Consider the following 56,495-nt stretch of genomic DNA (forward strand, 5'->3'; position numbering starts at 1 on the left):
CATGGCTGAACATTTTTCTCTCCCTTTTTGGTTGCGAATCGAGACCGAAACCTTGCCAGCCTTGTCAGCGGAAGACCACCGTCTTGCGTCCGTCGATCAGCACGCGCTGTTCGGCAACCCAGCGCACCGCGCGGGCCAGCACCTGCGCCTCGGTGTCGCGACCGATGCGGATCAATTGCTCGACCCCGTCGCGGTGGTCGACGCGTTCGACCGCTTGCTCGATGATCGGCCCTTCATCGAGGTCGCTGGTCACGAAATGCGCGGTCGCGCCGATCAGCTTGACCCCGCGCTCATGCGCGCGGTGATAGGGTTTGGCGCCCTTGAAGCCTGGCAGGAAGCTGTGGTGGATGTTGATGCAGCGCCCCGAAAGCTGCGCCGACAGATGCTGCGACAGCACCTGCATATAACGGGCGAGCACCAGATATTCGGCGCCCGCATCGGCCATGATTTGCAGGATCGCCGCTTCCTGCTCGGCGCGGTTGGCGTCGGTCACGGGCAGGTGATGGAACGGCACCCCATGCCATTCGGTCAACCGCCGCTGATGCTCGTGGTTCGACACCACCGCCGCGATGTCGATCGCCAGATTGCCGGTCGACCAGCGATGGAGCAGGTCGTTCAGGCAATGGCTGCCCTGCGACACTGCGATGACGAAGCGCGGCTTGACCCGACTGTCGCTGATCCGCGCATCCATCGCGAAACGCTCTACCACGGGTGCAAAGGCGTGCTGCACAGCAGCCAAATCGTCCGGAAAGCGCGGACCCGCGCCGCGAAATTCGACGCGCATGAAAAAGCGCCCCGAATCGAGGTCGGCATATTGCTGGCTGTCGAGGATGAAGCCATCGCGTGTCGCAAGCAGCCCCGTGACCGCGGCCACGATGCCCACCGCGTCGACGCAGCTGAAAGTCAGGACATAGGGTCCGGTCAAATCCTCATTCCCCTCGCTCAACAATTCCGTATGTCCCCAAATTCCATGTGCCCCCGCGACGGCGGGGACACTCCAGCTTATCGTCGCTTCGCTGCGCGCTTCAGTAAACCACCACGCTGCGGATGCTTGTCCCCGCATGCATCAGGTCGAACCCCTTGTTGATCTCTTCCAGCCCCATGACGTGGGTAATCATCGGGTCGATCTCGATCTTGCCGGTCATGTACATGTCGACGATCTTCGGCACGTCGGTGCGGCCCTTGGCGCCGCCGAACGCGGTGCCGCGCCAGTTGCGCCCGGTGACCAGCTGGAACGGCCGCGTCGCGATTTCCTTGCCCGCCTCGGCAACGCCGATGATGATCGAGGTGCCCCAGCCGCGGTGGCACGCTTCGAGCGCTGTGCGCATCACCTCGGTATTGCCGGTGGCGTCGAAGGCGTAATCGGCGCCGCCGTCGGTCATCTGCACGATCGCGGCAACCGTGTCTTCGCGGCTCATGCCCTTGCTATTGAGGAAGTCGGTCATGCCGAACTTACGGCCCCATTCTTCACGGTCGGGGTTGATGTCGACGCCGATGATCTGGTTCGCCCCCGCAAGCCGCGCGCCCTGGATCACATTGAGGCCGATGCCTCCAAGCCCGAAGACGACGACATTGTCGCCGACCTGCACTTTTGCCGTGTTGATGACGGCCCCCACCCCGGTGGTCACGCCGCAGCCGATATAGCAGCTCGACTGGAAGGGCGCGTCCTGACGGATTTTCGCGACCGCAATCTCGGGCAATACGGTGAAGTTCGAGAAGGTCGAGCAGCCCATATAATGGAAGATCGGCTGGCCCTTGTACGAAAAGCGCGTCGTGCCGTCGGGCATCAGCCCCTTGCCCTGCGTGGCGCGGATCGCGGTGCAGAGGTTGGTTTTGCCCGACAGGCAGCTTTTGCACTGGCGGCATTCGGGGGTGTAGAGCGGGATCACATGGTCGCCCGGCTTCACGCTGGTAACGCCCGCGCCGACCTCGCGCACGACGCCTGCGCCTTCATGCCCCAACACGCTCGGGAAGATGCCCTCGCTGTCGAAGCCGTCGAGCGTATAGGCGTCGGTGTGGCAGATGCCCGTCGCCATGATCTCGACCAGCACCTCGCCGGCCTTCGGGCCTTCGAGGTCGAGTTCGACGATTTCGAGCGGCTTCTTCGCTTCAAACGCAACGGCGGCGCGGGTCTTCATGCGAGCACTCCTGCAATATCTGTTGTTCCGCCTGTTACACCGATCCAAAGGCAGATAAAGGGGCCAATAGGCAATATATTATCCCCAAGGTGAAACAATGAGCGCATGGGACGGCATCGACGAGGTGGTTGCAATCGCCGACGCGGGCAGCTTCGTCGCCGCCGCGACGCGGCTCGGTACCTCAACCTCGCACATCAGCCGCGCCGTGATAGCTCTCGAAAATCGCATCGGCGCGCAGGTTTTCGTGCGCACGACGCGCCGCGTCGTTCCGACCCCGGCGGGGCGCACGCTGATCGAACAGTTCCGCAGCCTGATTGCGGCGCGCAACGACGCTCTCTCGGCGGTCGGCGACGATGGTGTGCCGCGCGGCGAGGTGCGGATGACTTGCTCGATCGCGATGGGCGAGCGTTTCGTCGCACAGATCGCCCGTGATTTTGCCTTCGCCTATCCCGATGTGACCGTGACGCTCGAACTCACCAACCGCGTCGTCGACCTGCTCGCCGAGGGGTTCGACCTCGCGATCCGCACCGGCACGCTGCCCGATTCAGGCCTCGTCGCGACGCGCATCGCCTCGCGCAGCCTCCACCTCTGCGCCGCGCCCGCCTATCTGGCGCGCGCCGGAACCCCAACGTCGATCGACGATCTTGCCCGCCACGAATGCCTGCTCGGCACGGCCCCCGCCTGGCATTTCCGCGCAAACGGCAAAGACGTGACCCACCGCCCCGCCGGCCGCTGGCGCTGCAACAGCGGCACCGCGGTCACCGAAGCCGTGCTCGCGGGCCATGGCTTATGCCAGCTTCCCGATTTCTACGTGATGCCGCATCTGCAAAGCGGCGCGCTCGTCTCGCTCCTCGACCCGCTCCGTCCACCGGAGGAGCCGGTGTGGGCGGTCTATCCACAGCGGCGGCATCTGCTGCCAAAAGTGCGGCTGTTGATCGACAAGCTGCGCGCGGAGTTGCCGGAGGCGTTACGGCGGAGTTAGGCTACATACGTGTGCAATGATTCGTGGCTTAGTTCAGCCAGCCGTCAATCCATCATCAGCGTCGGCAATCCAAGGAAACTCGACCGAAGCCTCCCGCTTCGCCGTTCCAACACTGTCGAAAATCCCCGACGGTTGTCCCGGTGACCAGTATTCCATGTGAAGATCATATCTGGACTGTCATCGACATAGAATTTATCATGAGAATATTCGTAGCGCCCATCTGATCGTTGAAAAATGCTGACCCGACTGCGGCCGTCCGGCGCTAGGATGTATTGGACGACCTCGCTCATCAAAGCTGAGTAAAGGGACTACACGGTTTTCGCAACAATACGCGCCTCTCAACACTCCACCACACTAACCGCCAGCCCGCCCTTCGACGTTTCCTTATATTTGTCGCGCATGTCGCGGCCTGTTTGCAGCATCGTCGCGATCACCGTGTCGAGGCTGACGACATGCGTGCCGTCGCCGATCATTGCGATGCGGCTCGCGTCGATCGCCTTGATCGCGCCCATCGCATTGCGCTCAATGCAAGGGATCTGGACCAGCCCGCCAATCGGGTCGCAGGTGAGGCCAAGGTTATGTTCCATGCCGATCTCGGCGGCGTTTTCGACCTGTGCGTTGGTGCCGCCGAGCGCTGCGGTCAGCCCAGCCGCCGCCATCGAGCAGGCGACGCCGACCTCGCCCTGGCAGCCGACCTCGGCGCCCGAAATGCTGGCGTTGCGTTTGTAGAGCGCGCCGACCGCGCCCGCCGCGAGCAGGAAGGTGCGCACCCCCGCATCGTCGCCGCGGTAGCCGCGCCGGTAGAAGCGGATCACCGCGGGGATGATCCCCGCCGCGCCATTGGTCGGTGCGGTGACGACCTTGCCGCCCGCGGCATTTTCCTCGTTCACCGCCATCGCCCACAGGTTGATCCAGTCCATCATCGCGAGCGGGTCGGTCAGATTCGCCTCGTGGCGGTTGCGGATGTCGTCGGCGATCTGCGGCGCGCGGCGCTTGACCTTCAGCCCGCCGGGCAAGATGCCGGTGCTGCAACAGCCCGCATCGATCGACGCATCCATCGCGGCGGCGATCGCGTCGAGCCCTGCATTCACTTCGTCGAGGTTGCGGTGCGCCAGCTCATTCTCAAGCATCATTTCGGCAAAGCTGTTGCCCGACGCCGCGCCCATTGCGAGCAGGTCGGCGCCCGAGGTGAAAGCGAAAGGCAGACTCACCTCATCCTCGGCGCCGCGGCTGTTGCGTCCCGCCTCCTCCTCGTCGACGACAAAGCCGCCGCCGATCGAGAAATACATGCGCTTCGCCAGGATCTCGCCATCGGCGTCGCGCGCAGAGAAACTCACCGCATTGCTGTGGAACGGCTGGCGCTGGCGCATCTGGAAATGCAGGTCGCTTTTCGGTTGAAAGCGGACGCGCTGACGTCCGAGCAGGTAGAGGAAACCTTCGCTGGTCGCGCGGTCCCAATGCGCCTTGATCGCAGCCAGGCTGGTCGAGGCGGGGATTTCGCCCGCCAGCCCCGCGACAATCGCAGTGTCGGCGGCGTGGCCTTTTCCGGTCAGCGCGAGCGAGCCGTAGAGGTCGGCCTCGACATGCGCGGTCCGGGTCAACAGCCCCGCCTCCTCGAGCCAGACGGTAAACCGCCGCGCCGCGACCATCGGGCCCACCGTATGCGAGCTGGAGGGACCGACACCGATTTTGAAGAGTTCGAACAGGCTGATCGTCATGGCGCGCCTATAGGCGAGGAGACAGCGTGACGATAGCGGCCAATAGCTGCCGCCAAAAATCCGTGTTCCCCCGCGAAGGCGGGGGTTCATCTTCCGGTCGGCGCAATTTGGAACCGGCCGGAGATGGGTCCCCGCCTTCGCGGGGACACACGGCCTTTTCCTTGAAGAATTTTTACGCCGGATAGGTCCAAGTGCCTTCGCGCGCGAAATTCGCCGCGGCAAAATCCCAGTTCAGCAGTTCGTCGACCACCGCGTCGACATAGGCCGGGCGCAGGTTCTTGCGGTCGATATAATAGGCATGTTCCCACACGTCGATGACGAGCAAGGGCTTGATGCCCGCGGTCAACTCGGTGCCCGCGTCATGCGTGTCGGTGACCGACAGCGTGCCGTCGCGCGAGACGAGCCAGGCCCAACCCGATGCGAAATGATTGACGGCGGTTTCCTTGAGCTTTTTCTTGAGGTCGGCGAGCGAGCCGAAGTCCCGGTCGATCGCCGCGGCCAGATCGCCTTTCGGCTCCGTCTTCGCGGGGCTCAGGCTTTCCCAGTAAAAGGCATGGTTCCACGACTGCGCCGCGTTGTTGAACAGGCCCTTGTTGCCCGATCCTTCGGCGTGGTGGACGATTTCTTCGAGCGGCTTGTCGGCCAGCTCGGTGCCCTCGATCGCGGCGTTGACCTTGTCGACATAGGCCTTGTGGTGCTTGCCATGGTGCGTCGCCAGCGTATCGGCCGAAATATGCGGCTCCAGTGCGTCCTGGGCATACGGCAGGGGAGGATGGGCGATCGTCATGGCAGTCTCCATATTGTTTTGGGGTGTTTGCGGCCTTTAACTCGGTATCGTGTGCGAGGGTTGCAACCCCGTGACCGGGAATTTTTGCTGACTGACTCGATCAAAAAACCCCGTGCATCCCCGCGAAGGCGGGGATGCATCTCCGGTCGGCGCCATTTTCAACCGGCGGGCGATGGGCCCCCGCCTTCGCGGGGGCTCACGGCTTATACTCGAAAATCACGTCACCATCGCCAGCAACGTCGCGATCCGGTCGGCTTCCTCCGCCGGCTTGTCGCGCCGGATGCGCGAAATGCGCGGAAAGCGCATGGCGAGGCCCGACTTGTGGCGCTTCGACGCATGGATCGAATCGAAGGCGACTTCGAGCACGAGCGATTTTTCAACCTCTCGCACCGGGCCGAAGCGGTTCAGCGTGTTATCGCGCACAAACTTGTCGAGCCACTTCAGTTCCTCGTCGGTGAAGCCCGAATAGGCCTTCCCCACCGGCAGCAATTCGCCCACGTCGCTCCAGCAACCGAAGGTATAATCCGAATAGAAGCTGGCGCGGCGGCCGTTGCCGCGCTGCGCATACATCATCACGCAATCGGCGGTGAGCGGATCGCGTTTCCATTTATACCACAGCCCCGCGCGGCGCCCCGCAACATAGGGCGCATCGCGGCGCTTGAGCATCACCCCTTCGATCGCGGCATCGCGCGCACCCGCGCGGCGGGTCGCAAGGTCGTCGAAATCGGTCGCGTCGATCACCTGCGACAGGTCGAAATGGCTGTCGGCGAGGCGCGGGACGAAGGCTTCCAGCTGGCGCCGCCGCTCGGTCCACGGCAGACCGCGCAGGTCATTGCCGTCGACCGCCAGCAGGTCGTAGACGCGGACGAAGGCCGGATAGTCGGCGAGCATCTTCTTGGGCACCGTCTTGCGCCCGAGCCGTTGTTGCAGGGCGTTGAAGCTTGCGGCTTCGCCGCCCTGCGCATCGCCGCGGACGAGCAGTTCGCCGTCGATCACCGCATCCTGATCGAACGCCGCGACCAGTTCGGGGAAAGCGCCGCTGATCTCCTCGCCGCCGCGGCTGTAGATGCGCGTCTCGCCGCCGCCCCCCTTACCACCGCGCACAATTTGCACCCGGATGCCGTCCCATTTCCACTCGGCGGCATAGTCGGCGAGGTCAACGCTCTCCTCCTCCAGCGGATGCGCGAGCATGAAGGGGCGGAAGAAAGCGACGTCCTTCAGGTCGGGTCGCTCCGCCCGTCCCTCACCCCACGCAAACAGCGGCGCGTAGGGCGGCGCGATCGCGTGCCACAGCTCCTCGACATCGTCGACCGGCACGTCGAACGCCTGCGCGAACGCCTGTTTCGCAAGCCGCGCCGACACCCCGACGCGCATCCCGCCGAGCGCAAGCTTGAGCAAGGCGTAACGCCCATCGGCATCGAGGCGGTCAAGGAGAGAGGCGGCGACGGCGGGGGCGTCGCTGCGAGTGGTAGCTGCCAGCGCATCGACCGCTTCGGAGACAGTTAAGCCCCTCCCCTTCAGGGGAGGGGTTTGGGCTGCGGGCTCGATACCTTGTGCAAGGCCGATGGCCCCCACCCCCAGCCCCTCCCCTGAAGGGGAGGGGTGAAAAGGTTCGGGCCACAGCAGCGCCGCCGTCTCTGCCGTATCGCCGACGAAATGTCGCGACAGGCGGAATAGCTCCTCATCGACGCGGGTCGCCAGCAACGCCCGCACCGTCCCCGCCTTGACCGCGGGAAAATCCAAACTCTCGGTCAACGCGGCGATCGCCCAGCCGCGATCGGGATCGGGTGTGTGGCGGAGGTAATCGACGATCAGCGCGAGCTTGCTGTTACGCGATCGGGTGTAGATCAGCCGGTCGATCAGGGCCGCGAAACGCTTCACGCCTCTTCTTCCAGATCGCGTCCGACCAGATGCAGCGCTCGCGCCTTGCGCTGATGCAGTTCGCACCAGCGGAGCAGGCCGTCTTCGCTGCCGTGGGTGATCCAGCTTTCTTTCGGGTTCACCTCACTGATCGTCCTCGTCAGCTCGTCCCAGTCGGCATGGTCCGAAATGACGAGCGGCAATTCGACCATCCGTTGCCGCGCGCGCTGGCGCACGCGCATCCATCCCGACGCCATCGCGGTGACGGGATTGGGCAGCCGCCGCGACCAGCGATCGTTGAGCGCCGAAGGCGGCGCGAGGACGATCTGTCCCGCCATCTCGGCCTTGTCGGTTTCGCTGACCAGCCGTAGCTCGCCGAGATCGACGCCGTGCACGGTATAAAGCTGGCACATCTTCTCGAGCGCGCCGTGGATATAGATCGGCGCGCCCCATCCCGCGCCGCGCAATTCGGCGATTACGCGCTGCGCCTTGCCCAGCGCATAGGCGCCGACGAGCACGCTGCGATCGGGTTCCGCGCGCACCGCGCCGATCAGCTTCGCAATCTCGTCGGCGGTCGGCGGGTGGCGGAACACCGGCAGGCCAAAGGTCGCCTCGGTGACGAATATGTCGCACGGCACCACCTCGAACGACGCGCAGGTCGGGTCGGGCCGCCGCTTGTAATCGCCGGTGACGACGATGCGCTCGCCCGCATATTCCATCAATATCTGCGCGCTGCCGAGCACATGCCCGGCGGGATGGAAGCTGAAGCGCACCCCGCCGCACTCGAACCCGTCGCCATAGCCGAACGCCTGATTATGGCTCGCTGCAACATCGACGCCGTAACGCAGCGCCATGATCGCCAGGGTTTCCGGGGTCGCGAATACCGCGTCATGGCCGCTGCGCGCATGGTCGGCGTGGCCGTGCGTCACCGCGGCGCGCGGGGCGGGGCGCGAGGGGTCGATCCACAGGTCGGCGGGCTTCACATAGATGCCGCTCGGGTGCGGCTCGATCCAGGACTTGGCCTTCGCCATCAGGCGGCGAGTTTCCGTGCACGGATGAGATCAGCAACGAACATTACCCGCTCCTCAGCGGCGCGCTCGCGGTCGGGAAGCCGCAACAGGAAGGACGGATGGATCGTCGCGATCAATTTGCTGCCCCCTTCCAGTTCGTGCACCGCACCGCGCATCGACTTGATGCTCGCGCTCTTGCCCATCACGCCGCGCAAGGCGCTGGCGCCCAATGTCACGATCATGTCGGGCTGAACGAACGCGCGTTCCTTGTCGAGCCACCAGCGACAGATGTCGATCTCGCCCGTCGTCGGATTCTGGTGGAGGCGGCGCTTGCCGCGCGGCTCGAACTTGAAATGCTTGACTGCGTTGGTCAGGAAAAGCCGCGCGCGGTCGAGCCCCGCTTCCTCCAGCGCCTCGCTCAGCAGCTGTCCCGCAGGGCCGACGAACGGCCGCCCCTGCAAATCTTCCTGATCGCCAGGCTGCTCGCCGACGAGCATGATCCGCGCGCGCTCCGGCCCCTCGCCCGCCACCCCCTGCGTCGCGTTGCAATAGAGCGGGCAGCGCGTGCAGCGGTCGACCGCGCGCGCCAGCTCGCCCAGCGTCTTTGCATCATCGTCGAGAGCCAATTCGTCAGGCACGCGCGTCCGCCATTTATCGGTCAACGGGTTCGCCAGAGAAACGGCCGCTTCGCGCATCCGTTCCACCCGCGCCTCGGCGCCCGCGAGCAACGGCGCGATATCTTGTGCTTCGGGCAAATTATGCCAGTATTTCTTCGGCATCTCGGCGCGCATCGCGTCGATCTTCACCCGCGCGGGATTGAAGATTGCGCCATAATAGGTGCGCCACTGGTCCTCGACGACATCGCTGTCGGGCACGTCCTGCTTCATGCCGCCCGGACCATAAGCGAGCGTTTCATCGTGCCAGATCGCGCGCGCGTCGGGCGTCACGATCGCCCAATCCATCCCGTAAAAGCGCCGCTGGAAAAAGGGTGCGGTCAGCCGCAGGATGCGGTGCGTCGGCTCGAACCACGCCGCGAAACGTTCGCGCCCTGCCTCCCCGCCGAGGCGGCGAAAGCGCACGAAGGCGTGCATCTTGTGCACGTCGCGGCGGATCGCCTTGTCCGCCCCCCGCAACCAGTCGACATCGCGGTCGGTCGTCCGCGCGAGCAACTGCCGGTCGCGCGCCGCGCGCCAGATGATGCGATAGAGCCGCGCGGGAACCTCCGGATCGCGGTGGCAGATGACGCGCTCGGCGATTTCTACGAGTTCGCGCGGCAGCGATGCTGCGCCTTGCCGCGTCGCCCCCGCCGCATCGCCGAACAAGGACGCGCCGTCTTCGCTCCCGCGCCAGCTCACCTCATCCGGAGGCACTCCGCCCGCGAGCAAGCCGCGCGCGGCCCGCCGCCATTCGGCGAAATCGCCGGGGGCCTGAAGCACGACCTCCCTCACAGCGCCAACGCCAATTGTTCGGGCGGCGGCGCAAAACGCGCCCGGAGGTCGGCGCTGTCGGTCAGCATTCCCGGCCGCCAGTCGGGCGTGACGATGAAGGGTAGCAGCTTTTTCACCGATGCGGTCAGTTTCGCGAGGTCCGTCAGCCGCAGCTTCGTGAGCCGCCGCCCCGCAACGATGCGGTCGACCGCGCGTGTGCCCAGCCCCGGCACGCGCAGCAACAGTTCGCGCGGCGCGCGGTTGATGTCGACCGGAAACACCTCTCGCCGCTGGAGCGCCCAGGCGAGCTTGGGATCGATGCTGAGGTCGAGCATCCCGCCGTTCGCGCCCTCCATGATCTCGGCGCGCGCGAAGCCATAGAAGCGCAGCAGCCAGTCCGCCTGATACAGCCGATGTTCGCGCATCAGGGGCGGGCGCACCGGCGGCAGGTCCTGGCTTGCGTCGGGGATGGGGCTGTACGCCGAATAATAGACGCGGCGAAGCTGGTAGCCCGAATAGAGGTTCGTCGCGGTCTTCAAGATATCGTCGTCACGCGCCGCATCTGCCCCGACGATCATCTGCGTCGATTGCCCCGCGGGCGCGAAGCGCGGCGGCTTCGCCTTGCCGATCAGCCGGCCCCTGGTTGCCTCGATCGCCTCCTCGGCGCCGACGCGCACCGACGCCATCGTCTTGCGGATCGTCTCCGGCTTTTTTTCGGGCGCGAAGCTTTGCAATCCCGCCTCGGTCGGCAGCTCGACATTGGTGGACAGCCGGTCGGCATACAGCCCCGCGAGCGCGATCAGCCCGGGATCGGCGCCCGCGATCGTTTTCAGGTGGATATAGCCGCCAAAGCGATGTTCTTCGCGCAAGATGCGCGCGACCTCGACCAACTGCTCCATCGTATAATCTTCGGACCGGATGATCCCCGACGACAGGAACAATCCCTCGATATAGTTGCGCTTGTAGAAATCGAGCGTCAGTCGCACGACCTCCTGCGGACTGAAGCGTGCACGCTCGACATTGCTCGACGCGCGATTGATGCAGAAACGACAATCATAGATGCAGAAATTCGTCAGCAGGATTTTGAGCAGCGATATGCACCGTCCGTCGGGGGCATAGCTGTGACATATCCCCATGCCTTCGGTTGATCCGATGCCCTTGCTTGCCACCGAATCGCGCTTCACCGTCCCCGACGAGGCGCAGGACGCGTCATATTTCGCCGCATCGGCCAGGATGCGCAGCTTTTCCAGAATCGGTTTGGCGGACATTCCTCATGGCTAGCACGAGAACATAAGAAGAACAATATTCTGAGCCAGGGTCAGGCCTCGCGCCACCGCGCGGGCATTGCGATTTCGCACACCAGCCCGCCCGGCTCCCAACGGCGGTCGATCGTGCCGCCCAGATTGTTGCGGACGCTGCGTTCCATCAGCATGGTGCCAAAGCTGGTTCGGTCGGGCGCGGTTACCCCGCTGGCTCCCGTCTCGGTCCAGGTCAGCCGGAACATCCGCGGCTCGCTGCCTTCGGCATCCTGCGACCAGCGGACGTCGACGCTGCCGCCTTCGTTGGTCAACGCACCATGTTTGACGGCATTGGTCGACAGTTCGTTAAAGGTCAGCGCCATTGCGACGAGCGCATTTTCGGGGAGCAGCAGGTCGGGCCCCGACCAGCGGATGCGCGGAAAGGCCGCCTCGACCTCGCGCATCAACGCATGCATCGAACCCGTCATGAAATTGGCGCCGAGCAGGACATTCTGCGCGCGGTTGAGCGCGTCGAGGCGGCTGTTGATCCGCTCGACATAATCGTCGACGTCGCGCGCAGCATGGCGAGTCAGCGAGATGATCGCGCTGACCGTCGCGAACAGGTTGCGCATCCGGTGGTGGAGTTCGCGCATCAGCAGATTGGCGTTTTCCTGCCGGCTCTTCTGTTCGGTGATGTCGATGCTGATCCCGGTCAGCCGCGCCTCGTCGAGCCTCACGTCCCAGTCGCCGCGCGAGGCAATCCACCGCACGCCGCGTTCGGGATGCTGGATACGATGTTCGACCGAATAAGGGTTGCCGCCGGCCCGCGATTCTTCGAGCGCGACGATCACCCGGTCGCGATCGTCTGCGGGTATCCGCGCCAGCACATCGTCAGCGGTGATCAACGCATGATCATAATCGGCCCCGAACAATTCGGCCACGGCGCCGTGCCAGTGCATCCCGTTGGTGTTCGGGTCGAGTTGCCATGTCGCGATCCCCGAAAAGTCGAGTGCGCGTTCGAGCATCCGCTGCGCTTCGTCGCGCTCGGCGACAACGCGGTGCAGGTCGGCCTCCGCCATGATGATGCCGGCAAAATCTTCGAGCCGCTCCAATTCGGTGTCGCTCAAGCCCTCGCGTTCGTCGCGGTCGATCAGGCACAGCGTGCCGAGAATGGCGCCATTATAGGCGCGAAGCGGCACCCCGGCGTAAAAGCGGATATAGGGTTCGCCGGTGACCAGCGGATTGTCGTGGAAACGCGGATCGCCCAGCACGTCGGTGACGATGACCGGGCGATCTTCGGCAATGACATATTGGCAGAAACTCCAGTCCCGCGGCGTTTCACGCGTGTCGAGGCCGTAGGAGGATTTGAACCACTGACGGCAATCGTCGACCAGCGACACAAGCGCGATCGGCACGCCGTAGAGATCCGCAACCATTTTGGTTACCCGGTCAAAACCAGCCTCCGGCGGGGTATCCATGATGCGATATTCGCGAAGCGTGTCGAGACGGCGCCGTTCGGCGCCTGACGCCCCATCGTCTCCGCCGTCCGCCAAGATCCACCCCTCGCTGCTGCGCGATGCCGCTGCATCGTTCCTGTCCCCGGGGCGCCGCTCTGCCATGAAAATGGTCCCTAAAAAAGCATCGTTGCTGCGTAGCAGGAAAGTGGTGATATTCCACTGACTTACATTGCAGCTCATCGCGTCCCGGCTGACTCTACGCATTGCGGCGCGACAAGTTGCAGCCCTTCGACGGGCTTTTCGGTGCGAAGGACGGGAACCGACCCACGCCGAAACGCGTATCACTCGTTCAAAGAGGGAGGACAATTGATGACATTGGGTGACGAAATTCGCGGGCACCTTCCCTATCTGCGACGCTACGCGCGCGCGTTGACGGGCAGCCAGCAGCATGGCGACAATTTCGTGCACACCACCCTCGAAGTGATCGTCGCGGCGCCCGATGAATTTCACGACGGCAACGACACCCGCATCGACCTTTACCGCAATTTCCACCGCATCTGGGAAAGCGCCTACATCGACGATGGCGAAGGCAGCGACGATGGCGAGCATCCGCTTGTTCGCGCCGCCAACCAGCGCCTCGCGCAGATCACGCCGCTCGGTCGGCAGATATTGTTGCTCACCGCACTCGAAGGCTTTTCGGTCGAAGAGGCCGGGCTGATCACCGGCACCGACAGCGCCACGGTCGAGACATTGCTGGCCGATGCCGTCGGCGACCTCGACCGCGAATCGCGCACATCCGTGCTGATCATCGAGGACGAACCGCTGATCGCCATGGAACTGGAACAGATTGTTCGCGACCTCGGCCACCGGGTTGCCGGCATCGCGACCACGCATGAAGACGCTGTCGCCGCTTTCGAGGCCACCGATGCCGGGCTGGTCCTGGCCGACATTCAGCTCGCCGACGGGTCATCGGGAATCGACGCGGTGCAGGACATATTGGCGATTGCGCCGGTGCCGGCGATTTTTATCACCGCCTTTCCCGAACGGCTGCTGACCGGCGGGCGGGTCGAACCGACTTTCCTGATTTCAAAGCCGTTTCGCGAAAACACCGTGCGCGCGGCGATCAGCCAGAGCCTGCTCTTCACACCGCAGCTTGCGGCGTAAAATCTGATTGGCGGCACCAGCCCGCTCCCCGGCGAACGCCGGGCAAAAATGCTCAGTCCCCGGCCGACCCATTGGCGGTCAGCTGGTCGACATTGTCCATGATCGTGCGGAACGCCTCGCTCGACGGCACGACGTCGGCGCTGCGCCGCGGCATTTCGCCGCCGTCCAGCAACGCCTGGAGCGCCGCACGGCCGCGCGACACGCGGCTTTTCATGGTGCCGACCGCGCAGCCGCAGATGGCGGCGCCTTCTTCATAGGATAATTGCCCGGCGCCGATCAGCACCAGCGCCTCGCGCTGGTCAACGGGGAGCATCAGCAGCGCGCGCTGCACATCGGCGAGGTGCAGGCTGTCGTTCTGGTCGTCGGGCGCGACGAGCAGCCGCTCGGCCGCCATCTCGTCATATTCGGCAGTGAATTTCTTGCGCCGCATCTGCGACAGGAAACAATTGCGCAGGATGACGAAGGCCCAGCTTTTCATGCTGGCAGGGCCCGGCACATATTGCGCGCGCGCCTTCCACGCCTTCAGCATAGTTTCCTGCACCAAATCGTCGGCAAGGTCGGCGTTGCCGGTCAGGCTGCGTCCGAACGCGCGAAGATGCGGCAGCATGGCCGCCAATTCCTGCTTGAAGCTGGCGTCGTCGAGCGGTTGAGGCGTTACAATATTAATATTACGGCCTTTGTCTGAACGCCTGGCATCACTGGTCGGATACTGGCTTAGCGCGCTGTGATTTCATTGCAAGGGTGCCCGTCGACTAACGAACGAGCGCCGACGGCGGGGCGACGACGACAGACGGCTTCACGGTCGGCACAAGAAGGTAAATGGTCACGCTCCGGCTGTCGGCCCTATGGCCGCCATGATGTGACCCCTCACATCGCCCTGATTAGGCCCGCTGTGGCTTCTTGGCAACGCGTTCGTCGCAAAAAACAAGCTGTGCGGGAACCCGAAGCCATCTTCCTCGTTGCTTCGGCATGGCTACGCAAGGCAACAACAGGAGCAACGGCAAAGACGGCCCGCCCCCCACGGCGGAGGCGCCGCGCCGCTCGCAAGGCAGCTTCCCCGGCACGAACGGCGACGAGTGGCACCGCACGCTGACAGGGCGGCAGTCGCCCGAGCCGGTCAGCGCGAAATTGCGCATGATCTACGGCAATATCGTCGCCGAACAATTGCCCGACAACATGCTCGATCTTCTTTCCCAGCTCGATCAGAAAAGCCCGAAGCAATAATGACCGAAATCCCCGCTGCGTCGCAGCCGCAGGCCGACACCCTGTCGGACAGCGAATTCAAGACGCTGCTGGCCGGCGTCATTCCGCATTTGCGCGCTTATGGCCGCAGCCTGTCGGGCAATCCCGACCTGGCCGACGACCTGACGCAGGACACGATGGTCAAGGCGTGGGCGTCGCGCGAGCGGTTCGAGCGCGGGACGTCGATCAAGGCATGGACCTTTGTCATCCTGCGCAACACCTTCCTGTCGCAAATGCGCCGCAACAAGTTCGTCGGCGAATATGACGAAACGGCGGTCGAACGCACCATGTCCACCCCCGCAAGCCAGGAGGACAGCGGCGAGATGGCCGACCTCCAGCGCGGATTGATGGAATTGCCCCAGGACCAGCGCGAGGCGCTGATCCTCGTCGGCGCGGGCGGGATGTCCTATGAAGAAGCGGCGAGCATCTGCGACTGTGCGCTTGGCACGATGAAAAGCCGCGTGTCGCGCGCGCGCGCCGCGCTCGAAGAGATTATGAATAGCGGCCAGTTTTCCCAAAAGCGCGCCGACGCCCCGCCCGCAAGCGAGGCGGTCGATGCCATCATGGACAGCGTCGAGACGATCACCGCGCGGCGCGAAGCGGCGAGCCGCTGAAGGCGCCAAGCCCCTCGACTTTACAGCGCCGACGCGCCAGATTGCAGGTATTCCTCTTCCCAGCCAAGCGAGCCCCTGCCCGATGACAAACCTGCCCCATCTCGCCCTGATCGCCGCACTTTCACTCGCCGCCTGTTCGGTCGCGCCGACCTCGACCGAGGCCGCGCCCGCCGACGCCGCCAAGCTCGACGCATCGGGCGATCACCCGGCGACCCCACTTGCCGACGCGCCCTTCACGGTCAAAGAAATCGCCAGCTTCGACGAACCCTGGGCCATGACCTTTGTCCCCGGCACGCGCGCCGCGCTGGTCACCGAACGATCGGGCAAGCTGAAGCTGTGGCAGGAAAGCGGCCCGACGCTCGACGTCGCGGGGGTTCCCGCGGTTGCTTATGGCGGCCAGGGCGGGCTGGGCGACGTGATCGTCGCGCCCGATTTCGCGACCAGCGGAACCGTTTACCTGAGCTGGGCCGAAGCCGGGCCGGACAAGACTTATGGCGCAGTCGTTGGCAAGGCGACGCTCAAACAAGGGGCAGCCCCGTCGCTGGAAGGGCTCCAGATCATTTGGAAACAGGAGCCGAAAGTCACCGGACAGGGCCATTATTCGCACCGCCTGACCTTCTCGCCCGACGGCAAATATCTGTTCATCGGGTCGGGCGAGCGCCAGAAATTCACCCCGGCACAGGATATGACCGCCAATTTGGGCAAGGTCTTGCGCCTCAATCCCGACGGCAGCGTTCCCGCCGACAATCCCTTCGTCAGCGAAGGCGGGGTCACCGCCCAAATCTGGTCGCTCGGCCACCGCAATATCCTCGGCCTGACGTTCGATGGCACCGGCAAGCTGTGGAACCAGGAAATGGGTCCGAAGGGCGGCGACGAGGTCAATCTGGTCGAGGCCAAGGCCAATTACGGCTATCCCATTGTGTCGAACGGCGACCATTATGATGGGCGGGATATTCCCGACCATCCGACGCGCCCCGAATTTGCGGCGCCGAAACTGTGGTGGAACCCCGCAATCTCCCCCGGCGGGCTCGCCTGGTACGGCGGCGACCTGTATCCGGGCTGGAAGAACAGCCTGTTGATGGGCGCTTTGTCGGGAGAAGGTCTGATCCGCATGGCCGTGGATGGCGACCGGCTTCACAAATCCGACCGATGGGATTTCGGCACCCGCATCCGCGAGGTCGAGGTGCGCGACGACGGCTCGGTCTGGCTGCTCACCGACGGCGACGACGGAAAGCTGGTGAAGCTGATTCCGAAACGGTAAGGGCGGCCGCATGATCCGCGGTTTCCTGACCCGGCGCGCCGAATGGCCCGCGCGCATTCCCGATCCCGACGCGCTGCCGCCGCTGGCATTGCTGTGGCGCGAGATCGGGTCGCTGGCGCGCGCGGTCGGCGGCCGCATCCGCCCGCTGCCGCCCGAACCCAACCCCGACAGCGCGCATCCGCCGGTGATGGTGCTGCCCGGCTTTCTGTCGGGCGACTGGGCCACAAAGGCGCTACGCGCCGACCTTCGCCGCGCAGGCTTTCGTTGCTACGCCTGGGGCCTCGGTTTCAACCGCGGGGCGACCGCCGACATCATCGACCGCATCGACACACGCGTCCAGTGGATCATCGACCGCACCGGCTATGCCCCCGCGCTGGTCGGGTGGAGCCTCGGCGGCATCTATGCGCGCGAATATGCCAAACATCATCCAGGCAAGGTCGCGCGCGTCGTCACACTCGGCTCACCCTTTTCGGGCAGCCGCCGCGCCAATCGCGCCTGGCGGCTCTATCACCTTGTCGCACGCCACCCCGTCGACAATCCGCCGATCGACTTCCATCCCGCGCCGCGCCCCGAAATGCCGACCTTTGCACTGTGGTCGAAACATGACGGCGTCGTCGCGGTCAGCAGCGCGCGCGGACTGCCGCACGAAAGCGACCGCCAGGTCGAGGTCGATTGCGGCCATATGGGCTTCGCTTATGCCCCGACCTCGGTCGCCGCGATCGTCAAGGCGCTGACCGAAGAGGTCGGCGTCGACGCACCGGATCAGCAGACGTCTATGCGATAGGCCGGCGCCGCGCGCCACGCCATCAGCACTCGCCCCGGCCGCTTGCCCGGACGCCCGGTCGATACAAAGCCGATGCGCCGCAGCAGCGCGCGCGAGCGTTCGTTATCGGGGTGGCATTCGGCGACGATCGCGCAGCCCGGCCGCGACGCGGCGAGCGCCTCGACGACCGCGCGCACCGCCTCGGTCGCGATGCCCTTGCCGCGCACGCGCGCCGCGAACCAGTAACCGATCTCATACTCCTGACCCACGCGCCGGTGCACCCCGATCACGCCGTTGAGGTCGAGGCCGCTGGCGTCGCGCACCGCGTGAAACACGTCGCCGCCGCCTGATTTGGCGATCAGCGCACGCGCATCGGCTTCGGTGAACGGCGCGGGCAGGAAATGGACGCGCGCGGTCACCGTCTCGTCGGTGATCGCGGCCAGCGCGCGCGCATCATCGGCAAACAGCGGCGTGATGCGGCAATGGTCGGTCGACAGGGCAAGCAAGGTATCGGTCATGTCGCGTCTTCTTCAAAAAGCGCACGCCGTGACGGGAGGTTTGGTGGTGTGATGATGACCATTCGCCTGTCCGAACACGGCGGCGATGGTCACAGGTGATGCCATGCCGCTCCTATGTAAAGGAGCGCCAATACGCCTTGAATCGGGTGGATCGGTCGTTGGTCATCGCCGCCGTGGCTAAACGCTCCGCCGCCGCCGGTCAATCCCGCACCTTGACGTTGGCATTTCTCGCACTATTTGAAGTTACATGAAACGCGACAGCCGACTTTCGGGCGTGCTCCACGTCCTCCTCCATATGGCCGAGCATCGCGCCCCGATGACCTCGGAGCAGCTTGCGAAGGCGATGCAGACGCACCCCGTCGTGATCCGCCGCATCTTGGGCGGACTGCGCGACGGGGGTTTCGTCCATAGCGAAAAGGGCCATGGCGGCGGCTGGACGATCGCCCGCGATCTCACCGCCATCACGATGCGCGACGTCTATGACGCGATCGGCCGGCCCAGCCTGATGGCGATGGGCAACCGCACCGAGGCGCCCGGCTGCCTCGTCGAACAAGCGGTCAACGCCGCGCTCGACACGAGCTTTCAGGAGGCCGAGGCGCTGTTGCTCGCGCGCTTCGGCGACGTGACGCTTGCGCAGCTCGCCGCCGATTTCCACGCGCGCATGGCCGCGCGCTCCCTCTCCCCCACGACGCAGGAGCATATCCATGGCTGAAGGCGCCCAGCATTTCCTCGACAGCTTCAAGGACCCCGAAGCGGTCGCGCGCTATACGGACGGGCCGCGCCGTTTCGTCCCCGGCCTCGACGGGCTCCACCGCATGACCGGGCTGCTGCTCGCCGAGCGCGTTCCCGCCGACGCGCATATCCTCGTCCTCGGCGCCGGCGGCGGCAGCGAGATGAAGGCGATGGCCGAGGCGTATCCCGGCTGGCGCTTCACCGGCGTCGACCCGGCGAGGCCCATGCTCGATCTCGCGGCCAAGGTCATGGGGCCGAACGCGCACCGCGCCGAGCTGGTCGAAGGTCTGATCGACGACGCCCCCGCCGGGCCTTTCGATGGCGCGACCTGCCTCCTCACGCTCCATTTCCTCGACACCGAAGAACGTATCCGCACCGCCGCCGCAATCCGAGCGCGCCTCAAACCCGGCGCCCCCTTCGTCGCGGCGCACGGCAGCTTTCCGCAAGGCGCGGACGAACGCGACCGCTGGCTCGACCGCTACGCCGCCTTTGCCATCGCGTCGGGCGGTGAACCCGATCAGGTCGCCAAGGGCCGCGCAGCCGTCGCGACGCACGTGGCGATGCTGAGCCCCGAAGCCGACGTCGAGGTCCTGCGCGCCGCGGGCTTCACCGGCGTCGAACAATTCTACGCCGCGTTCACATGGCGCGGCTGGGTGGCATATGCGTGAGGGCGGGTTTGGACCGGAAATTTCTGTTCCCCGGCGAAGGGCGGGGTCCAGAGCGCACTAAACAAACGCCAGCTCTTTAACGCTCTGGGCCCCGGCCTTCGCTGGGGTACAAGATTGCGCTCGCGTCCGCTCTCCACCCCCAAACGGCCGATTCCCAAACCAGATCTCCGCCGATGATCCTGCACTTCGCTCCGCCTCGATCGTCGACGCCCACTTGCTCCACGCATAACTACAATATATTGCGCAATATATTGTATGATTCGCATCACAGGCAGGAAATCGGATGAAAAATACGCGCTGGCCCCTCCTACTCGCCGCCACGACCGCATGGCTGGCGACCGTTGCCGCGACGGACGAAGCCCCGCTCTCGGCCGCCGACCGGCGCGGGGTGGTGGAGCAGCTCGGCCAGGCGCTGGAGGCAAACTATGTCTACCCCGACAAGGCCAGGACGATCGCGGCGACCCTGCGCCGCCATCTCGACGCCGGCGATTATGATAGGGTGACCGACCGGCGCATGTTCGCGAGCGAATTGACCGACGATCTGGTCGCCGCGAGCAAGGATTTGCATTTTGCGGTCGGGGTCGATCCCATATGGGTCGCAGACTATGCCGCGAAACAGGACCCCGCGCGCGCCGCCGCGCTGCGCGAGGCCGAACGGCGCGAAGAGACGCGAAAAAATTTCGGATTTGCGGGTCTGCGCTATCTCGAAGGCAACATCGCCTATGTCGACCTGACGCATTTCGCCGACCCCGAACCCGGATATGATGCCGCCGCGGCCGCGATGCGCTTTATCGAGAATGGCGACGCGGTGATTTACGACTTGCGCTACAACAATGGCGGCTATCTGGAGATGGCCCAATTGCTCGCGAGCCAGCTCTTTCCGGGCGACAAGGATCAGGAGCTGTTCGATTATTATTACACGCTCGACGGCCGGCGGGTCGAGCGCGGCCAATGGGTGCTCCCCGCGCTGCCTTCAAAGCGGCTGACCGGCAAGCCCGTCTATGTGCTCACCGGATCGACCAGCTTTTCCGCCGCCGAATGGTTCGCCTATACGCTCAAGAAACTGGGCCGCGCGACGCTGGTCGGCGAACGCACCGCGGGCGGCGCGCATCCGGTCGACCGCAAACCCGTCGGCACCGACTTTTTCGTGCAGGTGCCGATCGGCCAGATCCGCGACCCGGTCGACCGCGGCGATTTCGAGGGGCAGGGCGTCACGCCCGATCATCCGGTCGCGTCCGCCGACGCGCTCGCCGTCGCGCACCGTCTGGCCCTTGCCGATCTCGCCAAGGCCGATCCGGCGAAACGGGCCGACGCCGACTGGTTCGCGCCCCAGCTTGCCGAACGCCCGCACCCAGACCCGGCCGCACTCAAGGCCATCACCGGCCGCTACGAAGGACGGCGCATCGACCTCGTCGCTGGCAAATTGCTTTACACCTGGCGCGACCGCTTCCGCCTGACGCTCGAACCGCTCGGCGGCGACCTGCTCGCGATCGAGGGCGTGCGCGACTTCCGCTTTCGTATCGTGCGCAAAGGCGGCAAGGTCGTCGCGCTCGAACGTATCGACCGCGATGGAACAACCCAAAGCTATGCCCGCCTCAACTGACATCTCGACCGACCTTGACGACATCTCGTTCCTCGGTCGCCTCAGCGAAGCGTTGAGCCAGCGGATCGAGGAACAGACGCGCCCGTTGTTTGACGACGCCGGCATCACAGTACCCGTGCGGTCCTGCTCGCTGCTCACCGCACTCAGCGAGGCCGGCGAAGCCTCCGCCGCCGACCTCGCGCGCGCGCTCGGCCAGTCGCACCAGCTGGTCGTCCAGAAATGCCCCGCGCTGCTCCGCCTCGGCCTGATCACCCAGCACGCCGACCCCGCCGACGCGCGGCGCAAGATTTTCCGGCTGACCGATGCCGGCCGCGACCAGCTCGCCCGCATCGACGCCTACAGCGCGCGGATCAGCGAGGTCTATCGCGCGCTCTTCGCAGAGGTCGGCGACGTCCACGGAACGATATTGAAGGCGCTGAATGCGCTCGACGCCAGGCCGTTGAGCGAGCGCATCGCAGGGTCGCGGACTGACTAGCCAGCAAACGGCGCCACCACCTCAGCCGTCACGCGCAGCGGCCGCCCGCTTGCCTTGTCGAGCAGCGCCCACACCGTTCGCGCCCGGACATGCACTTTGCCGTCCGCGCCGGTGAATTCCATGAAACGGTCGAACTTCGCGCCCTGCGGCTTGTCGGCGACCCACGTCCGCGCGATCACCGTCTCGCCGGGCCCGAGTGCGCGCAGATAGTCGATCTCGTGGCGCACCACGACCCAGATATAGGCGTCCTTGTGGCTCTGCGGCGCGGCGGCGTCCCAATGCCCCGTCGCAACCTGCTGGATCCACTGGACCCAGACGGCATTGTTGACATGGCCGAGTTCGTCGATGCTCTCGGGCGTCGCCGTGAGTTCGAGCGTGAACGCCCTCATGCGAGTTCGACGGTGGTCACCATATAACCCGCGTCGCGCAGCGAGGCGACGAGGCTGTCGAGATGCTCGCGGTCGCGCGCTTCGCACTCGATGTCGGTGATCAGCCCCTTGGCGGGCAGCGTCGTGAAAATGCGCTGGTGATAGATTTCGATGATATTGACCTGTTTCTCGTCGAACAGCTTCATCACCTTGAACAGCGCGCCCGGCCGGTCCTGCAACCGGATGCGCAGCCGCGCAATGCGGCCCGACCGCGCCAGGTCGCGCAGCAGCACATTCGCCAGCAACCGCGTGTCGATATTGCCGCCGGTCAGCACCAGCCCGACTTTTCGCCCGGCAAATTCCTCCGGATGCGCCAGCAGCGCGGCGAGCCCCGCCGCACCCGCGCCCTCGACCACCGTCTTTTCGATCTGGAGCAACAGGCTGACTGCGCGTTCCAGGTGGCGCTCGGCGACGAGCACGATGTCGTCATTGAGTTCGGCGACGATCTTACGCGTATAGGCGCCAGGCTCCTTGACCGCGATCCCCTCGGCCAGCGTGTCGCCCTCGCACGCCATGTCGACGCCGTTCAGTTCGGCATACATCGACGGATAGAGCTCGGCCTGGACGCCCACCAGGCGCATGTCGTTCTTGATCCCGCGCGCCGCGGTGCCCATTCCCGCGAGCAGCCCGCCGCCGCCGATCGGCACGATCAGCGTGTCGAGTTCGGGCACGTCCTCCAGCATTTCGAGCGCCACCGTCCCCTGCCCCGCCGCGACATGCGGATGGTCGAAGGGATGGACGAAGGTGAGGCCGCGTTCCTTTTCAAGATCGCGCGCATGGGCATAGGCGTCGTCGAACTTCTCGCCATGCAGAACGATCGTCGCGCCGTGGCTCGCGGTCTGCGATACCTTCACCTGCGGCGTTGTGCTCGGCATCACGATGGTGACGGGAACGCCCAGCCTTTTGCCATGATAGGCGAGCCCCTGCGCATGATTGCCCGCCGATGCCGCGATCACGCCGCGCGCGCGCGCTTCTGGGTCCATCAGCAACAGCGCGTTCAATGCGCCGCGTTCCTTGTACGCGGCGGTGAATTGCAGATTCTCGAACTTCAGCCACACCTCGGCGCCGACCATTTCGGACAGCGTCTGCGAATGGAGCGTCGGCGTCCGCACGACCGCGCCATTAATTCGCCCCGCCGCCGCACGCACATCGTCCAATGTGATCGCCGGAAAATCGGCGGCGGAGGTCAGGGTGAGTTGATCAGTCATAGCGGTGCGGCACTAGTGGTTCCAAATCGGAAGGGAAAGCACTTCCTTCGGCGCAGCGCCGGGTTTAGCCTTCCGAAAGCGGAGGGAATATATGGCGACCAGACCAAGCGATGCGGTGATCCGCTTTCATACGCTGAACTATGGCCTGCTCTATCCGGCGCTGCTCGGCACCTTCATATTCACCTTGCTGGACACGGAATTCATATGCTCCGCGCCGCCATGGCCGGCCCTTCTCGCCGCCTATTTCGCGCTTCAGCATATGGAAGGCGCGACCGACCGGACTCGTTACGGCTGGCTCCGTGGGATTTGCGACTGGATCGAGATGGGCCTGATGCTCGCGCTCTTTAGCGCCTTCGGCCATTTTGGAACCGCGCCCGCCGTCCGGCTCAACGACTGGTCTTGCACCAACCTGCTGGCGGCCGCGACCTTTGTGCTGCCCGTGGCCGGGCGGATCGCACGCAACGACGATGATGACGGGCACGGCGGCTTCTATCTTTGGCTGAGCGGTCTGTCGGGGATTGCCGCTTTTGCGGTATTGCTGTCGCTAGGCTGGATTTCCTTCGGCGTCACGCTCGCGGCGTTGCTGGTCTACGCGCTCGGCTTCCAATTCTTCAACGCATGGCTGGCGCGACATTTGCCCTCGACGCGGCGTCCGCCGCTTTCCGAAAGCTGAAGATTCCGCTCGGGCGGGTAGCGGACCGCGCCAACCATGGTTATGGACTGGGCCATGAGCGAACAGACATTGCGCATCAGCTTCATCGGGACCGGCGTCATGGGCGGACCGATGGCGGGCCACCTGGTCAAGGCGGGCCATCAACTGACCGTCTACAACCGGACCCGCGCCAAGGCGGATGCCTGGGTCGCGCAGCACGGCGGTACGGCGGCGGCGACCCCGGCCGACGCGGCGCGCGACGCCGATGTCGTCCTGACCTGCGTCGGCAACGACGACGACCTGGCACAGGTGACGCTCGGCCGCGACGGCGCGTTCAAGGCGATGCGGCGGGGCGCGCTGTTCGTCGACCACACCACCGTTTCGGCCCGGATCGCGCGCCAGTTGTCGGTCGAGGCCGACGGGCTGGGGCTGCTCTGCCTCGACGCCCCGGTGTCGGGCGGCGAAGCCGGGGCGCAGAACGGCACGCTGTCGATCATGTGCGGCGGCAGCAAGGCGGCGTTCGACGCCGCCGCCCCGGTGATGCAGGCCTATGCCGCGCGCATGGTGCATATCGGCGGCCCCGGCGCGGGACAGACGACCAAGATGGTCAACCAGATCGCCATCGCCGGGGTGGTCCAGGGCCTGTCCGAAGCCTTGCGTTTCGCGCAGGCGTCGCGGCTCGACACCGACAAGGTGTTCGAGGCGGTGTCGGGCGGCGCCGCGGCCAGCTGGCAGATGCTCAACCGCTGGGGCACGATGGCGAAGGACGAGTTCGATTTCGGCTTTGCGGTCGACTGGATGCGCAAGGACCTCGGCCTCGCGATCGACGAGGCGCGCGTCAACGGCGCAACGCTGCCGGTCGCTAGCCTCGTCGATCAGTTCTACGCCGATGTCCAAAAGGGCGGCGGCGGACGAAAGGACACGAGCGCGCTCGTGACGCGGTTGCCGAAATGAGGAGCATCGCAATCCTGCTTTCGCAAACAGAAAAGAACAGGTGTGTCCCCGCGAAGGCGGGGACCCATCTCTGGTCGGTTCAAAATAGCGCCGTCAGGAGATGGGCTCCCGCCTTCGCGGGAGCACGCAGCTTTTTCAGCTTCAGCAAAGCCGACTATCTCGCAAGTCTCGCAGGCCCTCCCGCTTGCGGGAGGGGAGCGATTGCCGCCGCGCTCGCCCTCCTCCTCACCACCCCCGCGCACGCCGACACGCTGGTCGACAATGTCAACGGCATCACGCTCGACAAGGACGGCAAGCTCGTTCGCTTCACCGGGCTGGTCATCGACACGCAGGGCAAGGTCAAGCAGTTGCTCGATCGCAAGGACAAGCGCCCCGAACGCCCCGATTTCAAACAGGACGGCCAGGGCAAGACCCTGATCCCCGGCCTGATCGACGCGCACGGCCATGTCATGGGGCTGGGCTTCCAGCTGATGCTGCTCGACCTGTCGAACACGGGCAGCCTTGCCGAGGCGCAGGCGGCGATCCGCAAATATGCCGCCGACAATCCCGAAATGCCGTGGATCATCGGGTCGGGCTGGAATCAGGAAAAATGGGGTCTCGGCCGTTTCCCGACCGCCGCCGACCTGGACGCTGCGGTCCCGAACCGCCCCGTCTGGCTGGAACGCGTCGACGGCCATGCCGGCTGGGCGAACAGCGCGGCGATGACCGCCGCGAAAATCACGCCCGCGAGCAAGTCGCCCGAGGGCGGCCGCATCGAGATGGAAGGCGGCAAGCCGAGCGGGGTTTTCGTCGACGCGGCGATGAGCCTGATCGACAGCGCCAAGCCCAAACCGCTCGCGCGCGACCTCGACCGCGCGCTGTATCTGGCGCAGCAGAAACTGCTCGAACAGGGGATCACCGCGATCGCCGACATGGGCACGACCATCCAGGACTGGCAGGCGTTTCGCCGCGCGGGCGACAAGAAACAGCTCGCCGTGCGTATCCTCAGCTATGGCGGCGACATCGACAATATGGCGATCATCGCCGGGTCCGAACCGACGCCGTGGCTTTACGACGACCGGCTGCGCATGGTCGGGGTCAAGCTCTATCTCGACGGCGCATTGGGTTCGCGCGGCGCCTGGCTGAAATCGCCCTATAGCGATGCGCCGGGGCAAAAGGGCCTGCCTCTGCTTACCCCCGCCCAGCTTCGCAACAAGATGGTGCGCGCGTCGATGGACAAGTTCCAGGTCGCGATCCACGCGATCGGCGACGCCGCCAATGCCGAGGCGCTCGACGCGATCACCGACCTGACCGCCGACCTGCCGGGCGAGCGTCGCTGGCGCATCGAACATGCGCAAATCATCGACCCCGTCGACATTCCGCGCTTCGCGAGCCTGAAGGTCATCGCCTCGATGCAGCCCGTCCACCAGACGAGCGACCGGCTGATGGCCGAAGCGCGGCTTGGCCCCGACCGGCTGAAAGGCGCCTATGCGTGGCGCAGCCTGGAAGCGGCGGGCGCCCGGCTGGCCTTCGGGTCCGACGTCCCGGTCGAAAGCGCCAATCCCTTCCCCGGCATCGCCGCCGCGATCTCGCGCACCGATGCCAGGGGCGAACCCTTCGGCGGCTGGCGCCCAGAAGAAGCGGTCAGCCGCGAAACCGCGCTCGACGGCTTCACACGCACGGCCGCTTTCGCCGGTTTCGCAGAAGATCGCATCGGCACGCTGATGCCCGGAATGCGCGCCGACTTCCTGATCGTCGACGCCGACCCGATGCTCGCCAGCCCCGACGAGATCCGCCGCATGACCCCGCTCGAAACCTGGATCGGCGGCTATCGCTATTACAAGAAAAAGGAGGGGGCGACCGTTGGCCGCTGACACGCCGACCCGGCGCGCGCTGCTGACCGGCATGGCGGCGCTGCCGGTTGCCGCGACCGCAGCTGCCGCCGAACGCAAGGAGCGCCGATCAAAGAAGCGCAAGCCCGCAAAGCCAAAGGTCCAGCATGTCGATGTCGCGATCATCGGTGCGGGTGTGTTTGGTGCCTGGACCGCGTGGCACCTGCTGCGCGCGGGCCAGTCGGTCCGCCTGTTCGACGCCTATGGCGCGGGCCATGCGCGCGCCTCGTCGGGCGGCGAGAGCCGCGTCATCCGCATGGGGTACGGCGCCGACACCATCTATTCGGAGATGGCACGCGAATCGCTGCCTTATTGGAAGGCGTTATCCGACACCGCCAGCGCGCCGATCTTTCACAACACCGGCGTCCTGTGGTTCGCGCCGCCAGGCGACGCCTATACCGCGCAGTCGCTTGCCTGGCTTCAGGCAAACCGCGTCGGCCACGAACATGGCGACGTCCGCTGGCTCCAGGACAAATATCGCCAGATCCAATTCTATCAGGGCGAAACGGGCATCCTCGAAACCGAAGCCGGGGCGCTGATCGCCGGGCGCGGGGTGCAGGAAGTCATCGCCGACGCGCAGATCGAGGTCGAACGCGTCGTGATGCCCGCACCGCTATTTTCCAAACGCATCAGGCGCCACACGCTCCCCGATGGCGGCACCGCCGACCATCTCGTCTATGCCGCCGGCCCCTGGATCGCCGAACTTTTCCCGCAGCAACTGGGGGGCAAGATCGTCGCGACGCGGCAGGAAGTCTATCATTTCGGCGCGCCGCAAGGTGACAGCCGCTTTGCACCGCCCGAACTCCCGGTCTGGGCCGACAACAGCAATGGCGGCATCTTTTACGGCATCCCCGATCTGGAAGGAGCGGGGTTCAAGATCGCGATCGACCGCCACGGGCCGCGCATCGACCCCGACACCATGGAACGCACATTGACCGCCGAGGGTATCGCGGAGGCGCGCGCCTATCTCGCGCGGCGTTTCCCCGGCCTGGCATCGGCACCGCTGATCGGCGGGCGCGTCTGCCAATATGAAAATAGCTCGAACGGCGACTATCTGATCGACCGTTTTCCGGGACAGGAACGCGTGTGGCTCGTCGGCGGCGGGTCGGGCCACGGATTCAAGAACGGCCCCGCGGTCGGCAAACGCGTCGCGGCACACATCCTCGACGCCAAGCTCGCCGTCGAACCGCGCTTCAGCTTCGCTACCAAGGGAACGACGGCGGCGCGGACGGTTTTCTGAGGAGCCTGGGCCCCTGCGAAGGCAGGGGCCCATCTCCCGAACTGGAATGTTACGCGGCGGCGGGTGATGGACCCCTGCCTTCGCAGGGGTACAACGGGGGATAAGGTGCGCCTGACCGACTGCCACAATATCGACGATTTCCGCGCGCTCGCGAAGCGCCGCCTGCCGTGGCCGGTGTTCGATTATATCGACGGCGCCGCGGATGACGAGGTGACGCGCCGCCGCAACCGGGCCGCCTTCGACGACTGCGACCTCATCCCGCGCGTGCTCGCCGGGGTCGAAAGCGTCGATATGCGGACAACGCTCTTCGGTCGCGAGATGGCGATGCCGCTCTTCCTCTCGCCCACCGCGCTCCAGCGGCTCTTCCACTGGCAGGGCGAGCGCGCCGTCCTCCGCGCCGCCGCGAACGCCGGCACCGTCGCTGGCATCTCGAGCCTCGCAACGATCAGCCTCGCCGAAGCTGGCGCGCTCACCGACGGTCCCAAGCTGTTCCAGCTCTATGTCCATCACGACGAGGGCCTGAACAAGGCGATGCTCGACGCCGCGCGCGACGCGAAGTTCGACGCGGTCGCGCTGACCGTCGATACGATCGTCGGCGGCAACCGCGAACGCTGCCTGCGCTCGGGCTTCACGTCGCCGCCGCGTTTCACCGCCTCGAATATGCTGAGCTATGCCGCCAAGCCCGGCTGGGGCCTCAACTATATGCTCCGCGAAAAATTCAGCCTGCCGAACCTTGCGACGCATGTGTCCGAAGGCTCGAGCGTCCCCAAATCGGTCGCCGAATATTTCACCTCGATGCTCGACCAGAGCCTCGACTGGAAACGCGCCGAGGCGATCCGCAAGAAATGGGATGGCCCTTTCTGCCTGAAAGGCATCGTCGCGGTCGAGGATGCCAGGCGCGCCGCCGATATCGGCGCGACCGCGATCATGGTGTCGAACCATGGCGGGCGCCAGCTTGACGGCAGTATCGCCCCCTTCGACGCGCTCGCGGAGATTGTCGATGCGGTCGGTGACAAGGTCGAGGTGATCTGCGACGGCGGCATCACGCGCGGCACCCATGTTCTGAAAGCGCTGTCGGTCGGCGCGAAGGCCTGCTCGGGAGGGCGGCTTTATCTCTACGCGCTCGCCGCGGCGGGCGAAGATGGCGTCGCGCGCGCGATCGCCCTGCTCCGCGCCGAAATGGAGCGCGGCATGAAATTGATGGGCGCCCGGTCCCTCGCGGATCTCGGCCCCCATAATCTGCGCTGGCGCTGACTGTCCGCATGACCGTCGCGCGCCGTTCGTCGTCCGGACGATGAAGGTGGGAGGCGGCTTCCCCCGAAGCCGCCTCCGGGCGCAGGCTTTTTAAAAAGCCGCGCCGAGCGAAAACACCACGGCGCCGTCGGCCCCGACGCCTTCCTTGTAACCCAGCGTCTTGGGTGCATCGGTGTTGACATAGGCAACGCCCAGCGTGAGCACTTTCCAGGTGAAGTCGACGCCGACCGAATAGTCGATCACTTCGCCGTCGAGCCCGCCAAGGAAGCTGTCGCTTTTGGCATAGCCGAAATGGCCCTTCAGCTTCACCGGCGTGTCGGGAATCTGCACGCCGACATCGCTATACAGATAGATCGCGCTCGCATCGCCGAGCGAATCCTGGCCGCCGGGCGCCCACGCGATGCCGCCCTTGACCGTCGCCGGGCCGATCGCGCCGGTCAGCGAGGCATAGGGTTCGATGACCGAGGTGTCGGCAACGCCCGGATAAAGATAGAGCGTCGCGCCGACATCGGCGGTCAGCCCCGGCGACACTTCGGTTGCGAAACCGGCAAAAACGTCGATTTCGGTGCCGTTGTTGAAACCGATGCTCGACCCCCAGGTGCCGACATACAGGCCGCTGTCATGTCCGACGGTAAAGCCGCCCTGAATCGCGGCTTCTTCGTCCGACTGGCTGAAGCCGCGGAATCGATAGTCGCTGACGACGGTTGCGCTGCCGGTGATCGTGATGCCGTCGCCCGATTCCTCGTCCTGGGCATGGGCGGTGGCGGGGAGTGCTGAAACGGCAATGAGCATGCCAAGGCATGCGCGGGAGAGATTTTTCATGGACTGATCCCTGTATCAAGATTGATGGATCGTCCCTGCCTGCCGCACGACAGCCAGCCTCTTTTCGGGCCGATCCGGTCTTGCGTGACACTTTTGTTATCGAAATTGCTGCGCTGCACAAATGAAAAGTCGGCATCCGCCGATTTTCGCGCATCTTGATCGCCCGATGCGACTTTTGTGCAACAGGCGCGGCGACGGAAACCGCACGAAAAAGGGGGCGGCCTCCCCCGAAGCCGCCCCCTTAGCGCGTGGTCGCTGACCCGCTAGGCGATCAGAAAGAAACGCCCAGCGTAAAGACCACGGTTGGATCGAACAAGGTATCGACGGCCTTGATGCCCGACTTCTTGATGTCGGTATCGACATATTGGACCGTGAAAGTCGCCGGACCTGCGGCAAAGGATGCGCCGAGCGACCAGTCGAGATAATTGCCGCCGGGCGCCAGCGCGCCAAGCGACCCGTCGGTATAGCCGAGCCCCGCGGTCAGCGTGACCGGCGTATCGGCAATGCCATAACCCAGACCCAGGTTCAGGTAGATATTGTCGTCGCTGCCCAGCGAGTTCTGGTCGGGGGCATAAGCCACCATGCCCGTTGCCGAGACCGGGCCGATGTCGTGCGACAGCTTGCCGATGATTTCGACATAATCGCTGGGGCCGGCAAAGTCCTGGTTGCCCGGATACATATAATAGGTCGCACCGATGTCGACCGAAGTGCCGGGGGCGATCTCGGTCGCGAAACCGGCATAGAGGTCGAGTTCATATTTGCCGTAGAGCGGGCTGTCGGGAAGCGTCGAACCCCAGACGCCGGCATAGAAGCCGCTTTCATGGCTGGCGGTCAGCGTCGACTGCAACGCGACCTTTTCGTTCGACAGCGAGATGCCGCGGAAACGATAGTCCGATGTGACCGAAATGCCGCCCGAAAGCGAGATCGGGCCGCTGGCTTCTTCGTCCTGCGCAAAGGCGGGCGTCGACATGGCGGACGCGGCGAGCAGCATGCCGTAACATGCCTTGGTAAGAAACTTCATGGGTGATCCCCCCTAACAAAAAATCGGATCGTCCCGGCCTGCGTGCGCGTTCACACCTCTTTGTGCGGGCATGTGACGACGAACAGGCTCGAAATTGCCCAATTTGGTGCGACGCACAAACAAAAATTGCGCAATCGACCGAATCTGCGTCAGGGTGTGTCTTTCGCGCAACAGCCGATCGGCGGCATCGCGGGGCTTTGCCAAGCCGCCCACGGACGGCTAAAGAGCGGCATAACCCCCTCTTTGTCGAGCATCATCCATGAGCGATCACAATCCCGGCCTGCGCCCCTGGCGCGACATCGCGCGGCGCACATCGCGCCAGATCATGGTCGGCGCCGTCCCCGTCGGCGGCGGCGCGCCGATCAGCGTCCAGACGATGACCAACACGCTGACCAGCGACGCCGTAGCGACGATCGACCAGATCCGCCGCTGCGAAGAAGCCGGCGCCGACCTGATCCGCGTGTCGTGCCCCGACACCGAATCGACCGCCGCACTCGGCAAGATCGTCCGCGCCGCGCGCATTCCGATCATCGCCGACATCCATTTCCACTATAAGCGCGCGCTCGAAGCCGCCGACGCCGGTGCCGCATGCCTGCGCATCAACCCCGGCAATATCGGCAGCAGCGAACGCGTCGGCGAAGTCGTCCGCGCCGCCAAGGCCAACGGCTGTGCGATCCGCATCGGCGTCAACGCCGGGTCGCTCGAAAAGGATCTGCTCGAAAAATATGGCGAACCCTGCCCCGAGGCGCTCGTCGAAAGCGCGCTCGACCATATCAAGCTGCTCCAGGACCATGATTTCCACGAATATAAAGTCGCGGTAAAGGCGAGCGACGTCTTCCTCGCCGTCGCCGCCTATGCGCAGCTTGCCGACGCGGTCGACTGCCCCCTCCACCTCGGCATCACCGAGGCCGGCGGGCTGATCGGCGGCACCGTCAAATCGGCGCTCGGCATCGGCAACCTCCTTTGGGCGGGCATCGGCGACACGATCCGCGTCAGCCTGTCGGCGGAACCCGAAGAGGAAGTGCGCGTCGGCTACGAAATCCTGAAATCTTTGGGCCTGCGCACCCGCGGCGTCCGCGTCGTCTCCTGCCCCAGCTGCGCGCGGCAGGGCTTCGACGTGATCCGCACCGTCCAGGCGCTCGAAGAGGCGCTCGGCCACATCAAGACGCCGATGTCGCTCTCGGTATTGGGCTGCGTCGTCAACGGCCCCGGCGAAGCGCGCGAGACCGACATCGGCATCACCGGCGGCGGCAACGGCAAGCATATGGTGTTTCTGTCGGGGGTCACCGATCACCATGTCGAGGACGCCGACATGATCCAGCACATCGTCAAGCTGGTCGAAGCAAAGGCCGCCGAGATCGACGCAGGCAGCGCGGTGAGCATGGACACCTTGCACGGCAAGGCGGCGTAAACACGGATATCCTTTGCGAGCTCGGACGTCGGCTTTGGGGTGGGGAGCGGACGTCCGTTCCGCCCTCTCGTCACCCCGGACTTGATCCGGGGTCCATGACTTCGGCACCGCTGTGGATCCCGGATCAAGTCCGGGATGACGATCAATGCTATGTCGCCTTCCGGTCGAAAGTTGACAGCGCACGCCCCACCCCACAGAGCGCGCGCATGACCCTAAATATCCGCCCCGCCACTCCCGACGACCTGCCGCTTATCGCCCAGTTCATCCGCGACCTCGCCGACTATGAAAAGCTCGCGCACGAAGTCCGTTTCGACGAAACAAAGCTTGGCGAGAATCTCTTCGGCCCACGCCCCTATGCCGAAGTCGTGATCGGCGAACTGGACGGCACGGCGCAGGGCTTCGCGCTCTTCTTCCACAATTTCTCGACCTTCGAGGGGCGTCCCGGCATCTATCTCGAAGACCTGTTCGTGCGCCCCGAAGCCCGCGGATCGGGGCTCGGCAAGGCGTTGCTCGCACATCTTGCCGAGCTTTGCGTCGAACGCGACTGCGCGCGCCTCGAATGGTCGGTGCTCGACTGGAACACCCCGTCGATCGGCTTTTACCAGAGCCTTGGCGCGAAGCTGATGGACGAATGGACTGTGATGCGCGTCGACGGCGATGCGCTGACGCGGCTGGCCCACAGCTGATCTCCATTCCCGTTCGCATCGAGCGACGGCGAGATGCCCGCGGATCATATACCCTTTCGAGATGTCTCGATTTCGCTCGACACGAACGGAAGTGGGGCGTCGCTTATTTCCGCGGCCGCCGCCGCTCCATCGGCCAGCTTGGCATATGCGCATCGGACAGCGTCTTGGCGTCTGCCGGTGCGACGCCAAGGTCGGTGAGCACCCGCAGCAGCGCGTCGGCCGGCGGCACCGCGATGTCGGGCAGCACGCCCTCGCCCTCCCAATCCTTGCCGGTCACGGGATCATAAGTGCGTCCCACCGGGATGAAGGCCGCATAACCGCCGCCCAGATCCTCGCCGGTCCCGAAATGATTGGCACCCGCCGTCGCGCTGCCGACCAGCGTGCCGCGCCGCGTATGCTTCATCGCGAGCGCGAAATGCTCGGCGGCCGACGCGCTGGCGCCCGACGTCAGCACATAGACTTTCACATCGTGCAGCCGCGTATCGGCATTCGGCGTTGCCCAATGTTCGCGCGTCACCATGCCCGCGTCGCCCTTCGCAGGGCGCATCGATGCCAGCCCGGCAATCGGCGATCCGCCGCGCGCATCGACCGACGCGCGCGTCGCCATCGTCACCAGCCGCGTCGGCTCGGCGAACAACCACGGGAAAATCACATCCATCTGGTCGAGCCCGCCGCCATTATGCGTGCGAATGTCGAAAATGATCGCTTTCGCATCGGCATGGTCGGTCATGAATTTCGCGGCCTGTGCGGTCACCGTCGCATCCATCGGAAAGACGTTGAAGCGGACGAAGGCGATTCCCGGCGCGATCCAGCCCGCCTGCTCGACGGGCACCTTCGGCGAGCGGCGCACCGGCGCCGCAGCGCCCGGCGTCGTCGCCGCTGGCGTGCGCGCCGCTTCGGGCACGCGGATGCGCAAATGCCCATCGGGTGCGACGGCGTTCACATCGGCGTCGATCGCCTCCCCCAGCGCCGGGCCGGACAGCGACTTATAGCGTCCCGCCGCGATGCCCGCGCGGATCGCAGCGGCATAACGCTTGCCCGTGTCGGGATAGACATAGTCGCGTTCGAGCAACGCCGCATATGTTTCGGCAACCCCATCGGCGCTCGCCTCGTCCGCCGCATAGGCGGGCGGCGGCGCCAGTATCGGCACGACCGCCATCCCGGCGGCGAGCAACAGCGCGGGCAAAATACGCGAAGAAACAATCATCCTCATCTCCCATCCAGCCCCGGCCGGAAAGGCGTGTATCATATCAATAACACAGATCAACTACATTTGTAGTCGGTTGCCTTATTTCTTCCGCGCGAACCAGACGAGCACGACCCCGACGATCGCAAGGATCACCCCGTTGCGCGTCCACGTCGTGTCGCCGAGCATGAAGCTGCTGGCCGGCCAGCGCACGATATCGAGCCCCTGCAACACCCACAGTCCGCCGACGAGGATCGCGGCAATGCCGACGATCGCCAAAATGCCCTTCAATGCTGCCATGTCGCCCTCCCTATTATCGCTGCAATCCGATCAGCGGCCGCAGCCAGCCGATGTTGCGCCCGATGATGTAGAATAGCCAGCATCCGATCGTCGTCGTCACCAGGAGGACGAGGAACGATGGCAGCGCCGCAGCGCCCGCTTGCAACAGATACCAGCCAACGACGACGATGATCGTCTGATGAATGATGTAAAAGGGGAACACCGCTTCGGCGAGCATCGCGCGCTTTGGATGGTCGCGGTTCCAGAAACGGTCGGCGATTCCCACGAACGCAACGATCGCCATCCACCCGTTGACCAGCCGCATCAAATGATAGGGCGGGAATACCGCGTCGGGCGCGACCGTGCCGCCCGCCCAGGTCCATTCGATCCAGGCAACCGGCACAAAGGCGAGCAGCGCCAGGACCAGCGCCACCTTCCAATATCGCGCCGCCGTCTCGAACAGCACCGGCCGCACGCGAAGCAGCCAGCCGACGAAGAAGGGCACCAGATAATGAAGATGCGACGGTCCATCGTCGAACAGCGCGTGCGTTTCGTCATGCGTCGGAAACAGGACATAGATCAGCGCCCACAACGCCAGCGGCGCGACCAACATTCGCCACCCGCGCAAAGCCCCCGCCGCGATGCTGGTGATTTTCGCACGCGCCGGCTCCGGGATCAGCGCGAGCAGCAAGGCCGCGAGCATCGTATAGACCCACAGATAGACGACGAACCAAAGATGCTGCCACGTGGGCAGGATGATGCCCTCCAGCGACCCGAAGCGGAAATAGTCGTGGGCCCAGAAATGCAGGAAGCCATCGGCGTAGCCGTGCTGCCCCACCAGTTCGATCCACGGCTGCGGCGGGATGATGACGATGATGCCAAAGACGAGCGGGACCAGCAGCCGCACGCTGCGCGACCGCGCGAACGCCGCGCTGCCGCCGAGTTTCGCAAACAACGCCGCGCTTGCATATCCCGACACAAGGAACAGCAGCGCCAAGCGCCAGCCGTTCGTCGCGAGCATCGGAATGGTGACCCAATCGAGCGGCTCGGCGATTTTGACGTGCCAGCCCCACGGCACGAAATACATGCCGATATGATAGAGGATCAGCAGGCCGAACGCCGCGATGCGCAGCCAGTCCATGCCGTAGTGGCGTCCGCCGGTCATATTCCCTTCCCGATCAATCCCCTCCCGCAAGCGGGAGGGGCAACGAGGCTTGCCAGCTTGCTGGCTAGCCGCAGTGGGGTGGGCGGGCAACGCCGCGCCATATGCCCACCCCGCTGCGACTAGCGCCTGCTACGCAGGCCCAAGTCTCGCTGCCCCTCCCGTAAACGGGAAGGGAAGTGGCTATTTCACCACCCGCCAAGCCAACTCGGCAAATTCGCACAACAAAGGCCGCGTGTCGCGCGGATCGATAATATCCTCGACCCCATATTTCTCCGCGGTGCGGAACGGCGAGCGCACGCGATTGAGCCGCTCGCGGATCGCCTCCAGATGCGCCGCCGGGTCTTCCGCCGCCTCCAGCTCGCTCTTGTACGCGACCTCGACCCCGCCCTCGATCGGCAGGCTGCCCCAGTCGCCCGACGGCCACGCAAAGCGGTACTGGAACCGCTCGGCGTTCGACATAGCGCTGCCCGCGATCCCATAGGCGCGCCGCACCACAACCGACGCCAGCGGCACCGTCGCGCGGTAAATCGCGTTCATCGCCTGCACCCCGTAACGGATCGTCCCCGTGCGCTCGGCCTCGCCGCCGATCATGAAACCCGGATTGTCGACCAGGTGGACGATCGGCAGGCGGAACTGGTCGGCCAGCTTCACGAACCGTTCGGCCTTCTCGCTCGTCTTCGCGTCCCACGATCCGCCCAGATAGGACGGATCGCTCGCGAGCACCGCGACCGGATAGCCGTCCAATCGCGCAAAGGCGGTGATCACCGCGCGCCCCCACCGCGCCCCCATCTCGAAGACACTGCCTTGATCGAACACCGCCGAACAGATGCGCCGCATCGAATAGACCTGCTTCGCCTCGCGCGGCACGACCGACAGCAAGCTCTCTTCGCGCCGGTCGACCGGATCATTGCATTCGGTCCGCAGCGCCCGATCGTGGATCGACGAGGGCAGGTAAGACAGGAACCGCCGCGCCGCCGCGAAAGCCTCGGCCTCGCTCGCCACCTCGTCATCGACGACGCCATTGCGCGTATGGACGTCAACCCCGCCCAATTCCTCACGGTCCAGCGTATCGCCGATCGCCGCCGCGACCGCCGGTCCCGCCGCGAACAGCTGCGACAGCCCGCGCACCATGATGCTGTAATGGCTCGCGACGACCCGCGCCGCGCCCAGCCCCGCGGTTGGCCCCAGCGCCAGCGCCACCACCGGCACCGTATCGAGATTGGCGATGATCTCATGCCACCCCGGCACATGCGGGATATAGGTATAGCCCATATCCTCCAGCGTTTTCACCGACCCGCCGCCGCCGGTGCCGTCGATCATGCGGATCAGCGGCAGGCGATATTCATGCGCCATCGCCTCGCACTGAACAAATTTCCGGTGCAGCGCCGCATCGGCCGCGCCGCCGCGCACGGTGAAATCGTCGGCACTGGCGACCACCGGCCGCCCGCCCACATTGGCGCGCCCGAAGATGAAATTCGACGCCGCCAGATCCTCCAGCTCGCCATCGGGTCCGTAAGTCCCCCGCCCCGCGATCTTCCCGATCTCGCGAAAACTGCCCGGATCGACGATCGCCGCGAGCCGCGCCCGCGCGTCCATCTTGCCGCGGCTGTGCTGGCGCGCGACCTTTTCCTCGCCGCCCATCTTCTCGGCCATCGCGCGGCGCTGACCCAGTTCGTCGATCTCTTTTTCCCAGCTCATGGCGCAAAGGCTATCTTACGTTGACGGAAACGTCATGCAAAACCTATCGTCGGCCCATGACGCGTCCTATCGCCCTCGCCTTCACCGTCGCGCTGCTCGCCGCCGCGCCCGCCGCGGCCAGCGAGCCGCGCACGCTCCCCGGCGTCGAGGATGCTTATAAAAGCGAAGCGTTCGATCCGGACCCGATGGCCTCCATCGACGCGGCGCTCGCCAAAGCCGGTCAAACCGGCAAGCGGGTGCTCCTGGTGATGGGCACCGGCGGGTGCCATGACAGCGCCTGGCTCGCCAACCTCATCGCCACCGACCGCTTCGCCCCCGTCCGCGCGCGTTACGAAATCGTCTACGCCGACATCGGCATGCCGCATGTCCGCGGCCTCGGCCGGAATCCCGAGGTTGCGAAACGCTTCCGCTTTCGGATCAAGGGGACGCCGACCGTCGCGATCGTCGATGCGGAGGGCACCGTCCTCAACCGCAAGGCCGCGCCCAAATGGCGCAACGCCGCCAGCCGCAGCGACGACGACATCTATAATGAACTGATGAACTAGGGAGAGAGACATGGCCGAGATGAACCTTGCGGGGCGCGTCGCGCTCGTCACCGGCGCGTCGCGCGGCATCGGCCGCGGCATTGCGCTGGGGCTGGCGGAGGCGGGCGCCGACATCGCGGTCAACTATACGCGCGGCGAAGAGGCCGCGGCCGAAACAGTCGCCGCGATCGAAGCCCTCGGCCGCAAGGCCAAGGCCTACCAAGCCTCCGTGACCGACGAAGCCGCGTGCACCGCGATGGTCGCCGCAATCGAGGCCGACTTCGGCGCCATGTCGATCCTGATCAACAACGCCGGCATCGCCAGCCGCGGGCTGTCGGTGGCCGACACCAGCCCCGAAGAGGTCGACAAGCTGTTCGCCGTCCACGCCGCCGGGCCGCACCGCCTGTCGCGCCTCGCGCTGCCGCAGCTGCGCACCCACGCCCGCAGCGACATCATCGTCATCTCCAGCATCGCGACCTATGTGAACTCGCCGAACGGCGCCCCCTACACGATGGCGAAGGCGGCGGGCGAAGCCCTCGCGCTCACCCTCGCGAAGGAGGAGCTGCGCAATGGCGTCCGCGTCAACATCGTCGCCCCCGCGCTCACCGTCAGCGACATGGGCGAGAAACTGTCGCGCGCGATCACCGGCGAGGCCGACATCCATCACCTCGACGAAAAAATGCCCTTTGGCCGCGTCGCCGTCCCCGCCGACGTCGCCGCGGCGGTGGTGTGGTTCGTCTCGGGCGCGAACAGCTATTGCTCGGGCCAGAAACTCAATATCGATGGCGCGGGACAGGCGACCTTTCGCTAAGGCGCCTCCATGCGCCCCGATTCGCCCTCGCCCGTCATCCCCTTCCTGATCGCCTGCGCGGGGATCGCGACCTTTTCGGCGATGGACGTGCTGATGAAGGGGCTGTCGATCGACATCGGCGCCTATAACGCTGTCCTCTGGCGCACCGGCACCGGCACGCTGCTCGCGGGCGCGCTCTATTTCGCCAGCCGCCCCAAATGGCCCGACCGGCCAACGATGCGGATCCACGCATGGCGCTCGCTGTTCGTCGCGGGCATGGCGCTGAGCTTCTTCTGGGCGCTCGCGCGGCTGCCGATGGCGGAGGCGATCGCGCTCGCCTTCGTCGCGCCGCTGATGGCGCTCTATATGGCCGCGATCTTCCTCGGCGAAAAGATCGGCCCGCGCTCGATCGCCGCGTCCATGCTGGGCCTGTGCGGCGTACTCGTCATCGTCGCGGGGAAGCTTGGCGGCAGCGACTATTCGGACGAGGCGCTGCTTGCAGTCGGCGCAGTGTTCCTCTCGGCGTTGCTATATGCCTACAACCTCATCCTCGCGCGGCGGCAGGCGAAAATGGCCGAGCCGATGGAGATCGCCTTTTTCCAGAATTTCTTCGTCGCCGCGACCCTCGCGCTGGGCGCGCCCTGGTTCCTCGCCGTTCCCGGTGCGGAACAAGCCCCGAATATCGTCGGCGCGGCAATCCTTGCGACCAGTTCGCTGCTGCTGCTGAGCTGGGCCTATGCCCGCGCCGAAACGCAGATCCTCGCGACCACCGAATATACCGGCTTCCTCTGGGCGATGCTGTTCGGCTGGTTCTTTTTCGACGAAGCCGTCACCTGGCCGACGCTGGCGGGCGCGGTGCTGATCGTCGCCGCCTGCCTGATCGTCGCGCGCAAGGCGCCGCACGGCGATCCCGTGGAGCCGGCGGCGGCGTAAACAATAATCTCATACAAATTCACACCGCCGCGCGCGCGAGCCGATCGTTGATCGCCGCGCCCAAGCCCTCGACCGGAATCGCCGCCACCGCGATTTTCGTTTTCGCACTCGCCGCGCCCGCATGCAGCGCATCGAACAGACGCGCCGCCGCCTCTGTCAGATCGCCCGCGGCGCTCAGGTCATAGTCCCCCGCGACCGCCCCAAATCCGATCCCGAACTCGTCTGCGGCAAAATCGACCGCCCCCAGCCGCACCGGCTTGCCAGGCGCATAATGGCTCGCGAGCATCCCCGGCGCGACGATGTCCGATCCCTTCCCCCCCGATACCGGCAAGCCGCTCGCTTCGCCCAACATATCCGACGTCACAGGCCCCGGCCGCAGTATTTCGACCGCGCCGTCCTTGACCCGCACAATCGTCGATTCGACCCCCGCCTTCGTCGGCCCGTCGTCGATCACCAGTGCGATCCGCCCGTCGAGGCTAGCGAGCACATGGCTTGCCCTTGTCGGGCTCACCCGCCCGCTTGCATTGGCACTCGGCGCCGCGAGCGGCGCGCCGGTCTCGGCCAGCAGCGCCCGCATCGCCCGGTGCGCCGGCACTCGTATCGCAATCGTGTCGAGCCCCGCCGTCGCGATGCTCGCAACCGGGCAGTCGGGGCTGCGCGGCACGACCAAGGTCAGCGGCCCCGGCCAGAAACGGTCCGCCAACCTCCGCTCGATCGCGCCGAACACGCCCAGCGTCTCGGCCGCAGCAAGGTCCGGCACATGCACGATCAGCGGATTGAAATCGGGTCGCCCCTTCGCGGCATAGATGCGCGCCACCGCCTCCGCATTGCGCGCATCGGCGGCGAGGCCATAGACCGTCTCGGTCGGCACCGCGACGAGTTGCCCCTCCCCGATCAGCATCTTCGCGTCCGTGATAGTCTGGCTATCGAACCGAAGTGTAATTGTGGACTTTGAGGGATCGGCCATGCCGCGCTATAGCGCCCGCGCAACGAGATTCATCAAGAAAGTCGGCTTCCGCCATGACCTACACGCCGCCCACCACCGAACAGCTTTTCGTCCTCAACCATATCGCGCGCATCGACGCGATGGCGGCGCACGACAAATTCGCCGCCGCGACCCCCGACATGGTCGAGGCGATTGTCACCGGCATCGGCGAGTTCGCCGCCGACGTCTACGCCCCGCTCAACCGCGTCGGCGACACAGTCAATCCCAGGTGGCAGGACGGCCAGGTCACCATGCCGCCGGGCTTCAAGGACGCATATAAACAGTTCGTCGAGGCGGGTTGGGGCAGCATCGACGGCCCCGGCGAATATGGCGGGCAGGACCTGCCCTTCACCCTCGCGACGGTGGTGATCGAGGCGCTGGGCAGCGCGAATATGGGCTTTTCGCTGTGCAGCATCCTGACCCCCGGCGCGATCCACGCGCTGATGGCCTATGGCACCGAGGACCAGCGCCGGACCTGGCTTCCCAAGCTGGTCACCGGCGAATGGAACGGCACGATGAACCTGACCGAGCCCGCCGCGGGCAGCGACGTCGGCGCGCTGCGCTCGACGGCGGAGAAGGTTACAGACGGCCCCAACGCCGGGCTCTACCGGATCAAGGGCCAGAAAATCTTCATCACCTTCGGCGAGCATGACCTCACCGACAATATCGTCCACCTCGTCCTTGCGCGCACCCCCGGCGCGCCCGAGGGGACGCGCGGCATTTCGCTGTTCGTCGTTCCCAAATACCGCCTCGACGACACGGGCCGTCCGACGATCAGCAACGGCGTCCATTGCGCCTCGATCGAACATAAGCTCGGCATCCACGGCTCACCGACCGCCGTCATGGTCTATGGGGAGGACGAGGATTGTCTCGGCGAAATCGTCGGCGACGAAATGGGCGGGATGCGCGCGATGTTCGTGATGATGAACAATGCGCGGCTGATGATCGGATGCCAGGGCATCCAGGTCGGCGAGCGCGCAACGCAGCAGGCGCAGCGTTTCGCCGCCGAGCGTGTCCAGTCGGCGCTCGCGGGTTCACCCGATCGCACCCCGGTGACGATCGACCAGCACCCCGACGTTCGCCGCATGTTGTGGCGGATGCGCGCGCAGACCGAAGCCGCCCGCGCGCTGACCTATTATGCCGCGGCGCAGATCGACTTCGGCAAATTGGGTGACGAAGCCGCCGCGATGCGCGCCGACGTCCTCATCCCGCTGGTCAAGGCGCACGCGACCGACATCGGCTGCGAGGTCGCGAGCCTCGGGGTGCAGGTGCACGGCGGGATGGGTTTCATCGAGGAAACCGGCGCCGCGCAGCATTATCGAGATGCGCGCATCGCGCCGATCTATGAAGGCACCAATGGTATCCAGGCCGCCGACCTCGTCGGGCGCAAGCTCGGCATGGCGGGCGGCGATCTCGTCCGCTCGCTGATCGACGATATCGCGCACGGCGCCGCCGACTTCCCCCAGTTGCAGCAGCTCGTCGATGCGTGCCGCGCGGTCACCGACTGGATGGTCGCCGCGAACACCGGCGACCGGCTTGCGGGAAGCTATCCCTATCTCACCATGCTCGCCACCGCGACCTGCGGCTGGCTGATGGCGATCCAGCACAAGGCGGCGCGCGCCGCGCTCGATGAAGGCCATGGCGACCGCGCCTTCCTCGACGCGAAGATCGTCTCGACGCGCTTCTATCTCGAACAGATCGTCCCCGCGGCGACCGGCCTCGCCGCCTCCGCGCTCGCCGGCGATGCAGCGCTCGAACCGCTTCCGGCCATCGCCTGAAACACTTGGAATCCTGCGCCCCGCGCCCGATCGCGCGGCGCAGGATTTCATTCATAATTAACGCGATGATAACCATCTGGGACTAGACGCGACCGGCAATTGCTGGAGACGTGCGTGCCCATTCCGGTCAAGAACCTGATGATCAGCTGGCGAACGATCGCACTGTCGCTGTTGCTCAGCATCGCGGCAGGGCTGTCGGCCCTCGCCGAACCGATCGACCGGATCGCCGAAAGCGCGGTGGGGTGGAACGCCTGGCGGCCCGTTTCGGGCGACACCGTCATCCTCGCGCTCGACGACAAGACGATGGACGCCGTCGAAAATCGCGATTTCGACGTTACACACCACGCAAAGCTGATCGGCGCAGTCGATGCCAGCCCGGCCAAGCGGCTGTTCGTCGATTTTTCTTACGAACGCCGCCTCAAGGACCGCGAGTTTCCCCAGCTGGCGAAGGCCGTTCGGCGCATGGACAAACGGATCGTCCTCGCCGTGCCGAGCAGCAACACCGACGGGACAAAGGCAGTCGTCGACTATTGGCCCGACGCCGCGTTCGGCACCCGTGCGCCGCGGGCGTGCATCTGCTGGGAATATGATTTCTGGCAGGTGTGGCGCGTGCCGCTCGCGGTCACGGCCGACGGCCAGTTGCTCCCGACCTTCTCGGCGCTGCTTGCCGACCGCCAACCCGACAAGCCGGGGGTCTTTGCGCTCGACCTGTCCTACGACACCCGGACGATCACGCAATATAGCGCCATCGACCTGATGTCGGGCAAGCTCGATCCGGAACTGCTGCGCGGCAAGGACGTCATTTTCGCACCGACCGCCTCGGCGTCGCCCGACCAGCATTATCTGCCCGGCCACGACAAAGTCTATGGCGCCTATATCCATTTGATCGCGGGCGAAGCGCTGAAGCGCGGGAATCCGATCGACATCGGCTGGATTCCGCCGCTGGTCGCCGCATCGATCATCCTGTTCGCCGCCCTCGCACTCGGCGCCGCGCGCTGGTATTCGCGCATCGCGCTCGGCACCGTCCTGCTGCTGATCGCGGCAAAAGTCCTTCTCGGCCTGTCGCTGATTTCGGTGCAGATCGGCGCTGCCTGTTTTCTCGCCGTCGTGCTCAGCACCAATGTGTCGCGCACCCGCCGCCGCCGCTCGGCACAGCGCGAGAACCCGGTCTCCGGCCTGCCCAATTTCGAGGCGCTGCGGTCGCTGCCGCCCTTCGGCAGCGCAACCGTCGTCGCCGCCAAGGTCGTCAATTTCGAGGATCTTGCCGCCTTCATCCCCGGCGACGGTATCGGCAAGCTGGTCGAACAGGTCACGCGCCGACTCCAGCTGGCATCGCAGGGCACGACGCTCCACCACGATCTCGACGGCACCTTTGCCTGGCTCGTCCCTTATTATCAGCACAGCCAGATCGAGGGGCAGCTGGCGGGTCTCGCTGCGCTGTTCAACGCGCCGCTGACGATCGGCGAGTTGCGCGTCGACGTGGCGATCGCCTTCGGCGTGAACGACGAGTTCGAGGGATCGAACGCCCAGCGCCTCGCCGCCGCGCTCGTCGCCGCCGAGCGTGCGATCCGCACGCGCTCGCTGTGGACCAAATATACGTCGCGCCAGAAAGAGGACGCTGGCTGGCAATTGAGCTTCCATTCGCAGCTCGAGGATGCGCTGACCGGCGGCGACATCTGGGTCGCGTTCCAGCCGCAATATGAAATCGCGACAAAGACGCTCGTCGGGGTCGAAGCGCTTGCGCGCTGGACCCATCCGACGCGCGGCCCGATCCCGCCCGACGAATTTATCGTCCAGGCCGAAAAGAGCCAGGACATCTATCGCCTCACCCTGTTCGTGATGGACCAGGCGATCCGGTCGGCGGCGCAATTGCGCGAACGCGGCGTCCACATCAACATGTCGGTTAATCTTTCGGCGACGCTGCTCGATCACAGCGACCTGGTCGGCACGATCCGGGTGATGCTGACCGCGCATCACCTGCCGCCCGAAATCCTGACGATCGAGATCACCGAAACGGCGCAGATCGAAAACAGCCGTCAGGCGCGCCAGACGCTGGCGCAGCTGCGCCGGACGGGTATTCGCCTGTCGATCGACGATTATGGCACCGGCCAGTCAAACCTCGAATATCTGACCGAAATCGAAGCCGACGAAATCAAGATCGACAAGCGATTCGTGATGACCATGCGCGATTCGCAACGGAACCTCGAAGTGGTGAAATCGACGATCGATCTGGCGCATCGCCTGGGCGCCGTCGCGGTCGCCGAGGGCATTGAGGATGCCGAAACCATGACCCTGCTCGCGGGTCTCGGCTGCGATGTCGGACAGGGTTATCATCTTGGAAAGCCGCAATTGTTTTCCGAACTTTTGGCGACCCTTACCGGCCTTCCGCGCAACCGCTCCGCATAACTGCCAAACTGGCGGCATTGGATATAGTTAAGACTCGATTTACCTTATCAATTAAGGTATATACTCCGTTAACTGTTCCTCGTGGGCAGTACGAACAGGAGATAAGTCATGGGTTGGTTTTGGCGATTCCTGGGCGGCGGCGGCTCCGGCAACGGTGGCGGTCAAGCCTAAGCAGGAAACAAGTTTCGGGAGGGGCTCCGGCATTGCCGGGGCCCTTTCTTTTTGTCCGCGGCCCACGCGCCCGGCGCGAACCGCGCCCTATTTTCCGCCGCTCCCGATCTCGCCGTCCGACGCGGCGCGCACCGCAGCTGCGCGCCGATCCGATCGCCGAAATTTTGGTCTTTTGACAGGCCTTCGGGCGCGCGCGGCGGAAACCCGCGGAATGCCTTGCCCGCCGGGTTCCGAACGTCCATCACCCGCGACGAGACGAATCAAATTATCGACGAGTTGAGTCGTCAATCTGTCATTTACTCTCTTGCATCGTGCCGCCGACGTGGCACTATAGGTGGTGGGTCAACCACGGGGGCACCCCAATAAATTGTATCAGGCTGCAAGTGGCGGATTTCCGTCGTCCATCGCATATGGACACGGGAAAACCCTTCCTGCGCGCAAAAAAGTGCCCACGCGGACAGGTTTAGATGCTAAGACCGGGGCTTCGTCCCGAGTCGAACAAGACAGGAACAAAGCGCACTGCGTGCGCGTTCATATCGGGGGCGAATAAGATGGATTTTCGGGAAACGGAACGGGTGGAGACGAGCGACGTGGCGACGATGGAACTGACAAAGAACGACGCTCCGGCGGCTCCCGAAGGCAAGGGCGAATCGGCGCCAGCGGCCAAGCTCAACGACAGCAGCGAGGCGAAGGTCCACGCGCGCCGGTTCGACATCGTCACCGAACGCGACCGCGACGCGCTGCTCACCGATTTCGGCAAGGAAACGCTCGAGGATCGCTACCTCCTCCCCGGCGAATCATATCAGGATCTCTTCGCGCGCGTCGCGTCGGCCTATGCCGACGACCAGGATCATGCGCAGCGCCTCTATGATTATATCTCGAAACTGTGGTTCATGCCCGCGACCCCCGTTCTCTCGAACGGCGGCACCGGCCGCGGCCTGCCGATCAGCTGCTATCTGAACTCGGTCGACGACAGCCTCGAAGGCATCGTCGGCACGTGGAACGAGAATGTCTGGCTCGCCAGCCGCGGCGGCGGCATCGGCACCTATTGGGGCGCGGTGCGCGGCATCGGCGAACCCGTCGGCCTCAATGGCAAGACCAGCGGCATCATCCCCTTCGTCCGCGTCATGGACTCGCTCACTCTCGCGATCAGTCAGGGCTCGCTGCGCCGCGGCTCGGCTGCCTGCTATCTCGACGTCTCGCACCCGGAGATCGAGGAGTTTCTCGAGGTCCGCAAGCCGTCGGGCGACTTCAACCGCAAGGCATTGAACCTCCACCACGGTGTGCTCATCACCGATGAGTTTATGGAGGCTGTCCGCGACGGCACCGAATTCAACCTCCGCAGCCCCAAGGATCAGAGCGTCCGCGGCACCGTCGATGCGCGCTCGCTGTTCCAGAAGCTCGTCGAAACGCGCCTCGCGACCGGCGAGCCCTATATCATCTTCATCGACCAGGTGAACCGCATGATGCCCAAGCATCACCGCGACCTGGGGCTGAAGGTCACCACCTCGAACCTCTGCTCGGAAATCACGCTGCCCACCGGCCGCGACCATCTCGGCAATGATCGCACCGCGGTCTGCTGCCTCTCGTCCTTGAACCTCGAAACCTGGGACGAATGGAACGGCGACAAGCGTTTCATCGAAGACGTGATGCGCATGCTCGACAATGTCCTTCAGGATTATATCGACCGCGCCCCGCCCGAAATGGCGCGCGCCAAATATAGCGCCAGCCGCGAACGCAGCGTCGGCCTCGGCGTCATGGGCTTCCACAGCTTCCTCCAGGCGCGCGGCCTGCCGTTCGAGGGCGCGATGGCGAAATCGTCGAACCTGCGCGTCTTCAAGCATATCCGCGCGCAGGTCGATCAGGCGTCGATGCTGCTCGCCAAGGAACGCGGCCCCTGCCCCGACGCCGCCGATCAGGGCGTGATGGAACGCTTCAGCTGCAAGATGGCGATCGCGCCGACCGCGTCGATCAGCATCATCTGCGGCGGCACCAGCGCGTGCATCGAGCCGATCCCGGCGAACATCTACACGCACAAGACGCTGTCGGGCAGCTTCTCGATCCGCAACCCGCATCTGGAAGCGCTGCTCGTCGACAAGGCGAAGAACAGCGACAATGTCTGGAACTCGATCCTCGAAAAGGGCGGCAGCGTCCAGCACCTCGACTTCCTGACGCAGGATGAGAAGGACTGCTACAAGACCAGCTTCGAGATCGACCAGCGCTGGCTGCTCGAACTCGCCGCCGACCGCACCCCCTATATCGACCAGGCCGCCTCGCTGAACCTGTTCATCCCGGCCGACGTCGAGAAATGGGACCTGCTCATGCTCCACTATCGCGCATGGGAACTCGGCATCAAATCGCTCTATTACCTCCGCTCGAAATCGGTGCAGCGCGCCGGCTTCGCGGGCGGGGTCGAGGCCGACAACACGTCGGAAGCCCCGAAATACGAGCTGCAGACCACCGATTATGACGAGTGTCTGGCGTGCCAGTGACGCACGCGCCTACTCTCGTCACCCCGGACTTGATCCGGGGTCCAGAGCGGCGGAGCGCTATCGCGTGACGCATCTCTCCAGCATCAATCCGATCAAATGGCTGGAAGCGCGCCCCAAAGCGCACTTCTTGGCAAGGTTGGCGCTGACGCTGGTGATCATCCTCGTGGCGCAGCAATTGCTCAAGCTGGCGCCACGCGGAATTCAGGCGTGGCTCACTCTCGCGACTGGCGTCTTTTGCATCGGCTACGGCCTGTTCCAGACCACAAGCCACATGCGCGATCTGGAATGGCGCAATCCGGATCGGAACACGCTCACCGGCCTGCCCTATATTCTGGGAGGAGCGTTTCTACTGCTCCTCGTCTTCGCCGATCACGATCTAGCTTTCAATCTTCCGGAGTAACCCATGCCCCTTCTAGAAGCCCGCAACACCTACAAGCCCTTTGAATATCCCTGGGCATTCGATTTCTGGAAGCGCCAGCAGCAGATCCATTGGGTTCCCGAGGAAGTGCCGCTGGGCGAGGATTGCCGCGACTGGGCGCAAAAGATCAGCGACCATGAACGCAATCTGCTCACCCAGATTTTCCGCTTCTTCACCCAGGCCGATATCGAGGTGCAGGATTGCTACCACGACAAATATGGCCGCGTGTTCAAGCCGACCGAGATCAAGATGATGCTGACCGCGTTCAGCAACATGGAAACCGTGCATATCGCGGCCTATTCGCACCTGCTCGACACCATCGGCATGCCCGAAAGCGAATATGGCATGTTCCTCGAATATGACGAGATGCGCGCCAAGCATGACTATATGCAGCAGTTCGGCGTCGACAACGACGAAGACATTGCCCGCACCCTCGCGATGTTCGGCGGCTTTACCGAAGGCTTGCAGCTTTTCGCCAGCTTCGCGATGCTGATGAACTTCCCGCGCTTCAACAAGATGAAGGGCATGGGCCAGATCGTCAGCTGGTCGATCCGCGACGAAAGCCTGCATTGCGAAGGCATCATCAAACTGTTCCACACCTTCACCAAGGAACGCGACTGCCTGACCAAGGCGGTGAAGGAAGACATCATCGACACCTGCCAGAAAACGGTGCGGCTCGAAGATGCGTTCATCGACCTGGCGTTCGAGCAAGGCCCCGTCCCCGGCATGACGCCGAAGGAGATCAAACGCTACATCCGCTACATCGCCGACTGGCGCCTCGGCCAGCTGGGGTTCCAGCCGATCTACATGATCGACGAACACCCCCTCCCCTGGCTCGCCCCGCTCTTGAACGGCGTCGAGCACGCCAACTTCTTTGAAACGCGCGCGACCGAATACAGCAAGGGCGCGACCCGCGGCGAATGGAACAATGTCTGGTCCAGCTTCGACAACCGCAAGAAAGCCAAGGCGAACGACGACCTCGCCCCCGCGATCACCGCCGAAGCCGATGGCGAGGATATGTTCAAACAAGCCGGCATCGCCGCGGAGTGACCTAACTAAAACCCCTCCCGCAAGCGGGAGGGGCAGCGAAACTTGCCAGCTTGCTGGCTTAGTGCAGCGGGGTGGGGTTCAGCGATACGACGCGACGCCCGAAACCCCGAGAAAGAACCCAAATGACCGAAAAACAGAAACTCATCATCCTCAGCCAACCGCAGCGCGCAACGCTCGAAGGCCTGTCGAACCGCCGCCCGCAGCTCCCGACCGACGCAATCCGCGACGAACTCGTCACGCTGGGGCTGGTGGTGAAACAGGGCGCCAAATGGGCGCTGACCCCGCAGGGCAAGAAGGTGCTGGCGGCAAGCTCGAACCGGCGGAATGCAGGCGGGTTTTCGGTTTGAGCGAGGCAAGCTTGGCACGAACGACGGAGTAGAAGTTTGCTTACCGGATTTTCGATCTCCGATTTTCGCAATTTCGGTCAAGATCCAGAATGGCTACGCCCGCTATCGAGAGTAAATATAGTTATCGGTTCTAATAATTGCGGAAAATCGAATGTACTTAGATTCATCAAGCGCGTTCTAATCCCATCTATTTCTCCTAACCCGCCCCGTCTAAAAATTGCTTCTGCGGACCGTCCGATATCTGGATCAAATCTAGATAAGATTCTGGTCTCCATACCCTTCGATCCGGAGGATTACTATCAGCGTAGCCCTTGGCCAAAAGAATGGTCCAACGCGTTGAGAGCAGCCAAAGTCTTAACTACAGACCAGCTGCTGACAGTCGCCGTCTCTATTCATCGTCGAGACAACAGCCGGGAATACCCTATTCCCGCACCTGAAATCAGCTTAGAGCATCAAGCAAGTTTTCAAAGAATGTGGAGTGCTTTGACGGGATCTGGCAGGGGGTCCTACGAAGCTCACTGGTTCCCTCAAACCATGGCAACTTTTGCTAAATCGATATCAGAAAGCTACTCGAGCTTTTTTATTCCCTCTTTTAGGCAGATTCCAACGCGCGTGGAAGAATTCTTTGATGAATACTCTCAAGATCAAGGCAAAGAACACGTAATTGAAAAGCTAGCCGACCTCGCTTATCCAAGCTATTTGAATATGGACGATACAAAACGCTTTGAATCACTTAGAAGGTTTGTATCGACAGTGATCGAAGACGATCATGTTCAAATTCAAATTCCAAGCGATAAAAAAACTATTAATATAAAGAGCGGTAGAAACTTTCTTCCTCTTGAAATGCTTGGATCTGGAATTCACGAACTTGTTATACTCGCTTCTGAGATCATCACTCGACCGAACGACATAATTCTCTTGGAAGAACCCGAGGTTCACCTACATCCAACCCTTCAAAGAAGACTCATGCGTTTCATTTCAGAAGAAACCGAGAATCAGTTTTTTATAACCACGCATTCATCTGCTATAATTGACACCCCAGAAGCCCATATATTTGGTATTAGTTCTCATGATGGCATAGCGAAGATTAGACGGCTCCTGACATCTCAGGAAAAATTTGAAGCATGTAGAACAATGGGATTCAAGTCCAGCGACTTACTACAAGCCAATTGCGTTATTTGGGTCGAGGGGCCATCAGATAGAATATACGTTCTAGATTGGCTTTCACGTTCTGCGCCTCACCTCCAAGAGGCTGAGCATTTCTCAATTATGTTTTACGGTGGAAAACTCCTGAGCCACCTCTCTTTGAGCGATGCTGAATTTGAAAATATGATCCAACTCCTACCGCTTTGTCGACACCCCGCAATTTTAATCGACAGCGATCGGTCATCCGCAGAACAAGAAATTCGAAAAACAAAGCAACGAGTCGTAGATGAAATAGAAAGTGTTGGTGGCTTCGTTTGGGTAACCGACGGCCGTGAGATAGAAAATTACTATAAAAACTCGGATCGAGACGATGCTATTAAAGCGGTTCACTCCAGCGCGATAAGCACGTCGGCGAAGGGGAACAGATTTTCAAAACCGATAGATTATTGGGTTGGCGAGGCGGTCGATCAAAATCGACGCACAAGCGACAAAATGAAAATCGCCGTGGAACTTACAAAGAAAAAAATCGATCCATTGGAAGGAATGGAGGATGAATTTTCTCGAAAATTGTCAAATTTGATAATATATATCGAAAAATCAAATAGATAGAATGAAGCTGCGGAATTAGGGTAACGGGATTACGGTGGGATTACGGTGACAGTTTACTTAACCCCCAATACCCTACGCCACATGGATGCCGGATCAAGTCCGGCATGACAAATGACGGGTGACCCTTCGCTTCTTCGCCTGAACCAACACGCCCACACCCAAAATCCTATTTCGCACACCCCACCCCAAAAACCCCTGTCCTACATTATTCGCCTATGCTCCAAACTGGCGGATGAGCCACATCGCCCCCATCCCGCCCCCCGACGCGGCCATCGCCCCCACCGCCGAACCCGCCACCGCGCTCGACGCGCACGGCCACGACCCCGCCGCCTACGACTGGGTGCCGGTGCTGAAAAAGCGCCGCAAGGACGGCTGGTCGCCCGACAAGCAGCGCGCCTTTATCGAGGCGCTGGCCGATTGCGGCTCGGTCGCCACCGCGGCACGGCAGGTCGATATGTCCGAATCCTCCGCCTATCGCCTGCGCCGTTCACCCGGCGCCGAGGCATTCGACCGCGCCTGGTCCGCAGCGATCGACGCCGCGGCGAAGAAATTGCTCGACGCCGCCTTTGAACGCGCGCTCGTCGGCACCGACGAGCCGGTGTTCGACCGCGACGGCAACCGCGTCGGCCGCCGCCTGCGCCAGAGCGACCGATTGCTGATGTTCCTGCTGCGCGCTTATGGCCCCGACTGTTTCCGCAGCGCCGCCGCCCCGCGAACCGAAGCTGCTCCGGTGGCCGAGGCGCTGGTCCGCCTCCACCCCGCGCCGCCGGCCGCGCCCGCCGCGCTGATGGCGCCCGATGAGCTCGCGATGGCGCTCGACATCGCCGATCAATGCGACGGCCAATTGCCGCCCTGGCACCGCGAGGATCGTGACGCCCCGCTCGCCGTGCCCGCCGCGCGTCGCCGCGGCGCGCGATGAGGCTGACCTTCACTGAACTTTGCCGAATCCGCGCCGTCGGCGGGGCTGACCTTTACTGAACTTTGGTGAAAGATGCGGTCGGCGGGGCGGACCTTCCCCCCTTTGCCCTGCTCGGCGTCTCTGCGCGGCCGTGCAGCCCCAGGGAAATTCGGCTTTGGAAATCGGCACTTCGCGTTTAGGCTTTTCGCCATGGACCCATCGATCGCCCTGCTCGCGCCGCTCGCCCTTCTCGCTTCGGCCGCCGCGGCACAGGCCGGCGATCCGCCGCTGACCCGCTATACCGATCCGCAGGGCGTGACGTATCAGGCCCGCGTCTGGTCCTTGCCGATGCAACAGATGACCGCCGCGAACGCAACGGTCGCGCGCCGCCATATCGCCTGGTCGGTATCCGGCACATTGCCGGCCGCGCCCGTCGATGTGACGATGATGTGCCCGGTTGCGCCGGGGGGACAGGTCGGCGCCGGGTGCGACGTGGTCGGGCTGAACGCCGACAGCGTGGTCGCGCGGACTGCCCGGCGCCAGGTCGAATCGGTGGTGCCGCGTCTCGCCGGCTATCCCGCCGTCGGCGCCGATGCGGCGGTGCGCCGCTATGTCCGCTTCCCGCTGCGGATCGATCCCGCGACGCGGCCCGCGGTCAATCTGGACACGGGCGAGATGGTTGCGGCCAAATTGCTGCCGCCGCTTTTCAAACTGGGTCATTACGAACTGCCGCCGCGCTTTGCCCGCGACGGCGGGACGATCGACGTCCTGTGTCAGGTGCAGGCCGACCTGTCGGTCCTGTGCCGCCCCGCGGGTTCGTCGCCCCCCGAAATTGCCGAGCGCCTGCCCGTCGATTGGGCCAATCGCCGCAGCACCGCGGCACGCGTGCCCGCCAAACTGACCGACGGCCGGCCCGCGGCGGGCAAACGCACCACCATCACCATCCGCTTCGAGCCTGATCGGTAAGGCGCGAGTGCGGCCGGGGCGCCGCCCCGTTCGATCGCCTCAATTCATCACCGACCCCGCCGGAAACCCGCGCAGTCCGGCGACCGCGAACATGACCCCGCCGCGCACCGCCTCGGGCGAATCTTCGAGCAGGTACAGCTTCACCAACTCGCGCGTCACTTCGCTGTCGTCGTCGACGACCAGGCGCAGCGACGCGATGCCCAGTTCGCTCTTTGCCAGCACCACGTCGCGGATCAGCGGCAACGGCCAGCTTTCCGACGTGCCGCGATACAGCCGCGCACCGTCGTGCCAGATGAACGCATCGCGCCGCCGCCACGCGCGATAAAAGGCCGCGAAGCCGATCAGCGCCACGACGATGCCCGCACTCGCCAACAGGTTGCCGAACAGCACCGCGCGCAGCGCCTCGCCCGCGCCATAGTCCCACGCGCCATGCGCCTGCCGCACGATCAGCCCCGCCGCCGCCAGCGCGCACAGCAATTGCCCCGCCAGCAACGGCTTGGCCCGCAGCCGCCCGATCACGATCTGTCTGGAATACCCGCCTGTCATCGCGCGCTTACATAGGAAGCGCCGCCGCGCCGCGCCACCCCCGCCGCGCGGCCCGTCCGACGCGGTGAACCGAGCAACCTTTCGGCCGGCTATCGGTAGACTCGGCAAACCCCCTTGCCGGAGTAAACGACATCGAACCGAGAACCCTGATCGCTTATGCGCTGATCGTCTTGCTGGTGGCGGCGCTGATCGGCGGCGTCGCTTACCTTCGCCGCAACACCCACGACCGGCGGGCGCTCCGCCAGCGCGAGCGCGAACTCGCGCGGATCGAAGAAAGGGCGGCGGACGAGGCCTGACCGCTGATCGCGGCGACCGCTGCACCGCCGTTCGTCGCCCGCGCGCGCCGCTCCGTCGCATCGGTGCGCGGGCGGTGCAACGATCGCGCCCCGGGCAGGTTGCTCTTTGCGAAGGCATCGGCGCCGCCCCTTACCCCCCCCCGCGGGCGGCCGCCGATGCCCGACCACCCCATCCCCGCCGCCATCCCCACCCCCATCCTACGCCCGGCAAGCGGCCGAGCCGCGCTGGCGCCGAAACGGCGCGCGCCTATGAACCGGGGAAATCCTGGCCCGCCGTCACATCGACGGCGCCGTCGCCGCCGGTGGGGATTACAGTGCGGCCGAACCAGACGAAGCGCGCTGTCGGCTGCGTCAAATCGCGGTCGTAGCGCGCCTCGACCGCGGCGCGATCATATCCCATCCAGATCAGCGTCGCGGGCAAGATCTGGCTCGCCGAATGCCCCGATCGCGGCGCCGCGGCATAGGGTGCGGCAATCGCGTCGGGCAGGAAGGCCAGCATCGGCACCCGAAACTCGTCGGCAACCGCCTCTCGGCTGCAATGCGGCAGCGCGCCGGGGGTCAGATTCTGCCCATGGTCGGACGTATAGACAATCGCGACCTTCGCCCGATCGGCACCCGCCAGCAACCGCTCGAAAAAGCTGCGTTTCGACCAGGCGAGCGCCGTGTCATATTGCAGCGCAACCGAACTGTTGGCGGGAATCCGGCCCTTTGGATAATGGTCGCGGTACTGGAAATGGACGCCGCGCAGCACCGCATAGGTAAAGCTGCGTCCCGCGCCCCTCATCCGCGCGTTGAGCGCGTCGGCAATCTTCAGGTCGGTATCGATCCCGCCGACCATCGGCCGGTAATCCTCGATCAACGCGCGTTCGGGCGGCAGGATCAGATTTTGCGGCGCGCCCGTTACCTGGCCGTCGATCAGCGACGTCGTATAACCTGCCGCCTTGGCATAGGCCCAGATCGACGGCGTCATCCGCAGATCGGTGGCCGCCGACGCGCGGCGGACATCGACCCCCGACCGCAGCGCCACCTGCGCCGGCGCGCTGCAATGCCCGAGCGACGCGGCAATCCCGAAATCGCTGTGCGGCACGCCAGCGAGCTTCGGCGCAATCAGCCGCCGGAAAGGCTCTTCGGCGACGCTCTCGTCGACAACCCAGACAATATGCTGCGGGGACGCTGCGTCGGCGTCGGGTTTCAAGGCGGGCGCGCGGCGCGGCGGGGGCGGCGGCGCCGAAAGCAGGTCCCAACCGAGGCCATAAAGACTGCGCTCGGCCGCCTCGGGCCAGACTTCTGTGTGACGATAGAGCGGCGTCGGCACGATGAGCAGGACAAGCAGCACCGCCGCAGTCCCCCGGCTCCATGTAAAGGTCAGCGCACGACGCGCCCAACGCCGCGCAAGCAAAAAGAGCACCAGCGCCGCAATCGCCTGCGTCGCAACCCAGGCAAAATCGCGGCCAAACTCGCCCGCAGCGTTGCCCGCCTGTCCCGCTTCCGCGACCATCCATGCCAATGATCCGCCATCGACAAGTTCGTCGACGATCTGGCTGTATCCGATGTTGACCAGGATCGACGCAGTCGCAAGGACCAGCAACGCCGCCGCCCAGCGCCGCGGAAACATGAATAGCGCCGCCATGAAAACAGCCGCCTGAAATGCCATGAACAGAAAGGCCGTCACCGCGCTCTGTATATCGCCAGCAGCGAAGCGGTAGGCTACCCCGTGGGTGAGCTGGAAACGGTTGGCAATGGCATAGCCGGCGGCAAAGACCAGCACGGCGGCGGCCAACCGCCAAAGCCCTTTGCGTCGTGCGCGCGGCTCGCTGTCCCGGTCTGCCCTTTGCATCGGGCCACGCCCTAATGCCAAGATATTGAAAATTCCCATATGAAAATGGCCCGCGCCCAGTTGCGGGTGCGGGCCAGTTTCGGTGCCGACGCGCCCGATTGCGCCGTCGGCTCTCTGTTAAGTCGTTCGCAAATCCAGCGCTATTCTGCCTCTTCAAACAGATCGACCGCATTGGCGGCGTTTGCTGACAGGCGAACCGTGTCACCCTCCACCGCGGCGACGAGGCCCGCGGGCAGGTAATGATGCTTCCCGTCGACGCTGTCCGCCTTCGTCAGCTTGATCCGTTCACCGTCGAGATGGTCGACGGTGCCGACATGGACGCCATCGGCGCCGACGACAGTCATATCTTCCTTGATCGCGCTATGGTCATGCTCTGCCATGGTCATTCTCCTTGATGCTCCGGGGAGGGGAGCCTGACCATCATACGCACAGACAGCGAGTCGGCTCCATAGCCAGGGACGAGCCGCCCCAAAGCCCCGCCCGCTTACCAATGCGCTAGCACCATGGACGTCTTCGTCCCTCCCATCGCCGGGCCAGCCCTTCGTCGACAAGCACCGAACCGACGCTTTCCCCGTCACGCATCGGGACGCGCAGCTTGCGTCCATATCGGTCGGTATCGCGGCCCGTGCTTTTGAGGGTGAAGGCGCCATCGTTCAACCAGTCCCGAAGCCGGTCAGTAGCGGCCTCACCCAGCGCGGCCTCTTCGGCGCACCGCGCGGGATGCGTTTCAGGGGTGTCGATGTCGGCGATGCGATATTTCTCCCCCGAAAA

General features: G+C 64.5%; 53 protein-coding genes (1 of these 53 running past the window's edge). 29 read left to right on the forward strand and 24 right to left on the reverse strand.

Features of this window, described 5'->3' with window-relative positions; genetic code table 11:
* Positions 1-64: 64 nt before the first annotated feature.
* Positions 65-946 (reverse strand): formyltetrahydrofolate deformylase, encoded by an 882-nt coding sequence (gene purU, locus A3E77_RS15550; protein ID WP_293647571.1) that lies wholly within the window; start codon positions 944-946, stop codon positions 65-67.
* Between the two features lie 79 nt (positions 947-1,025).
* Positions 1,026-2,138: an S-(hydroxymethyl)glutathione dehydrogenase/class III alcohol dehydrogenase gene (locus A3E77_RS15555; protein WP_293647573.1), complete on the reverse strand. Its 1,113-nt coding sequence runs from the start codon at positions 2,136-2,138 to the stop codon at positions 1,026-1,028.
* Positions 2,139-2,235: 97 nt separating this feature from the next.
* Here A3E77_RS15555 and A3E77_RS15560 point away from each other — a divergent pair, with 97 nt between their 5' ends.
* The gene (locus tag A3E77_RS15560; RefSeq protein WP_293647575.1) at positions 2,236-3,120 is read left to right on the forward strand and encodes a LysR family transcriptional regulator; all 885 of its coding nucleotides are present in this window, start codon (positions 2,236-2,238) and stop codon (positions 3,118-3,120) included.
* Between the two features lie 338 nt (positions 3,121-3,458).
* Here A3E77_RS15560 and A3E77_RS15565 read toward each other — a convergent pair whose 3' ends face one another.
* The 7 genes from A3E77_RS15565 to A3E77_RS15595 all read right to left on the reverse strand — a co-directional run bounded on the left by A3E77_RS15565 (position 3,459) and on the right by A3E77_RS15595 (position 12,713).
* Positions 3,459-4,838: an L-serine ammonia-lyase gene (locus tag A3E77_RS15565; protein WP_293647577.1), complete on the reverse strand. Its 1,380-nt coding sequence runs from the start codon at positions 4,836-4,838 to the stop codon at positions 3,459-3,461.
* Positions 4,839-5,010: 172 nt separating this feature from the next.
* A complete protein-coding gene (locus A3E77_RS15570; RefSeq protein WP_293647579.1) occupies positions 5,011-5,625 on the reverse strand; it encodes a superoxide dismutase in 615 nt (204 codons plus the stop codon).
* Between the two features lie 216 nt (positions 5,626-5,841).
* Complete coding sequence (locus A3E77_RS15575) at positions 5,842-7,506, reverse strand: cisplatin damage response ATP-dependent DNA ligase (RefSeq protein WP_293647581.1); 1,665 nt, start codon at positions 7,504-7,506, stop codon at positions 5,842-5,844.
* Positions 7,503-8,516, reverse strand: coding sequence for a ligase-associated DNA damage response exonuclease (locus A3E77_RS15580; protein ID WP_293647583.1), 1,014 nt, complete (start codon positions 8,514-8,516; stop codon positions 7,503-7,505). The genes A3E77_RS15575 and A3E77_RS15580 overlap by 4 nt, the downstream gene beginning before the upstream one ends.
* On the reverse strand, positions 8,516-9,931 hold the full coding sequence (locus tag A3E77_RS15585) for a UdgX family uracil-DNA binding protein (RefSeq protein WP_366652646.1): 1,416 nt from the start codon (positions 9,929-9,931) through the stop codon (positions 8,516-8,518). Before A3E77_RS15585 ends, A3E77_RS15580 begins: the two co-directional genes overlap by 1 nt.
* A gap of 8 nt (positions 9,932-9,939) precedes the next feature.
* A complete protein-coding gene (locus A3E77_RS15590) occupies positions 9,940-11,190 on the reverse strand; it encodes a putative DNA modification/repair radical SAM protein (RefSeq protein WP_293647587.1) in 1,251 nt (416 codons plus the stop codon).
* Between the two features lie 50 nt (positions 11,191-11,240).
* Positions 11,241-12,713 carry a sensor histidine kinase gene (locus A3E77_RS15595; RefSeq protein ID WP_293647589.1) on the reverse strand — a complete coding sequence of 491 codons (1,473 nt, stop codon included), beginning with the start codon at positions 12,711-12,713 and terminating at the stop codon, positions 11,241-11,243.
* Positions 12,714-12,986: 273 nt separating this feature from the next.
* Here A3E77_RS15595 and A3E77_RS15600 point away from each other — a divergent pair, with 273 nt between their 5' ends.
* Entirely contained in the window at positions 12,987-13,781 is a 795-nt protein-coding gene (locus A3E77_RS15600; RefSeq protein ID WP_293647591.1) for a response regulator, read from the forward strand.
* Positions 13,782-13,833: 52 nt separating this feature from the next.
* On the opposite strand, the gene A3E77_RS15605 is transcribed toward A3E77_RS15600, so the two are convergent.
* Positions 13,834-14,448 (reverse strand): sigma-70 family RNA polymerase sigma factor, encoded by a 615-nt coding sequence (locus tag A3E77_RS15605; RefSeq protein WP_293647722.1) that lies wholly within the window; start codon positions 14,446-14,448, stop codon positions 13,834-13,836.
* Positions 14,449-14,750: 302 nt separating this feature from the next.
* On the opposite strand from A3E77_RS15605, the gene A3E77_RS15610 reads away from it, so the two are divergent.
* The 4 genes from A3E77_RS15610 to A3E77_RS15625 all read left to right on the forward strand — a co-directional run bounded on the left by A3E77_RS15610 (position 14,751) and on the right by A3E77_RS15625 (position 17,682).
* Positions 14,751-15,005 (forward strand): NepR family anti-sigma factor, encoded by a 255-nt coding sequence (locus tag A3E77_RS15610; protein WP_293647593.1) that lies wholly within the window; start codon positions 14,751-14,753, stop codon positions 15,003-15,005.
* On the forward strand, positions 15,005-15,637 hold the full coding sequence (locus A3E77_RS15615) for a sigma-70 family RNA polymerase sigma factor (RefSeq protein WP_293647595.1): 633 nt from the start codon (positions 15,005-15,007) through the stop codon (positions 15,635-15,637). Before A3E77_RS15610 ends, A3E77_RS15615 begins: the two co-directional genes overlap by 1 nt.
* Before the next feature lie 82 nt (positions 15,638-15,719).
* Positions 15,720-16,898 carry a PQQ-dependent sugar dehydrogenase gene (locus A3E77_RS15620; protein WP_293647597.1) on the forward strand — a complete coding sequence of 393 codons (1,179 nt, stop codon included), beginning with the start codon at positions 15,720-15,722 and terminating at the stop codon, positions 16,896-16,898.
* A 10-nt stretch (positions 16,899-16,908) separates the two neighbouring features.
* On the forward strand, positions 16,909-17,682 hold the full coding sequence (locus A3E77_RS15625; RefSeq protein WP_293647599.1) for an esterase/lipase family protein: 774 nt from the start codon (positions 16,909-16,911) through the stop codon (positions 17,680-17,682).
* Here the strand turns inward: A3E77_RS15625 and A3E77_RS15630 are convergent.
* Positions 17,661-18,179 carry a GNAT family N-acetyltransferase gene (locus A3E77_RS15630; RefSeq protein WP_293647601.1) on the reverse strand — a complete coding sequence of 173 codons (519 nt, stop codon included), beginning with the start codon at positions 18,177-18,179 and terminating at the stop codon, positions 17,661-17,663. The two genes, A3E77_RS15625 and A3E77_RS15630, sit on opposite strands and share 22 nt — an antisense overlap.
* Before the next feature lie 247 nt (positions 18,180-18,426).
* On the opposite strand from A3E77_RS15630, the gene A3E77_RS15635 reads away from it, so the two are divergent.
* From A3E77_RS15635 to A3E77_RS15650, 4 genes are all read left to right on the forward strand, one after another.
* Positions 18,427-18,891, forward strand: coding sequence for an RrF2 family transcriptional regulator (locus tag A3E77_RS15635; protein WP_293647603.1), 465 nt, complete (start codon positions 18,427-18,429; stop codon positions 18,889-18,891).
* Positions 18,884-19,579, forward strand: a complete 696-nt coding sequence (locus A3E77_RS15640) for a class I SAM-dependent methyltransferase (protein WP_293647605.1) — start codon at positions 18,884-18,886, stop codon at positions 19,577-19,579. Before A3E77_RS15635 ends, A3E77_RS15640 begins: the two co-directional genes overlap by 8 nt.
* Before the next feature lie 283 nt (positions 19,580-19,862).
* Positions 19,863-21,182 carry a S41 family peptidase gene (locus A3E77_RS15645; RefSeq protein WP_293647607.1) on the forward strand — a complete coding sequence of 440 codons (1,320 nt, stop codon included), beginning with the start codon at positions 19,863-19,865 and terminating at the stop codon, positions 21,180-21,182.
* Positions 21,166-21,657: a MarR family winged helix-turn-helix transcriptional regulator gene (locus tag A3E77_RS15650; protein WP_293647609.1), complete on the forward strand. Its 492-nt coding sequence runs from the start codon at positions 21,166-21,168 to the stop codon at positions 21,655-21,657. Before A3E77_RS15645 ends, A3E77_RS15650 begins: the two co-directional genes overlap by 17 nt.
* Here A3E77_RS15650 and A3E77_RS15655 read toward each other — a convergent pair.
* Both A3E77_RS15655 and A3E77_RS15660 read right to left on the reverse strand, forming a co-directional pair.
* Entirely contained in the window at positions 21,654-22,046 is a 393-nt protein-coding gene (locus A3E77_RS15655) for an acyl-CoA thioesterase (protein WP_293647611.1), read from the reverse strand. The genes A3E77_RS15650 and A3E77_RS15655 overlap by 4 nt on opposite strands.
* The gene (locus A3E77_RS15660; RefSeq protein WP_293647613.1) at positions 22,043-23,293 is read right to left on the reverse strand and encodes a threonine ammonia-lyase; all 1,251 of its coding nucleotides are present in this window, start codon (positions 23,291-23,293) and stop codon (positions 22,043-22,045) included. The genes A3E77_RS15655 and A3E77_RS15660 overlap by 4 nt, the downstream gene beginning before the upstream one ends.
* A 91-nt stretch (positions 23,294-23,384) precedes the next feature.
* Here A3E77_RS15660 and A3E77_RS15665 point away from each other — a divergent pair, with 91 nt between their 5' ends.
* The 5 genes from A3E77_RS15665 to A3E77_RS15685 all read left to right on the forward strand — a co-directional run bounded on the left by A3E77_RS15665 (position 23,385) and on the right by A3E77_RS15685 (position 29,264).
* The gene (locus A3E77_RS15665) at positions 23,385-23,966 is read left to right on the forward strand and encodes a hypothetical protein (protein WP_293647615.1); all 582 of its coding nucleotides are present in this window, start codon (positions 23,385-23,387) and stop codon (positions 23,964-23,966) included.
* Positions 23,967-24,020: 54 nt separating this feature from the next.
* A complete protein-coding gene (locus A3E77_RS15670) occupies positions 24,021-24,899 on the forward strand; it encodes an NAD(P)-dependent oxidoreductase (RefSeq protein WP_293647617.1) in 879 nt (292 codons plus the stop codon).
* Positions 24,896-26,752, forward strand: a complete 1,857-nt coding sequence (locus tag A3E77_RS15675) for an amidohydrolase (RefSeq protein ID WP_293647619.1) — start codon at positions 24,896-24,898, stop codon at positions 26,750-26,752. Before A3E77_RS15670 ends, A3E77_RS15675 begins: the two co-directional genes overlap by 4 nt.
* Entirely contained in the window at positions 26,742-28,010 is a 1,269-nt protein-coding gene (locus A3E77_RS15680) for an FAD-dependent oxidoreductase (RefSeq protein ID WP_293647621.1), read from the forward strand. Before A3E77_RS15675 ends, A3E77_RS15680 begins: the two co-directional genes overlap by 11 nt.
* Positions 28,011-28,115: 105 nt before the next feature.
* Complete coding sequence (locus A3E77_RS15685; protein ID WP_293647623.1) at positions 28,116-29,264, forward strand: alpha-hydroxy acid oxidase; 1,149 nt, start codon at positions 28,116-28,118, stop codon at positions 29,262-29,264.
* Between the two features lie 90 nt (positions 29,265-29,354).
* On the opposite strand, the gene A3E77_RS15690 is transcribed toward A3E77_RS15685, so the two are convergent.
* A complete protein-coding gene (locus A3E77_RS15690) occupies positions 29,355-30,086 on the reverse strand; it encodes a TorF family putative porin (protein ID WP_293647625.1) in 732 nt (243 codons plus the stop codon).
* A 271-nt stretch (positions 30,087-30,357) separates the two neighbouring features.
* Complete coding sequence (locus A3E77_RS15695) at positions 30,358-31,107, reverse strand: TorF family putative porin (protein WP_293647627.1); 750 nt, start codon at positions 31,105-31,107, stop codon at positions 30,358-30,360.
* Positions 31,108-31,366: 259 nt separating this feature from the next.
* On the opposite strand from A3E77_RS15695, the gene ispG reads away from it, so the two are divergent.
* Complete coding sequence (gene ispG / locus A3E77_RS15700) at positions 31,367-32,518, forward strand: flavodoxin-dependent (E)-4-hydroxy-3-methylbut-2-enyl-diphosphate synthase (RefSeq protein ID WP_293647629.1); 1,152 nt, start codon at positions 31,367-31,369, stop codon at positions 32,516-32,518.
* Between the two features lie 206 nt (positions 32,519-32,724).
* On the forward strand, positions 32,725-33,204 hold the full coding sequence (locus A3E77_RS15705; protein ID WP_293647631.1) for a GNAT family N-acetyltransferase: 480 nt from the start codon (positions 32,725-32,727) through the stop codon (positions 33,202-33,204).
* A gap of 103 nt (positions 33,205-33,307) precedes the next feature.
* Here the strand turns inward: A3E77_RS15705 and A3E77_RS15710 are convergent, their stop codons facing one another.
* From A3E77_RS15710 to A3E77_RS15725, 4 genes are all read right to left on the reverse strand, one after another.
* Positions 33,308-34,411 (reverse strand): S41 family peptidase, encoded by a 1,104-nt coding sequence (locus tag A3E77_RS15710; protein ID WP_293647633.1) that lies wholly within the window; start codon positions 34,409-34,411, stop codon positions 33,308-33,310.
* Positions 34,412-34,492: 81 nt separating this feature from the next.
* Positions 34,493-34,690 carry a hypothetical protein gene (locus tag A3E77_RS15715; protein WP_293647635.1) on the reverse strand — a complete coding sequence of 66 codons (198 nt, stop codon included), beginning with the start codon at positions 34,688-34,690 and terminating at the stop codon, positions 34,493-34,495.
* A 13-nt stretch (positions 34,691-34,703) separates the two neighbouring features.
* The gene (locus A3E77_RS15720) at positions 34,704-35,834 is read right to left on the reverse strand and encodes an acyltransferase family protein (RefSeq protein ID WP_293647637.1); all 1,131 of its coding nucleotides are present in this window, start codon (positions 35,832-35,834) and stop codon (positions 34,704-34,706) included.
* Between the two features lie 180 nt (positions 35,835-36,014).
* Entirely contained in the window at positions 36,015-37,532 is a 1,518-nt protein-coding gene (locus A3E77_RS15725; protein WP_293647639.1) for an acyl-CoA carboxylase subunit beta, read from the reverse strand.
* Between the two features lie 56 nt (positions 37,533-37,588).
* Here A3E77_RS15725 and A3E77_RS15730 point away from each other — a divergent pair, with 56 nt between their 5' ends.
* Genes A3E77_RS15730 through A3E77_RS15740 form a run of 3 tightly spaced genes read left to right on the forward strand, consistent with a single transcriptional unit; the run spans position 37,589 to position 39,779 of the window.
* Complete coding sequence (locus A3E77_RS15730) at positions 37,589-38,077, forward strand: thioredoxin family protein (protein WP_293647641.1); 489 nt, start codon at positions 37,589-37,591, stop codon at positions 38,075-38,077.
* Between the two features lie 10 nt (positions 38,078-38,087).
* Positions 38,088-38,867, forward strand: a complete 780-nt coding sequence (locus A3E77_RS15735; RefSeq protein WP_293647643.1) for an SDR family NAD(P)-dependent oxidoreductase — start codon at positions 38,088-38,090, stop codon at positions 38,865-38,867.
* Positions 38,868-38,876: 9 nt separating this feature from the next.
* Complete coding sequence (locus A3E77_RS15740) at positions 38,877-39,779, forward strand: DMT family transporter (RefSeq protein ID WP_293647645.1); 903 nt, start codon at positions 38,877-38,879, stop codon at positions 39,777-39,779.
* A 19-nt stretch (positions 39,780-39,798) separates the two neighbouring features.
* Here the strand turns inward: A3E77_RS15740 and A3E77_RS15745 are convergent, their stop codons facing one another.
* The gene (locus tag A3E77_RS15745; protein WP_293647647.1) at positions 39,799-40,746 is read right to left on the reverse strand and encodes an L-threonylcarbamoyladenylate synthase; all 948 of its coding nucleotides are present in this window, start codon (positions 40,744-40,746) and stop codon (positions 39,799-39,801) included.
* Positions 40,747-40,799: 53 nt separating this feature from the next.
* Between A3E77_RS15745 and A3E77_RS15750 the strand changes: the two genes are divergently transcribed.
* The 9 genes from A3E77_RS15750 to A3E77_RS15790 all read left to right on the forward strand — a co-directional run bounded on the left by A3E77_RS15750 (position 40,800) and on the right by A3E77_RS15790 (position 53,045).
* Positions 40,800-42,542: an acyl-CoA dehydrogenase gene (locus A3E77_RS15750; protein ID WP_293647649.1), complete on the forward strand. Its 1,743-nt coding sequence runs from the start codon at positions 40,800-40,802 to the stop codon at positions 42,540-42,542.
* A 114-nt stretch (positions 42,543-42,656) separates the two neighbouring features.
* Complete coding sequence (locus A3E77_RS15755) at positions 42,657-44,948, forward strand: EAL domain-containing protein (RefSeq protein WP_293647651.1); 2,292 nt, start codon at positions 42,657-42,659, stop codon at positions 44,946-44,948.
* Between the two features lie 722 nt (positions 44,949-45,670).
* Positions 45,671-47,611, forward strand: coding sequence for a ribonucleoside-diphosphate reductase subunit alpha (locus A3E77_RS15760; protein ID WP_293647653.1), 1,941 nt, complete (start codon positions 45,671-45,673; stop codon positions 47,609-47,611).
* A 64-nt stretch (positions 47,612-47,675) separates the two neighbouring features.
* On the forward strand, positions 47,676-48,011 hold the full coding sequence (locus A3E77_RS15765; protein ID WP_293647655.1) for a hypothetical protein: 336 nt from the start codon (positions 47,676-47,678) through the stop codon (positions 48,009-48,011).
* Positions 48,012-48,014: 3 nt separating this feature from the next.
* Entirely contained in the window at positions 48,015-49,079 is a 1,065-nt protein-coding gene (locus A3E77_RS15770; RefSeq protein WP_293647657.1) for a ribonucleotide-diphosphate reductase subunit beta, read from the forward strand.
* Positions 49,080-49,201: 122 nt separating this feature from the next.
* On the forward strand, positions 49,202-49,426 hold the full coding sequence (locus tag A3E77_RS15775) for a hypothetical protein (RefSeq protein WP_293647659.1): 225 nt from the start codon (positions 49,202-49,204) through the stop codon (positions 49,424-49,426).
* A 36-nt stretch (positions 49,427-49,462) separates the two neighbouring features.
* Entirely contained in the window at positions 49,463-51,181 is a 1,719-nt protein-coding gene (locus A3E77_RS15780) for an ATP-dependent nuclease (RefSeq protein ID WP_293647661.1), read from the forward strand.
* Between the two features lie 232 nt (positions 51,182-51,413).
* Positions 51,414-52,100: a hypothetical protein gene (locus A3E77_RS15785; RefSeq protein ID WP_293647663.1), complete on the forward strand. Its 687-nt coding sequence runs from the start codon at positions 51,414-51,416 to the stop codon at positions 52,098-52,100.
* 189 nt (positions 52,101-52,289) lie between these two features.
* A complete protein-coding gene (locus tag A3E77_RS15790; RefSeq protein WP_293647665.1) occupies positions 52,290-53,045 on the forward strand; it encodes a hypothetical protein in 756 nt (251 codons plus the stop codon).
* 39 nt (positions 53,046-53,084) lie between these two features.
* On the opposite strand, the gene A3E77_RS15795 is transcribed toward A3E77_RS15790, so the two are convergent.
* From A3E77_RS15795 to A3E77_RS15810, 4 genes are all read right to left on the reverse strand, one after another.
* Positions 53,085-53,591, reverse strand: coding sequence for a hypothetical protein (locus A3E77_RS15795; RefSeq protein ID WP_293647667.1), 507 nt, complete (start codon positions 53,589-53,591; stop codon positions 53,085-53,087).
* Between the two features lie 543 nt (positions 53,592-54,134).
* Positions 54,135-55,724 (reverse strand): sulfatase-like hydrolase/transferase, encoded by a 1,590-nt coding sequence (locus tag A3E77_RS15800; RefSeq protein ID WP_293647669.1) that lies wholly within the window; start codon positions 55,722-55,724, stop codon positions 54,135-54,137.
* A 140-nt stretch (positions 55,725-55,864) separates the two neighbouring features.
* Positions 55,865-56,104: a DUF2171 domain-containing protein gene (locus A3E77_RS15805; protein WP_293647671.1), complete on the reverse strand. Its 240-nt coding sequence runs from the start codon at positions 56,102-56,104 to the stop codon at positions 55,865-55,867.
* A gap of 115 nt (positions 56,105-56,219) precedes the next feature.
* On the reverse strand, positions 56,220-56,495 hold the 3' portion of the coding sequence (locus A3E77_RS15810; protein WP_293647673.1) for a thermonuclease family protein. The gene runs 195 nt beyond the window's last position; 276 of the gene's 471 nt are visible here — the last part of the coding sequence; its start codon lies beyond the right edge, outside the window; its stop codon occupies positions 56,220-56,222.

The sequence above is a fragment of the Sphingopyxis sp. RIFCSPHIGHO2_12_FULL_65_19 genome (assembly GCF_001830555.1).
GTDB lineage: Bacteria > Pseudomonadota > Alphaproteobacteria > Sphingomonadales > Sphingomonadaceae > Sphingopyxis.

What these genes read in the sequence shown, in the direction of transcription:
- A3E77_RS15750 (WP_293647649.1), top strand. Translation starts at nt 40,800, where the DNA reads ATGACCTACACGCCGCCCACCACCGAACAGCTTTTCGTCCTCAACCAT.
- A3E77_RS15640 (WP_293647605.1), top strand. Translation starts at nt 18,884, where the DNA reads ATGGCTGAAGGCGCCCAGCATTTCCTCGACAGCTTCAAGGACCCCGAA.
- A3E77_RS15705 (WP_293647631.1), top strand. Translation starts at nt 32,725, where the DNA reads ATGACCCTAAATATCCGCCCCGCCACTCCCGACGACCTGCCGCTTATC.
- A3E77_RS15560 (WP_293647575.1), top strand. Translation starts at nt 2,236, where the DNA reads ATGAGCGCATGGGACGGCATCGACGAGGTGGTTGCAATCGCCGACGCG.
- A3E77_RS15745 (WP_293647647.1), bottom strand. Translation starts at nt 40,746, where the DNA reads ATGGCCGATCCCTCAAAGTCCACAATTACACTTCGGTTCGATAGCCAG.
- ispG (WP_293647629.1), top strand. Translation starts at nt 31,367, where the DNA reads ATGAGCGATCACAATCCCGGCCTGCGCCCCTGGCGCGACATCGCGCGG.
- A3E77_RS15590 (WP_293647587.1), bottom strand. Translation starts at nt 11,190, where the DNA reads ATGTCCGCCAAACCGATTCTGGAAAAGCTGCGCATCCTGGCCGATGCG.
- A3E77_RS15600 (WP_293647591.1), top strand. Translation starts at nt 12,987, where the DNA reads ATGACATTGGGTGACGAAATTCGCGGGCACCTTCCCTATCTGCGACGC.
- A3E77_RS15785 (WP_293647663.1), top strand. Translation starts at nt 51,414, where the DNA reads ATGAGCCACATCGCCCCCATCCCGCCCCCCGACGCGGCCATCGCCCCC.
- A3E77_RS15770 (WP_293647657.1), top strand. Translation starts at nt 48,015, where the DNA reads ATGCCCCTTCTAGAAGCCCGCAACACCTACAAGCCCTTTGAATATCCC.
- A3E77_RS15630 (WP_293647601.1), bottom strand. Translation starts at nt 18,179, where the DNA reads ATGACCGATACCTTGCTTGCCCTGTCGACCGACCATTGCCGCATCACG.
- A3E77_RS15760 (WP_293647653.1), top strand. Translation starts at nt 45,671, where the DNA reads ATGGATTTTCGGGAAACGGAACGGGTGGAGACGAGCGACGTGGCGACG.
- A3E77_RS15635 (WP_293647603.1), top strand. Translation starts at nt 18,427, where the DNA reads ATGAAACGCGACAGCCGACTTTCGGGCGTGCTCCACGTCCTCCTCCAT.
- A3E77_RS15775 (WP_293647659.1), top strand. Translation starts at nt 49,202, where the DNA reads ATGACCGAAAAACAGAAACTCATCATCCTCAGCCAACCGCAGCGCGCA.
- A3E77_RS15665 (WP_293647615.1), top strand. Translation starts at nt 23,385, where the DNA reads ATGGCGACCAGACCAAGCGATGCGGTGATCCGCTTTCATACGCTGAAC.
- A3E77_RS15615 (WP_293647595.1), top strand. Translation starts at nt 15,005, where the DNA reads ATGACCGAAATCCCCGCTGCGTCGCAGCCGCAGGCCGACACCCTGTCG.
- A3E77_RS15625 (WP_293647599.1), top strand. Translation starts at nt 16,909, where the DNA reads ATGATCCGCGGTTTCCTGACCCGGCGCGCCGAATGGCCCGCGCGCATT.
- A3E77_RS15555 (WP_293647573.1), bottom strand. Translation starts at nt 2,138, where the DNA reads ATGAAGACCCGCGCCGCCGTTGCGTTTGAAGCGAAGAAGCCGCTCGAA.
- A3E77_RS15790 (WP_293647665.1), top strand. Translation starts at nt 52,290, where the DNA reads ATGGACCCATCGATCGCCCTGCTCGCGCCGCTCGCCCTTCTCGCTTCG.
- A3E77_RS15715 (WP_293647635.1), bottom strand. Translation starts at nt 34,690, where the DNA reads ATGGCAGCATTGAAGGGCATTTTGGCGATCGTCGGCATTGCCGCGATC.
- A3E77_RS15660 (WP_293647613.1), bottom strand. Translation starts at nt 23,293, where the DNA reads ATGACTGATCAACTCACCCTGACCTCCGCCGCCGATTTTCCGGCGATC.
- A3E77_RS15570 (WP_293647579.1), bottom strand. Translation starts at nt 5,625, where the DNA reads ATGACGATCGCCCATCCTCCCCTGCCGTATGCCCAGGACGCACTGGAG.
- A3E77_RS15720 (WP_293647637.1), bottom strand. Translation starts at nt 35,834, where the DNA reads ATGACCGGCGGACGCCACTACGGCATGGACTGGCTGCGCATCGCGGCG.
- A3E77_RS15580 (WP_293647583.1), bottom strand. Translation starts at nt 8,516, where the DNA reads ATGGCGAAGGCCAAGTCCTGGATCGAGCCGCACCCGAGCGGCATCTAT.
- A3E77_RS15695 (WP_293647627.1), bottom strand. Translation starts at nt 31,107, where the DNA reads ATGAAGTTTCTTACCAAGGCATGTTACGGCATGCTGCTCGCCGCGTCC.
- A3E77_RS15565 (WP_293647577.1), bottom strand. Translation starts at nt 4,838, where the DNA reads ATGACGATCAGCCTGTTCGAACTCTTCAAAATCGGTGTCGGTCCCTCC.
- A3E77_RS15795 (WP_293647667.1), bottom strand. Translation starts at nt 53,591, where the DNA reads ATGACAGGCGGGTATTCCAGACAGATCGTGATCGGGCGGCTGCGGGCC.
- A3E77_RS15650 (WP_293647609.1), top strand. Translation starts at nt 21,166, where the DNA reads ATGCCCGCCTCAACTGACATCTCGACCGACCTTGACGACATCTCGTTC.
- A3E77_RS15730 (WP_293647641.1), top strand. Translation starts at nt 37,589, where the DNA reads ATGACGCGTCCTATCGCCCTCGCCTTCACCGTCGCGCTGCTCGCCGCC.
- A3E77_RS15670 (WP_293647617.1), top strand. Translation starts at nt 24,021, where the DNA reads ATGAGCGAACAGACATTGCGCATCAGCTTCATCGGGACCGGCGTCATG.
- A3E77_RS15805 (WP_293647671.1), bottom strand. Translation starts at nt 56,104, where the DNA reads ATGGCAGAGCATGACCATAGCGCGATCAAGGAAGATATGACTGTCGTC.
- A3E77_RS15740 (WP_293647645.1), top strand. Translation starts at nt 38,877, where the DNA reads ATGCGCCCCGATTCGCCCTCGCCCGTCATCCCCTTCCTGATCGCCTGC.
- A3E77_RS15675 (WP_293647619.1), top strand. Translation starts at nt 24,896, where the DNA reads ATGAGGAGCATCGCAATCCTGCTTTCGCAAACAGAAAAGAACAGGTGT.
- A3E77_RS15645 (WP_293647607.1), top strand. Translation starts at nt 19,863, where the DNA reads ATGAAAAATACGCGCTGGCCCCTCCTACTCGCCGCCACGACCGCATGG.
- A3E77_RS15800 (WP_293647669.1), bottom strand. Translation starts at nt 55,724, where the DNA reads ATGCAAAGGGCAGACCGGGACAGCGAGCCGCGCGCACGACGCAAAGGG.
- A3E77_RS15735 (WP_293647643.1), top strand. Translation starts at nt 38,088, where the DNA reads ATGGCCGAGATGAACCTTGCGGGGCGCGTCGCGCTCGTCACCGGCGCG.
- A3E77_RS15710 (WP_293647633.1), bottom strand. Translation starts at nt 34,411, where the DNA reads ATGATTGTTTCTTCGCGTATTTTGCCCGCGCTGTTGCTCGCCGCCGGG.
- A3E77_RS15655 (WP_293647611.1), bottom strand. Translation starts at nt 22,046, where the DNA reads ATGAGGGCGTTCACGCTCGAACTCACGGCGACGCCCGAGAGCATCGAC.
- A3E77_RS15725 (WP_293647639.1), bottom strand. Translation starts at nt 37,532, where the DNA reads ATGAGCTGGGAAAAAGAGATCGACGAACTGGGTCAGCGCCGCGCGATG.
- A3E77_RS15610 (WP_293647593.1), top strand. Translation starts at nt 14,751, where the DNA reads ATGGCTACGCAAGGCAACAACAGGAGCAACGGCAAAGACGGCCCGCCC.
- A3E77_RS15690 (WP_293647625.1), bottom strand. Translation starts at nt 30,086, where the DNA reads ATGAAAAATCTCTCCCGCGCATGCCTTGGCATGCTCATTGCCGTTTCA.
- A3E77_RS15620 (WP_293647597.1), top strand. Translation starts at nt 15,720, where the DNA reads ATGACAAACCTGCCCCATCTCGCCCTGATCGCCGCACTTTCACTCGCC.